The following is a 56,870-nucleotide window of genomic DNA, read 5'->3' as shown; positions in this document are numbered from 1 at the left end:
TGCGGTGCCGTAGGCGTTTCCGCCCGCGGTCAAAACCCGCACGAACTCCTCGTGGAATGCGGTCGCCTGGGCGCTGACGGCGCGATACATCTCGCCGTGCCCGTTGAACAGCGCCGCGACGGCGGCCGACACCTCGTCGGCGCCTGCGGCGAGCACCTCCGTTGTCGAGGTCGCCGCCGCGTTGTTGGCGGCGCTGACCGCCGACCCGATCCCCGCCAGATTCGAGGCCGCCGCCGAAACTGCCTCCACCGACACCGTCACAAACGACACTGCTGTCCTCCCACCGTCGAGACCCGGCTCACCGACGGGTCGCTACGAAATGCCCGAAATATCAGGCGCAAACGTACGGGAATTATGACGCGATTCACACTTCTTTATCAAAACGTTATAAAAAATCTTTTAACAGCGGCGTCAATGTGAAGCGGTTATACAGAAAGGCAGATATTGCAATTTTACAGAGTTTTTGTAAATCGGCTTTACAAAGCGATCATTAACGGACCGCGCGGGAACATGCTGGCAGCGCGCGTAGGACGCCTGAGCGGTATTGACACCGGTGCAGATACCGAACCGCGCCGTCGTAATTCCGCCAGGCGCAGCCTGTTGAATTCAAATTACCCGAATTGCCGGGCTGTTGTCGCGATGCGGGCGCTTATTAACGGCGGCGTACGGTCCGCTGGACACCGCGCATCTTGCCGGAATTGGGCAGCGGGCCTTTGGGCATCATGGCGGCCCCGGCTCGCGAACCGAGGGCGGCCAGTCGCGATTCCAGCGTGTCCATCTGCTTGACGGTGATATTGGCCGGCAGGCGATTCAAATGGCGCTCCAGCTTGGCCAGCGCGACCTCGCCCTCGCCGTTGCCGACGATGATGTCGTAGATCGGCACTTCACCGACCACTCGCGCCGTGCGCTTCTTTTCCTGTGCGAGCAGCGGTTTGACGCGGGTCGCCGAACCCTCGCCGACCAGGATGACGCCGGGCCGGCCGATCACCCGGTGCACCGCATCGAAGTGTCCGGTCGCGGCCACCCCGGGGGTCACCCGCCACTTGCCCCGCAAATTGTCCAGCACCCACGCGGCGGCTCCGGTCTGGCCCTCGGCCTGCTGGAAGACGCTGCGCTGGGCCCGGCGGCCGAAAATGATGAACGCCACCAGTGCGCCCAGCAGCAGACCGATCGGGATCATCATGATCATGGTCAGCCCGCCGGCCCACACCCCGACCGCCACGCTGACCGCCACGATCAGCACGAACGCGCCGATCATGTAGGGCAGCAGGCGCTTGTCCTGCTTGCGCTGCATGTTGAACGCCTGCCACAGCTGAGCGCGGCGTTGTTTGGAAGCAGCCTTGCGGGCGGCCGCCGCCTCGGCCTTGGCGGCCTTGTTTTCCGCAGCAGTTCGGGATTTCGCCATAGTCACTAAGGATACGTATGCGCGGGTTATCCGGGCGCCGAGGTTCGCGCCGTGCGGGCCTGCTCGTAGAGCCGACCGGCCCGGTAGGAAGAGCGAACCAGCGGCCCGGCCAGCACCCCGGCGAAGCCCAACCCTTCGGCGAACCCGGCGAACTCGACGAACTCATCCGGGGTCACCCACCGTTCGACCGGATGATGACGCGCTGTCGGCCGCAGGTACTGGGTGATGGTGACGATGTCGCAGCCGGCGGCGTGCAGGTCGGCCAGCGCGGTGCGCACTTCCTCGGGCGTCTCGCCCAGACCGAGGATGAGGTTGCTCTTGGTGACCAGGCCGAATTCACGCGCTGCGGTGAGCACATCGAGGCTGCGCCGGTAGGTGAACGCCGGGCGGATCCGCTTGAAGATGCGAGGCACCGTTTCGACGTTGTGCGCCAATACTTCCGGACGGGACTCGAAGACCTCGTCGAGGCGGTCGGGCTCGCCGTTGAAGTCCGGAACCAACAGCTCGACGCCGGTGGACGGGTTGAGTTCCTTGATGGCCCGCACCGTCTCGGCGTACAGCCAGGCGCCGCCATCGGGCAGGTCATCGCGGGCGACGCCGGTCACCGTGGCGTAGCGCAGGCCCATCGTCTGCACGCTCTCGGCCACCCGGCGCGGCTCGTCGCGGTCGAGCTCGGCGGGCTTGCCGGTGTCGATCTGGCAGAAATCGCAGCGCCGGGTGCACTGGTCGCCGCCGATCAGGAAGGTGGCCTCCCGGTCCTCCCAGCATTCGAAGATGTTGGGGCAGCCGGCCTCTTCGCAGACGGTGTGCAAACCCTCGCGCCGGACCAGACTCTTGAGTTCGGTGTACTCCGGTCCCATCCGGGCCCGCGTCTTGATCCAGGGCGGCTTGCGCTCGATCGGAGTCTGGGCGTTGCGCACCTCGAGGCGCAACAGTTTCCGACCCTGAGGAGCGACAGTCACGTATTCGATGCTACGCGGCCGGCCAAGTGATCCCGTACCGGCAGCAACCCGTCCAGGGCGTCGCACACGGCATCGGCGACGGCGGCACGCACGTCGTCCACCGCGACACGGCGGCCGAGTTCGGCGGACAGCGACGTGACTCCGGCGTCGGTGATGCCGCACGGCACGATCGCGGTGAATGACGCCAGGTCGCAGTCGCAGTTGAGGGCGAACCCGTGCAACGTCGTCGAGCGAGCCACCCGCACTCCGATCGCGGCGACCTTGCGGGCCGGCCGGCCCGGGACCCAGACCCCGGAGCGTCCGTCCACCCGCGCGGTTTCCAGGCCCAGATCGCCGCACACTTTGATCAGCGCCTCCTCGAGCCGCCGCACGTAGTTGACGACGTCGAGGGGCTCGGCCAGCCCGATGACGGGATAGCCCACCAGCTGCCCGGGGCCGTGCCAGGTGATCTTGCCGCCGCGATCGGTGTCGACGACGGGAGTTCCGTCCAGCGGCCGTTCATGCGGTTCGGTGCGGCGGCCGGCGGTGTAGACGGCGGGATGCTCGAGCAGCAGCAGGGTGTCGGATCCGCCCGCGACCCGGGCGTCGGCCAGCTCGCGCTGCAGCTGCCAGGCGTCCTGGTAGTCGATGGTGCCGAGCTGCCGTATGTCGATCGTTGCGGGGCTGGACCGGATTGAACCCGTCACGTCAGCGACGTTACGCGAAGCACCGGTCCGACGGTTCCGCCAGCCGCTAATCTGCCTGCCATGAATCTGCTGCAGATCGTGGACCACGTCGGCTCGGCCATCGATGTCGCAGGTGTTTCGGTGATCGTGGTCGGCTGCCTCATCGCCTGTTCGCTGTTCCTCGTACATGTGGCGCGGGACGCAGCCCAGGCCTATCGCGATCTGCGCAACAACCTGGGACGCGCGATTCTGATCGGACTGGAATTTCTGGTGGCCGGCGACATCGTCAAGACGATCGTCGTCACGCCCAACACGCAGCACGTCGCCGCACTGGCCGGGGTGGTGGCCATCCGGACCTTCCTCAGCCTCTCGCTGACCGTGGAAATGACCGGGAAATGGCCGTGGCGGGAAGCTGATTCGAAGGCGGCGGCCGCTTGAGCTGACCGCCGGCGTCCTCACAACTCGCCACTGCCCTGACGGAGGACGGTCTCGGGGTCTTCGTTCTTGAGGCTTTCCTTGGCGGCGTCCATCTTGTGCATGATGTTGCGCGCCTTGGTCAGGATGGCTTCGGCCTCAGCACCCGGAATCACCACGGCGGTAGACCCTTTTGCAAAGATGACATCGCCGGGTACGACGGTGACGCCGCCGACGGCGATCGGGACGTCGGCCAGGTAGGGCTGGACCTCGTTGCCGCCCGCGCGCACCGTTTCGCCGCGGCTGTAGGTGGCGAACCGGTAGGTGTTCAGCTCTTCGTAGTCGCGCAGCTTGCCATCGGCGAGAATGCCTGCCATGCCCAGGTTTTCCACCCGGCTCAGCTTGGTGCCGCCGCCCAGCGACGTGTGGGGGTAGCCGTTGGAGGCCATCACCAGCACCGCGCCCCTGGGGTCATGTTTTTCGACGGCGCGGTAGATAGCCGGCCCGAGGCTGTGCTTTTCGGGATCCATCAGGTCCTTGCGCACCGGCAGATAGGAGATCGTCACCGCCGGGCCGACGAGTGTCCGGCTGGGATCGGGGCTGTCGAGATCGATGATGTGGGAGCGGTGCGCATGCGTCATCGTCATCGCGTCGACCACATCGGCGACTCCGAGACCCGCGACCAACTCGGCCAGTTCCATCACACCGACCTTTCTTGTCAACTCACAAAGTTTTCAACATTGTCGATCAATCTGGCATGTTGTCGCGCATATAGCTGATGGCAAGGTTCATCGCGGCCGCCTTGACTTCGTTGCGCTGCATCATGATTGCGTTGTGCCGTGCGATGTTGATCGGGTACGGATTGTCCCGCAGCAGTTTCGCGCCGAAGAGCAAATTGAGCGCGGTCAGTTCGGCGTTGCGCCGCACATATGGCGACAGTTCGCCGCCGGCCTCGATATAGCTGGCTCCCGGCCCGGCATCCCCGACCCAGTACAGATCGGTATTGGGCGGCACCGTCACCCCGAAGTGCAGCAGGTTTGCGAAGGTGTTGGCGACGCAGTCGTGGCTGCCGTCCTCATTGCCGGTGACCACACACCCGGCCACCGTTCCGTAGAGCGGAAACTGGCCGGTGCGCTCGCACATCACCGTCTTGGTGGTGCCGTCCAATCGCTCGATCACCCGCTGCATCACCGAGGACCGCACCCCCATCCAGATCGGCATGGCAGGCACGATGATGTTGCAGCGCTTGACTTTTTCCAGGATGACCGGCCATTCGTCGCCGTCACCTTCGTCGTTGCCGATGCCGGGTTTGACGTCGTAATCGACGACGCGGACGATCTCGGTTTCGATGTCGGGTTCGTGGGCTCGCAGTCGTTCGATGAGCAGATTGCACAGTGCCTCGGTGTTGGAAACCTCCGGCCCCTTCTTCAGGGTGCAGTTGAGGAAGAGTGCATACAGCGGCCCCTCCTTTTTCACGTCATGAAAAACCGAGGCAGTCACTGGTCTCCATTGGTCTCACTTGGTTCGTGGCACCCGCTCATAAGCGCCGGAAGCAAGATACCGCAGAAGTCGCTGGTGCGAAATGGGTTCCGTAAGGGTATTCAATCCTGCTCACGACGGGCCGTGGCGTACCCGAGTGCCTCGCCAATTGTGTTGTGGTGGAACTGAAAACCCGCTTGTTCCAGGGCCGTCGGAATGGCGCGCTGACCCGTGAGCAGACCCTCGTCGGCGAATTCCCCGAGCGCCGCGCGCACCGCGAAACCCGGCACGGCCATCGGCGTCGGGCGGTTGACCGCGCGGCCGAAGGCGGTGGTGAACTCCGCGTTGGTCACCGGTGCCGGTCCGGTCAGGTTCACCGGTCCGGACAACGTCGGGTGGGAGATGGCGAACAGTAGCGCGCGGACCTCGTCTTCGAGACTGATCCAGGACATGTACTGACGGCCGCTGCCCAGTCGCGCGCCGAGTCCCACCGAGAACACCGGCCGCATCATCCGCAGCGCGCCGCCCGAGGGGGCCAGCACCAACCCGGTGCGGGCCAGCACCACCCGAACGCCTTCGTACTGTGCCGGCAATGTGGCGGCCTCCCAGTCCACACACAACTGGGCCAGAAAGCCCCGTCCGGCGGCGTCGGTTTCGTCGACCACGCGCTCTCTGGTGTCGCCGTAGTAGCCCACCGCGCTGGCGTTGATGAGTGTGCCGACACCGGCGTCGGCGACGGCGGCCGCGAGCACTTCCGTCGGCGCCAGCCGGCTGTCGCGCAGGCTCTGTTTGAACGCACCCGACCACCGGCGCTGGCCGACGTTCACGCCACACAGGTTGACCACCACGTCGACGTCGGCCAGCGCCTCCGGGTCGAATTCACCGCTCTCCGGATTCCAGTGCAGCTCTTCGGAATTCGCCGGGGCGCGACGCACGATGCGCAGCACCTCGTGGTCGGCCGCGCGCAGCGCGGCAGTCAGCGCCGAACCGATCAAGCCAGACGAACCCGCAATCGCGATCACCGCTTTGGCCACGGTTCGGGAGTCCTCCTTACAGCCCCAGGTCGGCCTCGAAGGCTCCCTCTTCGAGTCGGTGCTTGATCGTGCTCACGAATCGTCCGGCGTCCGCGCCGTCGATGAGTCGGTGGTCATAGGTCAGCGGCAAATAGCTGATCGACCGGACACCGATGGACTCGTTGCCGAATTCGTCGACGATGACTCGGGGACGTTTGACGATGGCACCCGTTCCCAGCATGGCGGCCTGCGGCGGCACCAGGATCGGGGTGTCGAACAGCGCGCCCTGGCTGCCGATGTTGGTGATGGTGAAGGTTCCGCCCGACAACTCGTCGGGTTTCAGGTTGCCCGACCGTGCCCGGGCGGCGATGTCGGCGATCGCGCGCGCCAGTCCGGCCAGGGACAAGTCGCCGGCGTTGTGGATGACGGGGGAGAGCAGGCCCTGCTCGGTGTCGACGGCGAACCCGAGGTGCTCGGCGTCGTAGTAGGTGATCTCCTTGGTTTCCTCGTCATAGCTGGCGTTGACGTTCGGGTGGATCTTGAGGGCGTCGATGGCCGCCCGCGCGATGAACGGCAGGAAGGTCAGGTTCACCCCCTCACGCTCGGCGAACGCGGCCTTGGCGCGGTTGCGCAGCGCCACGATCTTGGTCATGTCGACCTCATGGGTCTGGGTGAGCTGCGCCGTCAGCTGCAGCGATTCGCGCGTTTTCTTGGCGGTGATCTGGCGGATCCGGTTCGCCTTCTGCTTGGTTCCGCGCAGATGTGCCAGTGACGGGGCCGGAGCAGCCGCGGCCGCGGGCTTGGCCGCGGGAGCCGAGGGCTGGTCGGCCGGCTTTGCCTCCTCCTTCGGTTGCTGCTTCTTCTCAGCTTCCTTTTCAGCAAAAGCCAGGACGTCCTGCTTGCGGATTCGGCCGCCGACGCCGGTGCCGCTCACCTCGGACAGGTCGACGCTGTGTTCGGCGGCCAGCTTGCGGACCAGCGGCGTCACGTACGGGCCGCCGTCCGACGCCGCGTCGGGTTCCGGTTGTGGCTCAGCCTTCTTCGGCTCGGGCTTGGGTTCTTCCTTGGGCTCGGGCGTGGGCTCGGGCTCGGGTTCCTTCTTGGCCTCAGGCTCGGGCTCGGGCTCGGGCTCGGGCTCGGGTTCCGGCTCGGGCTCTTTCTTGGGCTCGGGCTCGGCCTCCGCCTTCTCCTCGCTGGGTTGAGCCTTCGGCTTGGAAGTGGAGGACCCGCCGGAATCGGAACTGCCGACCTTGGCCAGTTCCCCGCCCACCTGAACCACGTCATCTTCTTCGGCCGTGATGCTGACCAGCACACCCGCCACGGGTGAGGGGATCTCGGTGTCCACCTTGTCGGTGGACACCTCCACCAGCGGCTCGTCAACCTGGACGGAGTCGCCGACCTTCTTGAGCCACCGCGTCACGGTGCCTTCGGTCACCGACTCGCCCAACTCCGGCATCAGCACCGGGGTCGCGTCGCCGCCGTCTCCGCCGCTGGACTTCTCCTGCTTGGGTTCGGGCTCGGGTTCCTCCTGCGCCGGCTCCTCGGCTTCGGAGGGCTCCTCCTGGGCTTCCTGCTGGGCGGGGTCCGAGGAGTCCTGGGCTTCGTCTTGGCCCTTATCGTCATCCGAGCTGTCGTCCGAGTCGTCGCCGGGATCGCCGATGACGGCCAGATCGCCGCCGACCTCTACGGTGTCGTCTTCCTGGGCGATGATCTTGGTGAGCACGCCCGCGGCCGGCGACGGGATCTCGGTGTCCACCTTGTCGGTTGAGACCTCGACGAGTGGCTCGTCGACTTCGACCGTGTCGCCTTCCTGCTTGAGCCAGCGGGTCACCGTTCCCTCGGTGACGCTCTCACCAAGTGCCGGCATCTGGACGGAGAAGGCCATCTGAGTTGACTCCTCGAACGGTCGTCGGATCGGCGCAGGTCGACCTCTGGCTTACCACACCGTAAGGAACCGGGTGGGCAACCCATGTCGAGGTCAAAACCTATCCTTTCACTCTGCCACCGGCCACCCACATTCAGGGCGCGGCGACTTCGGTTGCGTGTCGTGACGGTTGCGCTTGCTACGGTGTGGCCACTGGTTCCCGACGACAAGTCGCAGGTGGCGGAGGTTTGATGCCGGCAACACAACATGCACCCCAGCAGTTCGTCGACAGCGCGGACGGTGTCCGGATCGCCGTCTACGAGGAGGGCAACCGCGAAGGACCGACCGTCGTGCTGATGCACGGCTGGCCGGACTCCCATGTGCTGTGGGACGGCGTGGTGCCGTTGCTGGCACAGCGGTTCCGGGTGCTGCGGTTCGACAACCGCGGCGTCGGGCTGTCCTCGGCGCCCAAGCCGGTGTCCGCGTACAGCACCGCCCGGATGGCCGACGACTTCGCAGCCGTCATCGGCGAGCTGAGCCCCGGACAGCCGGTTCACGTGCTGGCCCACGACTGGGGCTCGGTGGCGGTCTGGGAGTACCTGAGCCGGCCCGGCGCCGCAGACCGGGTCGCGTCGTTCACCTCGGTGTCCGGCCCGGCCCAGGACCAGCTGGTCGGGTTCATCTTCGGTGCGCTGCGCCAGCCGTGGCGGGTCCGGAAACTGGCCCAGGCGATCAGCCAGGTGCTTCGGTTGACCTACATGGCTTTCTTTTCGATCCCGTTGCTGGCGCCGCTGTTGCTGCGGTTGGCGCTGTCGAGTTCGGCGGTGCGGCGCAGCATCGTCGACAACATCCCCGTCGAGCAGATTCACCATTCCGAGAAGTTGCCCAGCGACGCGGCCACGTCGGTGAAGACCTACCCCGCCAACTACTGGCGCTCGTTTTCCGGGAAGTTCCGCCGGCAGGGCGTGCGCGTCATCGACACGCCGGTGCAGCTCGTCGTCAACACCAGGGACAAGTACGTCCGGCCGCACGGGTACGACGAGACCGGCCGCTGGGTACCACGGCTGTGGCGGCGCGACATCCGGGCCGGTCATTTCTCACCGATGTCGCACCCACAGGTGATGGCCGCCGCCGTGCACGACTTCGCCGATGTGATCGAGGGCAAACAGCCGAGCCGGGCGATGCTGCGGGCGCAGGTAGGCCGTCCCCGGGGCTACTTCGGCGACACGCTGGTATCGGTGACCGGGGCGGGCAGCGGCATCGGCCGCGAAACCGCGATCGCGTTCTCGCGCGAGGGCGCTGAGCTGGTGATCAGTGACACCGACGAGGCCACCGTCAAGGAGACCGCCGCCCAGATAACCGCCTTTGGCGGCACCGCCCACGCCTACGTGCTCGACGTCTCCGACGCCGACGCCGTCGAGTCGTTCGCCGAGCGGGTCTGCGCCGAGCACGGCCTGCCCGACATCGTCGTCAACAACGCCGGCATCGGCCAGGCGGGCGGATTTCTCGACACCCCGCCCGAGCAGTTCGACCGGGTGCTCGACGTCAACCTCGGCGGGGTCGTCAACGGTTGCCGGGCGTTCGGCAAGCGCCTGGTCGAGCGCGGCACCGGCGGACACATCGTCAACGTGTCGTCGATGGCGGCCTACGCCCCGCTGCAGTCGCTGAGCGCTTACTGCACGTCCAAGGCGGCGACGTTCATGTTCTCCGACTGCCTGCGGGCCGAACTCGACGCCGCCGACGTCGGCCTGACCACGATCTGCCCCGGCGTCATCGACACCAACATCATTGCCACCACCCAGTTCGTGGCCGGCGGCAAGGACGACGAAGTCGTCGACGGCCGGCGCGGACAGCTGGACAAGATGTTCGACCTGCGCAGCTACGGGCCGGACAAGGTCGCCAACGCGATCGTGTCCGCGGTCAAGAAGAACAAGCCGATCCGGCCGGTCACCTTCGAGGCCTACGCGCTCTACGGGGTGTCGCGGGTGCTGCCCCAGGCACTGCGCAGCACGGCACGGATGAAGGTGATCTAAACGTCGACCGGCGCGCCCCGGGTGCGCCGTACCAGCAGCGCCCCGGCGACGCCGACGATGCCGATCACCGTCAGCGGGACCGTCCACATCCGCCGGCTCGACACCGCGGACTCACACTGAGCCACGAAGTCGGTGTGCGGAATGATCTGGTTGAGGATCGGGATGTTGGCGCCATTGCGGTCATTGGCGGCCCGGGCTCCGGAGAGATCCGTGGCCAGCCCGTTGCCGCAAGACACCGTTCCGCCGTTGCTGTTGGACACCTGGACGGGCACCAGCAACCCAATCACGCCGGCTACCAAGAGCACGGCACTCACCGCGATGATTAACCGTCGTACAGTCACTTTTCGGCCTTTCCCGAGGAGGACCTTGCTGGTGCTGTAGTAGCCGCGACGGTTTCGAGCTAAACGCTGCAATGTTTGCCAGGACCCGTAGCGGTACTTTCCGGCGCCCGGGGTACTCCGCGTTGATGATTCCAACGCGGAAGGACTTGTCATGAGTTTGACGAAGGAATTGACCACCGTCCGAGACGTGTCGGCATCCCGCCAGGCGGTGTGGGACGTCATGGCCAACGGCTGGACGTACACGCAGTGGGTGGTCGGAAACAGCCGGACCCGGGCCGTCGACTCGAACTGGCCGGAACCCGGGTCGGCCATCAAGCACTCGGTCGGGGTGTGGCCCCTGGTCATTAACGACAAGACGGAGGTTGAAAGCTGCACACCAGGTGCGGAACTGGTGTTGAAAGCCCGGGTCGGGTTGTTCGGGGCCGCACGAATAACGCTGCGGCTCAGTGATATTCCGGACGGGTGCCGGATCGAGATGATCGAGGTGCCGGTCACCGGGCCGGCCCGCCTGCTGCCCGACCAGATGGCGCTGGCGGCGGTCTATCCCCGCAATCGTGAGTGCCTATGGCGCCTCGGGGCCCTGGCGGAACGACTCAATCCCAGCCAGGTCAGCTAGCCACGGGACGCGGTCGAAGCGGTGGTGATCGGCGCCGGGCCCCATGGGCTGGTGGGCGGCTACCCGTTGCTGACGATGTCTTCGAGCACCGCGAACATGGTGCGGGTGGGTACGCCGGTGGCGCCTTTGGGCGTGCATCCCCACGGGCTGCCGGTGTTGTAGGCCGGGCCGGCGACGTCGATGTGTGCCCACTGCACCGACTCGTCGACGAACTCGCGCAGGAACACCCCGGCCACCAACATGCCGGCGAACCGCTGACCGCTGATATTGGACAGGTCGGCCACCGTTGACTTCAGGTCGTCCTTGAGCTCGTCGGGTAGCGGCATCGGCCAGCCGTTCTCGCCCACCCGCTGCGAGATCGCGGCGACGCGATCGCGGAACTCCTCGCTACCCATCACCCCCGGGATGCGCGCACCCAGCGCCACCGTCTGCGCGCCGGTGAGGGTGGACGTCTCGATCAGGTAATCCGGATTGTCCTCACACGCCCGCACGATGGCGTCGGCCAGGATGAGCCGGCCCTCGGCGTCGGTGTTCTGCACCTCGACGGTGATGCCGCCGTACTGGGTCAGCACGTCGCCGGGCCGCTGCGCCGTCCCGGACGGCATGTTCTCGGCCATCGGCACCGTGGCGATCACATCGATCGGCAACTGCAGCTGGGCGGCCAGCGTCACCGTCGCGATCACGGCGGCCGCCCCACCCATGTCCGAGGTCATGTGGTGCATCGACGCGGCCGGCTTGATCGAGATTCCGCCCGTGTCGAAGGTGACGCCCTTGCCGACCAGGGCGACCTTCTTCGCCCGCTTCGGGTTCTTGGCCAGCCGCGACCCCCGGTGGATCAACCGCACCAGCCGCGGCGGCCGCGAGGACCCCTGGCCCACCCCGATCACCCCGCCGAAGCCCGCCTTCTTCAGCGCCTTGTCGTCGAGCACCTCCACTTCGAGGCCGACCGATTCTCCCAAAGCCTTTGCGCGCGTCGCGAATTCGGCCGGGAAAAGATGACTCGGCGGGGTGTTGACGAAATCGCGCGCGGTGGCCACCGCAGTCGCTACCGCCGTCCCGTGCGCGCTCTGCTTCTTGGCATCACGGGCGGTCGACAGCACGGTGAGCTTGCGGAGCCCGGCGTCCTTGGGAGCGGTCTTGGCGCTGCGGAAGGCGCTGAACCGGTAGCTGCCCAGGATGAGGCCTTCGACCGCGGCCTCGCAGGTGCCCTCGCCAGGCAGGTCGGCCAGTGTGGTGATCACGGCCTCGGCGGTGCCGAGCGACCGCGCTGCGACCCCGGCCGCCTTGCGGATCGAGTCACTCGCCCATTCGTCGCGCTGCTTGCCCAGGCCGATGGTCAGCACGCTGGCCACCGGCAGCGACGACACCACCAGCCGGTGCACCTGCTCGGTCGCGCCGGTGGCGCCCAATGCCTGCAGGCCGGCCTCGATTTCGGTCACGGCCTCGGCGGGCAGCGGCACGGTACCGGCGGCGACGGTGGCGCCCGGTGCGTCCTTGTCGCCGCTCGACACGACCGGTACCAGCAGGACCGAGGAACCCACACCGCGTTTGGGCAGCGAGGTCGCGACATTGACGGTGGGAGCCTGGTAGCCCGAAGAAGTGGTGGTCACGACGAATAACCCTAGTCGGACGACGATCTGGCTAACGACCGCAGCGCAGCCCGGACAGGCCGGCGTCCTCAGCGGCGCCGCCGGCGCGCAACTCGAACGCCGGCACCGGCTCGTCAAAACCCTTCAACACCAACGGGCCGTGCGGTTTTGCGGGCCAGGTCGGCAGCTGCTCGTGCAGCGTCTCATCCATCAGGATCTGACCCGGCGCCGCGGCTGAAACCAGGCGTGCGGCCAGATTGACCGCGTTGCCGAAGTAGTCGCCGTTGATCGCCAGGACGGTGCCGTAGGCAAGGCCGGCGCGGACCTGCAGTCCCTCCTCCCGCGCTTGCGGATGCTCGACGAGATCGACGGCTGCCTGGGCCAATTGCCCGGGGGCCGCGCTGACCCACATCACCTCGTCACCGATGAACTTCACCACCCGGCCGCCGTCGGCATGGACCACGTCCGAAACCGCTCCGGCGAACTCGTTGAGCAACTCCGACAACTGGGCGGGGTTCAGCGCCTGGGTGAGCGCGGTGAAACCCGACAGGTCGGCAAAACCGATGCCGCACACCACACTCGACGATGTGTCGCGGATGACGCCCTCGAAGTGGGTGCGCGCGCTGCTCAGGTGGTGACGGTGCACGATGTCGATCAGCGCCCCGATCCGCGGGACGAACTCGGCGACCGAGCGATAGGCCTGCGCCGTGGCGAACTCGTCGTGGGTGTGGGTCATCTGGATATCGGGCGTGCCGGCCCGGATCAGCGTCGACTCGGCCTCGGCCAGCCGGGCCATCGCGGCGCCAAGGACCCGCAACAAACCCAACGCGCCCTCCTCGCCGACCACCGCCTTCAGCGCCACCCAGGTCGCCAGGGCGTCGACATCGGCCTGGCTGAAGGCCGGAACGTCGGGACCGGCGAAGGTCAGGCCTAGCAGCCCCCAGGCATGGGCGACCTGCTCGGCGGTCAGCCCGAGTTGCTCGGCCGCGGCCGCCACCGTGTAGATCGGGGCGCCCGACCATTGCAGAACGTCCCCGGCCAGTCCGAACAGCCGGCCTCGCCGCTCGGCCTCCGCCATCTGGTCGAGGGTGAAGCCGAGGTCGTCCAGGTACTTGATCAGGTCGGCGCGCTCGCGCGGGTTGGCGATTCCGGCGGCCTCCATCGCATCCCAATCGAACACCTGCCCAAGTGTGCCAGCCGCGACGAGCATTAGGGTGGGACGCCGTGACCGATGCTCCGGAGTTGCTCAAGGGTCCACTGGAAGACCGCCACCGCGAACTGGGTGCGAGTTTCGCCGAGTTCGGCGGCTGGCTGATGCCGGTGTCGTACGCCGGAACCGTCGGAGAACACAACGCCACCCGCAACGCCGTCGGCCTGTTCGACGTGAGCCACCTGGGCAAGGCCCTGGTGCGCGGTCCGGGTGCGGCGGAGTTCGTGAACTCCGCGCTCACCAACGACCTGCGCCGTATCGGCCCGGGCAAGGCGCAGTACACGTTGTGCTGCACCGAATCCGGCGGCGTCATCGACGATCTCATCGCCTACTACGTCGGCGACGACGAGATCTTCCTGGTGCCCAACGCCGCCAACACCGCCGCGGTGGTAGCGGCGCTGCAGGCAGCCGCCCCGGCTGGTCTGACCATCACCGACCTGCACCGCGACTATGCCGTGCTGGCCGTCCAGGGACCGCGCTCCACCGAGGTGCTCGCCGCACTCGGGTTGCCGACCGAGATGGACTACATGGGCTACGCGGACGCGACGTATTCGGGTGTGCCAGTGCGGGTCTGCCGCACCGGTTACACCGGCGAGCACGGCTACGAACTGCTGCCGTCCTGGGATTCGGCGGGCGTCGTGTTCGACGCGCTGGTGGCGGCGGTCTCCGAGGCCGGCGGGCAGCCCGCGGGTCTGGGCGCGCGCGACACCCTGCGCACCGAAATGGGTTACCCGCTGCACGGACACGAGCTGTCGCTGGACATCTCACCGCTGCAGGCCCGCTGCGGTTGGGCCATCGGCTGGAAGAAGGACGCGTTCTTCGGCCGCGATGCGCTGCTGGCCGAGAAGGAAGCCGGCCCGCGACGGCTGCTGCGCGGACTGCGGACCACCGGCCGCGGGGTGCTGCGGGCGGGGCTGACGGTGCTAGACGGCGACAAGCCGGTGGGTACCACCACGTCGGGCACCTTTTCGCCGACCCTGCAACTGGGCATTGCGCTGGCACTAATCGACTCCGACGCCGGGGTGCAGGACGGCCAGCAAATCACTGTCGATGTCCGTGGCCGCGCGGTGCAGTGCGAAGTGGTACGTCCGCCGTTTGTCGAACTGAAAACGCGTTAGCCGCCCATGCGCGTGGCAAAAACCCGTTCGCGCAAGGTTATAGAATCAGCCCCATGACCAGCGGCCCTCTCGAGTTCACGGTTTCGCGCGCGGCGCACCCCGCCACCGAGGCCGAGCGGGTAGCGATCCTGGCGGACCCCGGTTTCGGCAAGTACCACACCGACCACATGGTCTCGATCGATTACGTCGAGGGTGAGGGCTGGCACAACGCGCGCGTCCTCGAATACGGCCCGATCGAGCTGGACCCGTCGGCTATCGTGTTGCACTACGCGCAGGAAGTGTTCGAGGGGCTCAAGGCATACCGGTGGGCCGACGGTTCCGTGGTCGCGTTCCGGGCCGACGCCAACGCGGCCCGGATGCGGTCGTCGGCGCGGCGGCTGGCGATGCCGGAGCTCCCGGACGACCTGTTTCTCGAGTCGTTGCGCCAGCTCATCGCCGTCGACAACCAGTGGGTGCCCAGGGCCGGCGGCGAAGAGGCACTTTACTTGCGGCCCTTCATGATTGCCACCGAGCCCGGCCTGGGCGTGCGGCCCGCCAAGGAGTACCGCTACCTGTTGATCGCATCGCCGGCCGGAGCGTATTTCAAGGGCGGCATCAGTCCCGTCACGGTCTGGGTGTCCACCGAGTACGTGCGGGCCAGCCCGGGCGGCACCGGAGCCGCCAAATTCGGCGGAAACTACGCCGCCTCGCTGCTCGCCCAGGCTGAAGCCACCGAGCACGGTTGCGACCAGGTGGTGTGGCTGGACGGCGTGGAACGCCGCTTCGTCGAAGAGATGGGCGGGATGAACCTGTTCTTCGTGCTCGGCAGCGGCGGCTCGGCGCGCCTGGTCACCCCCGAGCTGTCCGGTTCGCTGCTTCCCGGGATCACCCGGGACTCGTTGTTGCAGTTGGCGATCGACGCCGGTTTCGCGGTCGAGGAACGCAAGATCGATATCGAGGAGTGGGAGAAGAAGGCCGCCTCCGGTGAGATCACCGAGGTGTTCGCCTGTGGCACCGCCGCCGTCATCACCCCCGTCTCACGGGTGAAGTACGGCGACGGTGAGTTCACCATCGCCGACGGTGAATCCGGCGAGGTGACCATGGCGCTGCGCGACACGTTGACCGGGATACAGCGGGGCACATTCGCCGACACGCACGGCTGGATGTCGCGGCTCGGGTAGTCGCTAGTAGCCAGTACCGCGCCAGCGTGAAGCTGGCTTCACGCTGGCGCACGAGCGTGAAGCTGGCTTCACGCTCGGCGCGAGCGGCCCCGCCGTCAGAGGCGCACCAACCCGGCCAATGTCACCGCGCACACCGTCGTCGTCAGCTCGATGGCGGCACCCAGCACATCGCCGGTGATGCCGCCGAACCGGCGCACACAATGCCGTACCAGCACCGCACCGCAGCACACCGCCACCGCCACGGCGACCGGTCCCTGCCAGGGCCGCGGGCCGGCCGGCACCGAGACGGCGAGCAGCACGGCCAGCCACGCCACCACCGCCGACGCCGGCTGGGAACCCGCGACCTGGACGCCGAGCGTGCTGCCGTCGGCCGCCGGGACCGAGCGCCGGCCGGCCAGCACCGCGCTGACCCGGCCGGCGAAAACCGCCAGCGCAATCGCCGGCGGGCTCAGCGCCGTGAACGCGGTGCCCTGCAGGGCGATCACCAGGACGACGGCCGCGACCCCGAACGGGCCCGACGAACCGTCGCGCATCACCGCCAGCGCCCGCTGCGGCGGTCCGTAGCAACCCAGCCCGTCGGCCGTGTCCGCGACACCGTCAATGTGCAGGCCGCGGGTGGCCAGCAGCAGGGCCGCCACGGCGAGCAGTCCCGGCAGCAGGCTGGAGTGACCGAACGCCGCCGCGGCGCCCCACGTCACGGCGGCCGCCAGCACGCCGAGCGCGGCGCCGACCACCGGTAGCGCGGTCAGGGCGCCGCGACCCATCGGGCCGGTCTGCGAGTGGGGGACCGGCAGCACCGTGCCGAAGGCGAAAGCTGTTGCCAGTGACCGGATCACGAGGTGGCGGGGTCCGGCGGGGTGATCGCGCCCGACACTCCGGCCTCGGTGAACGTCGACATCGAGGACAAGGTGGCCACCGCGGCCCGCAGCACCGGCAATGCCACCACGGCGCCGGTGCCCTCGCCCAACCGCATGCGCAGGTCCACTATCGGCTCCAATTCCAGCGCCGCCAGCGCCAGTGAGTGGCCGGGCTCGGTGGACCGGTGGCCGGCCTGCCACCACTGCCGCGCGCCCGGCGCCAGCCGTTCGGCGACCAGCGCGGCGGCCGTCACCGCCATGCCGTCCAGCAGCACCGGCGTACGCCGGACGGCGGCCTGCGCGCAGAAGCCGGCCATCGCCGCGAAGTCCGCGCCGCCGCAGCAGCGCAGCAGCGCCACCGGGTCACCGGCGAGCGGCTGCGCCCGGTACAGCGCATCGCGGACCACAGCGGTTTTGCGCGACCACGCGGCGTCGTCGATCCCGGTCCCGAAGCCGATCACCGCGACCGGTTCGGTGTTCGTCAGCGCGGCCACCAGGACCGCGGCCGGGGTGGTGTTGCCGATGCCCATGTCCCCGGCGATGAGCAGGTCGGCGCCGGCGTCGACCTCCTCGTCGGCGATCTGCTGACCGGCGGCGATAGCCCTCGCCGTCTCCTCGTCGGACAGCGCGTCCTCGACCGCGATGTCGCCGCTGCCGCGACGGATCTTGTCGCTCACCGAATCTGCCTGGTCGTCGCAGTCCACGGCCAGGTCGGCCACCCGCACCGTCACACCGGCGACGTCAGCCAGCGCATTGATCGCAGCTCCGCCGGCGGTGATGTTGGCGACCATCTGGGCGGTCACCTCCGGTGGGTACGCCGAGACCCCGGACCTGGCCACACCGTGATCACCCGCGAAGACCACCACCCGTGCCCGGTCGAACTGGCGCGGCGGGCACTGCCCTTGGCAGGCCGCGACCCACACCGACAGCTCCTCCAGCCGGCCCAGCGCGCCGCGAGGCTTGGTCAGGGTGTCCTGCCGGGCACGGGCCGCGGCCCCGGCGTCCGCGTCGGGCGCCGGCACCGGCGCGAACCCGGTCACGCCGGTGCCTTGATCGTCAGGGGTTGCCCGGCGACCACCAGTACCACCTGCTCGCACAGTGCCGCCACCCGCTGGTTGAGACTGCCGAGCTCGTCGGCGAACCGGCGTCCGGCTGCGGTGGCCGGCACCACGGTCAGCCCCACCTCCGGGCTGACCAGCATCAGCGTCGACTCGAACGCGCGCACCGCGCCCAGCAGCTGCGACACCGGTTCGTCTACCGAGCCGCCGTCCCAGCCGTGATTTCGATCCAGCGCCCCGGTCAGCCAGGTGCCCAGGTCGTCGACCAGGGTCGGTACGGCGGGCGGCTGCTGCAGAACGCGGGTCACATCACCGGTTTCCTCCGTCGTCCAGTGCCCGGGACGACGGTCGCGGTGCTTGGCGATCCGCGCCATCCAGTCCGGGTCGGCCCGGTCCAGCGGGCCGGCGGCCAGGTAACGGACCGGCTGATCTGGTGCCAGCGCGGTTGCGATTGCGTCCTCCGCCCACCGGGACTTGCCCGACCTGATGCCGCCGAGTACCAGCGTGCGCACGTCAGATCAACGGGTCATTCGACATGGGCGCCACGCTCGACCTGAGGCCGGGGAGCGCGCATCCGGCGCATCTGGGAGGCGCGTCCAGCGGCGTAAATGCCCAGCTTCCAATGGCTTTCGGTGTTCTTCGGGAACTTCGCGTCCACCAGCCGGCCCACCTTGCGACCCAGGATGATCCCGTCGATGGTCATCAGCGCCATCAGCGCCAGCATGATCGGGGACATGTAGAACTGCAGCTGAGGCAACGCGAACATGAAGGCGAGCAACGCCAGGGCCGAGGGCATGAACAGGCCGAGCACATTGCGTCGGGCGTCCACCACGTCGCGGACGTAACGGCGGACCGGCCCCTGATCGCGCGGCAGCAGGTATCCCTCCTCGCCGGCCATCATCCGTTCCCGGCGCTCCGACATCCGGGCGCGGCTGGCCGTGCGATCGGCGCGGCGTTCCTCGCGGCTGAGCTTCGCTTTGGCCATCGACTTGCGCCGGGCCCGCGCCTCCGATGCTGTCATCGGCGCCGGCGCAACCGGCCCCTTCCTGCCGCGAGCCTCGCTGCGCTTGGGCGTGGGACGGCCCTTGGGGCCGGTCCGCGCCCCACGGGCCGCCGTCTCGGCCGCCACGGAACTCGGCTCCGGCGTGGCCGGAGCGTCGTCACCCTCGTCATGACCCTTGTTGCGGCCCAGCAGCTTCACAGTCGTCAGGTTACTTCGCTTGTGTGAGCCTGCTTAATTGCGGCTGTATTGCGTACGGCGAACTGCGTGTACACCTACGCTGGCCAGTGATGAACGGGGCGCAGGCGGGGGGTGGTGCTGCCGGTGGCTTCGGGCCCGGCAGGCTGCAGCTGCCTGCGATGCGGGTGCTGGTGGCTCCGGACTGCTACGGAGACAGCCTGTCCGCGGTGGAGGCGGCCGCCGCGATCGCGACCGGCTGGACCCGGTCCCGGCCCGGTGACTCCTTCATCGTCGCGCCACAATCCGACGGCGGACCCGGGTTCGTCGAGGTGCTGGCCAGCCGGATCGGGGGACTGCGGCGGTTGCGCGTGTCCGGGCCGCTGGACACCGAGGTCAATGCCCGGTGGGTGTACGACGAGCGGTCCCGGACGGCGTACCTGGAATGCGCACAGGCCTGCGGTCTGGCGCTGCTGGAGGGCCCGCCGACGCCCGAGACCGCAATGGCCGCGCACAGCAGGGGCGTCGGTCAACTCATCGCCGCCGCTCTGAAGGCGGGCGCCGTGCGCATCGTGGTCGGGTTGGGCGGCAGCGCCTGCACCGACGGGGGTCAAGGGATGATCCATGAACTGGGTGGCCTGGACACGGCCCGCCAGTGGATGTCGGGGATCGAGCTGATCGCCGCCTCGGACGTGGAATATCCGCTGCTGGGGCCGTGGGGCGCGGCCCGGGTGTTCGCGCCGCAGAAGGGCGCCGATGCGGCGACGGTCGCCAAGCTGGAAGAACGGCTCGAGGCTTGGGCGCAGGTGCTGGACACCGTCGCCGGACGGGACGTGAGTGCCGAGCCCGGCGCGGGTGCCGCCGGTGGAATCGGGGCCGGCCTGCTGGCGCTGGGCGGCCGGTGTGAATCCGGCGCGGCCATCTTCGCCGAACTGACCAACTTCGGCGATGACCTGGAAGACGCGGACATGATCGTCACCGGTGAGGGCCACTTCGACGAGCAGTCATTACACGGGAAAGTGGTCGGCGAGATCGCGGCCGCCGCCCGCCACCTCGGTATCCCGGTGATCGTGCTTGCCGGGCAGGTGTCGGTGGACAAGTCCACCACGCGCGTGTCCGGCATCATGTCCGCCCTGGCCATGAGCGAATATGCAGGTTCGGTGCGGCTGGCACTGGCAGACGCGGCCAATCAGCTGATGGGACTGGCCTCGGAGACTGCGGCGCGACTCGGGAATAGCGGCCCGCCGGGGTACCGTTGACGTAGTGGGTTCCTTGAGCAGGCCCCAGAATCACAGCTGGACAGGCCCACCCGGACAATGAGCATGTAGGAGAAGCAATGACGGTGCAGAACGAGCCGACCACCTCGACGCACGGCGTGATCCTGACCGAGGCCGCCGCTGCGAAGGCGAAGTCCCTGCTGGACCAGGAGGGACGCGACGACCTGGCACTGCGGATCGCCGTGCAACCGGGCGGATGTGCCGGCCTGCGTTACAACCTGTTCTTCGACGACCGCACCCTGGACGGCGACCTGACCGTGGAATTCGGCGGTGTGACGCTGACGGTGGACCGGATGAGCGCCCCCTATGTCGAAGGTGCGTCGATCGACTTCGTCGACACGATCGAGAAGCAGGGCTTCACTATCGACAACCCCAACGCCACCGGTTCGTGCGCGTGCGGGGACTCGTTCAACTAATACTGGCCCGCGGTGCGCAGCACGTAGGAACACACAAGGATCTGCCCACGCTGGAACAACAGCTGGGCGATGCCCTGGACCTGCCCGCGTGACGGCCCGCCGGCGGCCGGCGTCACCTGCATGCTGAACAGCACCTGAGCCTGGTACTGCGAGAGATAGACGATCTTGTCGATCGCCGTCACCTCGACCTCGGAGAACTGTTTGCGGAACGCGTCGCTGCTGAGTTTGGCGAGTGCCTGGTCGGAGCGCTTGTCCTTGACGGCGTCATAGAGGCCGCACAGCGTGTTTCGCATGATGTTGTCGAGGTCTTTATGCGCCAGCGCGTTGAGGTAGCTCTGGACCGCCGTCTTGGCCGAGGTCTCCGAGACCGCGCTGCCGGTGTTGGCGCCGTTGGTGCGCACCCCGTACACGATGGCGGTGGTCAGCGCGGCCACCAGGGCTACCGCCAGCAGCACGCCGATCAGCAGGCGCTTGTGCCCTCGCTTCGGGCGGGGCTGGGGACCGGGGTAACCGGCCGGCGGTCCTGCGGCGCCCCCGGGTCCGAAGGCCGGTTCGGTGTGCGGGAAGTCCACGGTTGCGTTGGGCCCGGCTTCGGGATACGGCCGCGATGGATGAGGCCCATCGGCACCCACGGCAGGGTTCGGTGGGTGCGGACCGGCCATCGTTGTTCTCCTACGCTGGGGGACGAGGCGACGAGCGGGTTGCCGTACGAATGTCCAGCCGCGGCAACCGGGTGAGTCTCTAGGCAGGCTAGCGCAAGGGGAGCGGGCCGCCTCGAACGTCGGCAGCGTTCGGCGCCGGCTGACGTTCGTGAGAGGCTAGACGACTGACAAACGAAGGGTGGATTTTTCGTGACCATCGCGGTGACCGGTTCTATTGCCACAGACCATCTGATGCGCTTTCCCGGCAAGTTTTCCGAGCAACTGCTGCCCGAGCACCTGCACAAGGTGTCGTTGAGCTTCCTGGTCGACGACCTGGTGGTGCATCGCGGCGGAGTGGCCGGCAACATGGCCTTCGCCATCGGAGTGCTGGGCGGTGACGTTGCGCTGATCGGTGCCGCCGGCGCCGACTTCGCCGACTACCGGGACTGGCTGAAGTCCCACGGCGTCAACTGCGACCATGTCCTGCTCTCCGACACCGCACACACGGCGCGCTTCACCTGCACGACTGACGTCGACATGGCCCAGATCGCGTCGTTCTACCCCGGCGCCATGTCCGAGGCCCGCGACATCAAGCTGGCGGACGTGGTGACGGCTGTCGGTACCCCGGAGCTGGTGATCGTCGGTGCCAACGACCCCGAGGCGATGTTCCTGCACACCGAGGAGTGCCGCAAACTCGGCCTGGCCTTCGCCGCCGACCCTTCCCAGCAGCTGGCCCGACTGTCGGGTGAGGAGATCAAGCAGCTCATCGACGGCGCCGCCATCCTGTTCACCAACGACTACGAATGGGACCTGCTGCTATCCAAGACCGGCTGGACCGAGGCCGACGTGATGGCCCAGGTGGACCTGCGGGTCACCACGCTCGGCGCCGACGGAGTCGACATCTTCGAGCGCGACGGCGCCAAGGTGCACGTCGGCGTGGTGCCGGAGACCAGCCAGACCGACCCCACCGGCGTCGGCGACGCGTTCCGCGCCGGCTTCCTGACCGGACGCAGCGCCGGCCTGAGCCTGGAGCGGTCGGCGCAGCTGGGTTCATTGGTCGCCGTGCTGGTGCTGGAGTCCGTCGGGACCCAGAACTGGGAGTGGGACCGGGCGAGCGCGGTTGCGCGGCTGGCCGGCGCCTACGGTGACGAGGCGGCCTCCGAGATCGCCGCGGTGCTCGCCTAGGTCTCGCGAGCAGACGCAAAATCGCCCTGGAGCATATGCTCCGGGGCGATTTTGCGTCTGGTCGTCGTTACAGCTCGACTCGTCAGAGCTCGACCGGGTAGACCGGCTCGCTGATCTGCGGCACCACGCTGTGCTCGACGAAGATCGCGTGCCACAGCATGAAAATCAGCATCGTCCACAGCCGGCGGCTGTGATCGCTGGTGCCCACCCGGTGCTCGTCGAGCATCCGGCGGACTGCGGCCAGGTCGACGAGGTGGCCGGCCTGCGATTTGTCGACCATCTCGTAGCCCCACTCCAGCAGCTCGCCGGCGCGCAGCCAGTGCCGGATCGGCACCGGGAACCCTAGTTTGGGGCGGTTGAGCACGTGCGCCGGCACGATCGGCTCCAGCGCGCGCCGCAGCGCGTACTTGGTCGTGGTGCGGGTGATCTTGGCCTGGTAGGGCAGCCGCGAGGCCACAGCGAACACTTCGGGGTCCAGGAACGGCACCCGCAGCTCCAGTGAGTTGGCCATCGTCATCTTGTCGGCCTTGACCAGGATGTCCCCGCGCAGCCAGGTGAACAGGTCGATGTGCTGCATCCGCGCCACGGGGTCCCAGCCCGCCGACTCGGCGTACACCGGCGCCGTGACGTCGGTGTGGGTCCAGTCCTCCCGGAATCGGGGCAGCACGTCGCGCAGCTGAGCGTCGGAGAAGCTGCGGGCGTTGCCGTAGTAGCGCTCTTCCAGCGTCAGCGAGCCACGGTGCAGCAGGCTCTTGCCGCGCATCCCCTCCGGTAGCGGCTTGGACACCTTGCCCATCGACCGTCGCAGCGACCGCGGCAGGTAGTCGAACGGCTTGAGCGACAGCGGCTCGCGGTAGATCGTGTAGCCGCCGAACAACTCGTCGGCGCCTTCGCCGGACAGCACCACCTTGACGTGCTTGCGCGCCTCGCGGGCCACGAAGAACAGCGGCACCAGCGCCGGGTCGGCGACCGGCTCGTCGAGGTACCAGACGATCTCGGGCAGCGCGCCCACGAACTCCTCGGCGCTCACCACCTTCGCGATGTGCCGGGCCCCGATCGCCTCCGCCGATGCCACCGCGACGTCGAGTTCGGAGAAGCCCTCGCGCTCGAAGCCGGTGGTGAAGGTGATCAGGCGCGGGTTGTGCCGGATCGCCAGGGCCGCGATGGCCGTGGAGTCGATGCCGCCGGACAGAAACGACCCGACGGTGACGTCGGCGCGCATGTGCTTGGCCACCGAGTCCTCGAGCACCGCGGTGATCTCGTCGTAGCGGGCCTGTTCGGTGCCCGACGTGATCGGCACCGCGGCAAACCGAGGAACGAAATATCGCGTGACCGCCGGCGCCGACCCCGGCCGGATCCGGGCGTAGCAGCCCGACTCGAGCCGGCGCACGCCGCGGTGCAACGTCTCGGGTTCTGGCACGTACTGCAGGACGGTGTAGTGCTGCACCGCGCGTTCATCGATCCCGGAGCCCCCAGCGTCGAAGCCGATCAAGTCAGCCAGGTCGAGTAGGCATTTCTTCTCGCTCGCCACTGCGGTGCCGCCGGCGCCGGTCGCCATGAACAGCGGCTTGATGCCGAACGGGTCGCGGGCGCAGAACAGCTCCCGGGTGACGGTGTCCCACAGCGCGAAGGCGAACATGCCGCGCAAGCGCTTGAGCAGGTCGGTGCCCCAATGATGGAAGCCCGCGACGATGGCTTCACCGTCGCCGTCGGTGGCGAATACGACGCCGTGCTGGGTGCGCAGTTCCTCGCGCAGCTCCAGGTAGTTGTAGATCTCGCCGTTGAACACCAGCACGTAGCGGCCCGGCGCCTCCGGCGGTCCCCAGCTCAGCGGCTGGTGGGAATGCGCGATGTCGATGATGGAGAGGCGGTTGAAACCGAAGACCACCGACCCGTCCGCGTCAGGGTCGGCCCAGGTGCCCGGTTCGTCGGGTCCGCGATGCCGCATCAGGTGCGATGCGCGCGCGATCGCGCCGTCGGCCTCGGCGGCATGCGCTGCCGCGGCATCGGCTCCGGCAGGCCCGTCCAAGCCCGGGGGAGCGGCGACGAAGGCCAACAATCCACACACGGCGCCCCAGTATGCCGCAGTCCGGAAGACCATGTCGGGTCGCCGTGCGCGCCGCGCCCGGCGGGTCGCAGTGACCAGGCAGTCGCCCGGGGAAGCGGTGTGGTCTACGCTGCGTAGTATTCGACATCCGAGTTAGCCGACTCGGCCGAAAGCCGGCCGGCCCAGCTTGCGATACAGGAGGCGTCAACGTGGCACGTCGCGGGCACGATAGTTCGCAGAGCTTGTCGCAGAGCAGGTCTCGGCACCGTTCCGGAGAGGCGCGGGGCCTGTCCCGTCGTCTCCGCCCGATCGCGATGGCAGTGACGCTGGGCGTGCTGGCGGTCACCCTGAGCGGCTGCTCGTGGGAGGACGCGCTCGCGCTCGGCTGGCCGAAGGGCATCACCCACGAAGGCCACCTCAACCGCGAGCTGTGGATCGGCGCCGTCATCGCCTCGCTGGTCGTCGGCGTCATCGTGTGGGCCCTGATCTTCTGGGCCTGCACTTTCCACCGGAAGAAGAAGGGCGACGACGAGTTCCCCCGCCAGTTCGGCTACAACATGCCGCTGGAGCTGGTGCTGACCGTCACACCCTTCCTGATCATCTCGGTGCTGTTCTACTTCACGGTCGTGGTGCAGGAGAAGATGACGCACCTGGCCAGCGATCCCGAAGTCGTCATCGACATCACCTCGTTCCAGTGGAACTGGAAGTTCGGCTACCAGCGTGTGGCCTTCAAGGACAACACGTTCAACTACGAGGGCGCCGACGCCGCCAAGAAGAAGGCGATGACCTCCAAGCCGGAGGGCAAGGACCGCCACGGGGAAGAACTGGTCGGACCGATCCGTGGTCTCAACACCGAAGACCGCACCTACCTGAACTTCGACAAGGTCGAGATCCTGGGCACCAGCACCGAGATCCCGGTCCTGGTGTTGCCCGCCCACAAGCGCATCGAGTTCCAGATGGCCTCGGCCGACGTGATCCACGACTGGTGGGTGCCGGAGTTCCTGTTCAAGCGCGACGTGATACCCAACCCCGAGGCCAACCACTCGGAGAACCGTTTCCAGGTTGAGGAGATCACCCAGACCGGCGCGTTCGTCGGTCACTGCGCCGAGTTGTGCGGCACGTACCACGCGATGATGAACTTCGAGGTCCGGGTGGTGGAGCCGAACGACTTCGTGGCGTTCCTGCAGCAGCGCATCGCCGGCAAGACGAATGCCGAAGCGCTGCAGGCCATCAACCAGCCGCCACTGGCGACCACCACCCATCCGTTCGAAACCCGCCGCGGCGAATTGGCCCCGAGCCCAAGAGGTTAGGACAACTCATGCATATCGAAGCCAGGTTGTTCGAGTTCATCGCCGCCTTTTTCGTCTTGGTGACGGTGCTGTACGCGATTCTGACCGCAATCTTCGCGAACGGCGGCGTCGAGTGGGCCGGCACCACCGCGCTGGCGCTGACCGGTGGGCTGGCGCTGATCGTCGCCACCTTCTTCCGGTTCGTGGCGCGCCGCCTCGACACCCGCCCCGAGGACTACGAGGGCGCTGAAATCAGTGACGGCGCAGGGGAATTGGGTTTCTTCAGCCCGCACAGCTGGTGGCCGATCATGATCGCCCTGTCCGGATCGGTGTGTGCCGTCGGTATCGCTCTGTGGCTGCCGTGGCTGATCGTCGCGGGTGTCGTCTTCATCCTTTCCTCGGCGGCCGGGCTTGTCTTCGAGTACTACGTCGGACCCGAAAAGCACTGATTGCATCCGCCAAGGTCACAATCTGGTCACCAGTTGACCGGTGGGCAGTTTGCCGTGGGACCTGTGCACCGGCCGGTTGGGTAGGGTTTGCCGAGGCACGATGAGTTCTCACAGAGTGCACGGATGCAGCCGCGGATCCCCGCGCGCTGGCTGGGCAGTTGGACAGGGTAGGCAGACATGAGCGGGCCGAATCCGCCGGGACGGGATCCAGACGAACCCGACCCTGTCAGCGAGCCAGACGACCTGGAATCCGGCAGCGATGAGTTGAACGGCGGCGATGGCCTGGAGCCGCTCGACGGCGGCGACGTGGAGCCGCCAGCTGAGACGGACGCCTACTCTCGGGCCTACTCGGCGCCCGAGTCCGAACTGTTCAGCAGCCCCTATATGCCCGGCGATCTGGCCCTGTACGACTACGACAGTTACGACGAGGCCGACCGCGACGACGACCGGTCCCCGCGTTGGCCGTGGGTTGTCGGGGTGGCCGCGATCCTCGCGGCGATCTCACTGGTGGTGGCGGTGTCGCTGCTGGTGACACGGACCGGGACCAGTCAGCTGGCCAACCCGGCGACCACCACCACGTCGTCGGCGCCGCCGGTGCAGGACCAGATCACCACCACCAAGCCGCCACCCTCGTCGGAGCCGCCACCGCCGTCCTCCGAGCCACCACCGCCACCCCCGGCAACCACGACGCCCGCTGGGCCACGGCAGGTCACCTACTCGGTGACCGGCACCAAAGCCCCCGGCGACATCATCTCGGTGACCTACGTCGACGCCTCGGGCCGGCGGCGGACGCAGCACAACGTCTACATCCCGTGGTCGATGACCGTCACACCGATCTCGCAGTCGGATGTGGGTTCGGTGGAGGCGTCCAGCCTCTTCCGTGTCAGCCGACTCAACTGCTCGATCATCACCAGTGACGGAACGGTGTTGTCCTCCAACACCAACGACTCACCGCAGACGAGCTGCTGATGGTCGGCAAGTATTCGGCATACCGGCGTGGCCCGGACCCCGTGGTCAATCCGAACATCATCGACCGCGTCATGATCGGCGCCTGCGCCGCGATCTGGCTGGTGCTTGTCGGTGTCAGCGTCGCGGCGGCGGTCGCGCTGGCCGATCTGGGCCGGGGCTTTCACAAGATGGCGCGCACCCCACACACCACCTGGGTGCTCTATGCCGTCATCGTCGTCTCCGCGCTGATCATCGCCGGAGCTATCCCGGTGTTGTTGCGGGCCCGCCGGATGACGCAGGCCGAACCGGTGGTGCGCTCGCGAGCCCTGCAGGGTGGCGCCGTCAGGCCCGCCAAGCAGGTCAGTCGCTCGGGGTCGCGCATCCCGATCGAGCAGTCACGCCGCGAGTCGGTCAAAGCCTATGGCGCGCTTGATGAATGGTCCGGTGCGGTGGTGGACCGGATCTGGCTGCGCGGGGCACTGGCACTGACCAGCACTATCGGGACGTCGCTGATCGCCGTCGCGGTGGCGACCTATCTGATGGCCGCCGGACACGAGGGCGCGTCGTGGGTCAGTTACGGGTTCGCGGGCGTGATCGCCGCGGGTCTGCCGGCGATCGAGATCCTCTATGTGCGTCAGCTCCGTCGCGGCCAGGTAGCTCACTGAGTTTCGCGGTGCTCTTGGTGGTGCGCGCGTTCTGGTGTGCGTCCACGGCTTCGAGTGTGCAGCGATGGCGGGATTCTTAACGCGAAGCCGCCTTCGGCGCACACCCGACGCCCGGGGCGCACCGCGGAGAAAGCAAAGCCGCCGCCCCCGGAAAGACGGGAGGCGGCGGCTGTGCGCTTCGCTGGGCTCTTCCTAGCCGTGCCCGTTGGAGTGCCCGTTGGAGCCGATGGAGGAGCCGTTAGAGTCCTCCTGGTGCTCCCGCAGGGCGGTCAGGGCACGTACCTCAGAGGCGTGGCTCGCCTCGCGCAGCGCCGAGTCCTCCGACGCCGGGTCGGCGCGCAGGAAGCTGCCGCTGCCCGGTGAGCCGGCCGAGCCCAGCTTGTTCATCTTCTTGGGCAGTGCCGCGCCCTGGTACTCCAGCGGCAGTGGGTGGCCGTGGTCGTCGACCGGTCCCAGCGGCTGGTGCAGCTCGATGTAGGCACCGTGCGGCAGCCGCTTGATGATGCCGGTCTCGATGCCGTGCTCGAGCACCGAACGGTCACTGCGCTGCAGCCCCACGGCCCACCGGTAGGCAATGAAGTAGACCAGCGGCGGCAGGATCACCATGCCGATACGCCCGATCCACGTCGTCGCGTTCAGCGAGATGTGGAACTTGAACGCGATGATGTCGTTCATCGCGCACAGCGTCAGCACCATGTAGAACGTGATCGCCATCGAGCCGATTGCGGTGCGCACCGGAGCGTCCCGCGGCCGCACCAGCAGGTTGTGGTGCGCGTAGTCCTTGGTGAACCGCTTTTCCAGGAACGGGTAGACGACCAGCAGGCCGAACACCAGCCCCATGATGATCGCGACCCACACGACGGCCGGAATGGTGTGGTGCCAGAAGTAGAACTCCCATGGCGGCCAGATACGGGCCAGGCCTTCCGTCCACATCATGTAGAAGTCTGGCTGCGAGCCCGCCGACACCTGAGATGGCTTGTACGGACCCAGGTTCCAGATCGGGTTGATCTGCAGCAGTCCGCCCATCAGGCCCAGCACACCGACGATGCAGGCGAAGAACGCACCGGACTTGACCGCGAACGTCGGCATGACGCGCACGCCGACCACGTTGTGCTCGGTGCGGCCCGGGCCGGGGAACTGGGTGTGCTTCTGGAACCACACCAGCGCCATGTGTGCGCCGATCAGGGCCAGGATGATGCCCGGAATCAGCAGGATGTGCAGGGCGTAGAGGCGGGGGATGAGGATCGTGCCGGGGAAGTCGCCGCCGAACAGCGCCCAGTGCAGCCAGGTACCGATGATCGGCATGCCGAGCGTGATCGATGACAGCGCCGCGCGCAGTCCGATACCGGAGAGCAGGTCGTCGGGCAGCGAGTAGCCGAAGTAGCCCTCGAACATCGACAGGATCAGCAGCAGCGACCCGATCACCCAGTTGGCCTCACGCGGCCGGCGGAACGCGCCGGTGAAGAAGATGCGGGCCAGGTGCACCATGATCGACGCCGAGAACATCAACGCCGCCCAGTGGTGGATCTGACGGACGAACAGGCCACCGCGGACTTCGAACGAGATGTTCAGCGCCGTCTCGTAGGCCCGCGACATCTCCACGCCGCGCAGCGGCTGATAGACGCCGTTGTAGGTGACCTCCGCCATCGACGGGTCGAAGAACAACGTCAGGTACACGCCGGTGATCAGCAGCACGATGAAGCTGTACAGCGCGATCTCACCCAACAGGAAGGACCAGTGCGTCGGGAACACCTTGTTGAGCTGACGACGCACCGCCGCTGACGGGTGGTACCGGGAGTCGATGTCATTGCCCTGGCGCGCCAGGACATCGCCGATCTTCGGGGGACTCAATTTTGGACTCATGTTGTTGTGCGCTCCCAGAATGCCGGTCCCACGGGTTCGATGAAGTCACCGTTGGCGACGAAATACCCGTCGGAGTCGATTGTGATGGGCAGCTGCGCCAACGCACGGGCCGCCGGGCCGAAGATCGGCTTGGCGAAGTGCAATGCGTCGAACTGCGACTGGTGACACGGGCACAGGATTCGGTAGGACTGCTGCTCGTAAAGCGATGCGGGGCAACCCAAGTGCGAGCACACCTTGGTGTATGCGAAGAACTCGCCGAAGTTGAAGCTCTCCTGTCCCTGACGCTTGACCACGCGGTCCACGTCGCTGGGCTTGATCCGGATGAGCATCACGGGGTTGCGCACACCCAGCGAGATCGCCGACAACTTCTCGTGCGACTCGACGGTGGTCCCGTCGCCGTCGGACTCGCGCCAGGGGAAGACGGTCTCCATGCCCCCGGCGTCCATGTCCTCGGGGCGCATCTTGGTGTACGGAGGTCCGTCGTGGGCCCCGGTCGCGCGCGCCAGGTAGATCGTCTCGCCCTTGAAGCGCGGGGTCCAGCCCGACGTCCACAGCACCGCCTTCATACCCTCGGCGGTGGGAACGACCGGCTTCCACGGGTTCTTGATCAGGCCGCCGGCAAACGCGACCAGGGTGCCCAGGCCGAACGCGCCGAGGCCGATCCCCAGCGACGCGCCGATCAGCTTGCGGCGACCTACCGTCGATCCCTCGTAGGCGTCGGCCAGGTTGGCCACCACCGTCTTGCGGTCGATCTCCCGGGAGGCGCCGTCGTGGCGGTCCTGAATCGTGATCTCTTCGGGGATAAAGCGTTTCTGCAGCAGCACCGCGCCGATGGCGATCGACAGGATCGACATTCCGAAGGTGAAGCCGTACAGCGGGGTGGCCAGCGAGTACAGGAAGTTACCCGGGCTGCCGTTCGGCTTGTACTCCCACGGCCAGAACAGGAAGACCAGCAACAGGGCCAGCCCGAAAAAGCCACCCAGCAAAAGCCAATTGGCGACGCCGCGCGCGGCACGCTTCTCGGCCTTGGTGCCCTCGACGGGCCAGCGCGGCTCCTTGTAGACGATCTGGACGCCGTCCATCTCGCTGCCGAGCGCGAGCAGTTCCTCACGGGACATGCCGGCCAGCGCCGCGTCGTCGGGCTCGGTCCGGCCCGCGTGCGTGGTGGTGTCGGTGTCGGAACCGGTCTTCGCGGTTTGCGTCACTTCAGACTCGTCGCTCATGCGCGCGCCCCAATCCACAGTGCCAGCCCGATCGCCGAGACCATGCCGATGATCCACATCGCCATGCCCTCAGGTGCGGGTCCGAATCCACCCAGTCCGTAGCCGCCCGGCGAGCGTTCCTCGGCGGCGGTCCGCACGTAGGCGATGATGTCTTTCTTCGACTCGAAGGACAGCTGGCGGTCGGCGAACTTCGGCATGTTCTGCGGGCCGGTCAGCATCGCGGTCAGGATCTGCTGCTCGTTGGCCTCGCCCAGGTCGGGGGCGTACTTGCCCGACGACAGTGCCCCGCCCTTACCGGTGAAGTTGTGGCAGGAAGCGCAGTTGAGCCGGAACAGGTCGCCGCCGCGGCCCAGGTCTGAGCCGCGCAGCGACTGCATCGCCAGGCTGCCGTCGGGGTTGCGTACGACGGTGGGGCCGCCACCGTTGGACTGCACGAAGGCACCGATCGCGTCGATCTGAGCCTCGTCGAAGATCGGCTCCTTGCGCGGTGCCTGAGCCTCGCCGCGCATGGCGGGCATCCGGCCGGTCGACACCTGGAAGTAGACGGCCGCCTCGCCGACGCCGATCAGGCTGGGCCCGTGGTCGGGCACGCCCTGCAGGTTGGCGCCGTGGCAGGACACGCATGACGTGTCGAAGAGCTGCTTGCCGGTCCGCAGCAACGCCGAGCCCGACTCGTCGGCGACCGCGACCTGCGGCGTGGGTGTCAGGATGGCCGCCAGGCCACCGGCGATGGTGAGCGCGATCATCAGCAAGAGGCCGCCGGACAACCGACGGTGCAGACGCCGCCGGGACCGGTCGCTCTTACCGGCACCGAATCGGGTGAACCCCATTTTCTTCAACCGAGCACTCCTGTTCATTGGTGTATTCGGAGCCGCGGGCTCATCGGATGAAATAGATCACGGCGAACAACGCAATCCACACGATGTCGACGAAGTGCCAGTAGTACGAGACGACGATGCTGGCGGTGGCCTGGGCCGGAGTGAACTTGCTCATCGTGGTGCGGACCAGCAGGAAGATGAACGCGATCAGACCGCCGGTCACGTGCAGGCCGTGGAACCCGGTGGCCAGATAGAACACGCTGCCGTAGGCGCTGCCGGGAATGGTGGTCCCGTGCGTCACCAGGTGCACGTACTCATATGCCTGGCCGCAGATGAAGAACAGCCCCATCAGGAAGGTGATCACGTACCAGCGGCGCAGGCCGAAAACGTCGCCGCGCTCGGCCGCGAACACGCCCATCTGGCAGGTGAACGACGACGCGATCAGCACCAGCGTCACCGGCACCGCCTGATACAGATTCAGCTCGGTCGGCGGCGGAGGCCAGTTCCCGCCGGCCTGCGCTCGCGCCGTGAAGTAGAACGCGAACAGGCCAGCAAAGAACATTAGCTCGCTGGAAAGCCACACTATGGTGCCAACACTGACCATGTTGGGGCGGTTCAGCGAATGGACTCGCGACGTAATCGCAGTACCCGAGGTCCCTACAGCACTCGTCACATCCGCAAGTATGACGCTTTGTAGTTGTCGAAGACTACCCGGGTCACAAATTTCTGAGATTTCGTGTCGCGCGGGGTCTTCGGCGCTTCCGGGCGCGTGGTTGGGAGCAGGGGAGATTCTCGTGGGACCATCGGCGACGTGGCTGCGTCGTCTGAGGGTTGTTCGCCCGCCGCGCCGTCCTGGCCGCGGGTGCTGGGGCGGCTGACGGACCGGCGGAACTTGCTGCGGGGTCAGGCCGCCTGGGCGATGGACCAGATCATGACCGGCGCGGCGCAGCCGGCCCAGATCGCGGCGTTCGCGGTGGCGATGAAGATGAAGGTGCCGACGTCCGACGAAGTCAGCGAACTGGCCGGAGTGATGCTCGACCATGCCCGTGCGATGCCGGCCGGCGCCATCCCCGACGACGCGGTCGACATCGTCGGAACCGGTGGCGACGGGGTGAACACGGTGAATCTGTCCACCATGGCTTCCATCGTGGTGGCGGCCGCGGGCGTGCCGGTGGTCAAACACGGCAACCGGGCGGCGTCCTCGTTGTCCGGCGGTGCGGACACCCTCGAGGCGCTCGGGGTGCGCATCGACCTGGGGCCCGAGGAGGTCGCGCGCAGCCTCGCTGAGGTGGGGATCGGGTTTTGCTTCGCACCTCAGTTTCATCCGTCCTACCGCCACGCGTCCGTGGTGCGCCGCGAGATCGGGGTGCCGACGGTGTTCAATCTCCTTGGGCCGCTGACGAATCCGGCTAGGCCGCGAGCTGGACTGATCGGTTGCGCGTTCGCTGACCTGGCTGAGGTGATGGCCGGGGTGTTTGCTGCACGCCGGTCCAGTGTGTTGGTGGTGCATGGCGACGACGGACTCGACGAGCTCACCACCACCACGACGAGCACCATCTGGCGGGTGCAGGCGGGCACCGTGGACAAGCTGAAGTTCGATCCCGCCGGATTCGGGTTCGCGCGCGCTGAGCTCGACGAGCTGCGCGGCGGTGACGCCGCGGCCAACGCCGCTGAGGTGCATGCGGTGCTGGCCGGCACTCAGGGGCCGGTGCGCGACGCAGTGGTGCTCAACGCCGCAGGGGCACTCGTCGCACACGCCGGGCTATCCAGCCGCGCTGAATGGTTGCCGGCGTGGGAGGACGGGCTGCGGCGGGCCGCCGCCGCGATCGACAGCGGGGCGGCCGAACACCTGCTCGCGCGATGGGTGCGGTTCAGCCAGCAGGTCTGACTGCTTTTCGGCCTGGCGGCCGGCCAGCCGCGCGGACCTTGCGGTGGCCGCCCACTCCGCCCACGCGCCCGCCGCGCCCAGCGGCGACGCCCAGCCCGTATCGCCGGCGCTCACCCGCACGATGCGCACCCCGGGTGCGGCCAGCCAGCGCGCGATGAGGGCCGTTTCCTCGACCAATGCACCACCCAGCGGAGCCTGCGCCGGCAGGACCGTCTGGGCGCCGGCCTGGATCGCCTCCACCACCGGCATCGGGGGCACGCCGCGCCGGGCGCCGCCCGCGGCCGCGAGCTGGCCGTGCCGGATGACCGCGAACTGGTAGCCGCCCTCTCCGTCGGGTGCCGCGGCGATCAGCTCGGGCAGCGCGCTCAAGGCCCGCAGGCGCTGCCCACGCCACAACGCCTCGACTGCGGTGGCGACGTGGTCGCGCAGCCGGGCCGCGCTCTCGTAGAGGTGCCGTGCGGCCAGGGCCGCGACCTCGTCGACGGCGGCGGCCAGCGGTGAGTTGTCCGACCCGTCGATCAACGCCTGGGCGTGCCGCGTCGCGTCGCCGTACTGCGCGGCCGTCACGTCGCGCGGCGCGGGGCAGGGTGCCAGCTCCACCTCGGGGCAGACCGGACCATGCAGCGCCGACCGGGCCAGCCGTCTGGTGCACGTCCGTACACCGGTGAAGCGGGCCAGCAGTGCCGCGGTGTCCGCTGCGTCGGTACGCGACCGGAACGGGCCGATGGCGCGCTCGTGCCGTGGATTTCGGATCACCGAGAACCGGGGGAACGCCTCGTCGGTCAGCACTACCCACCACCAGCGGTGCGGGAACTTCGAGCGGCGGTTGTAGGGCGGGGCGTGCGCGGCCAGCAGTCGTAACTCGCGCACGCCCGCTTCCAGCGCGTGCGCGCACTCGACGTGGTCCACGCCGGTCGCGAGGCCCACCATTTCCTTCATCCGGCCACGTGGGTCGCTGCCGTTGAAATACTGGCTCACCCGGCGGCGCAGGTCCACCGCGGTGCCCACGTAGAGCACTTCACCGGCCGGGCCGCGGAACAGGTAAACCCCCGGCCGGCGCGGCAGACCGTCGGCCAGGACGCGCTTGCGGCGCTGCGCGGGTGTGACGTCGGGCAGGTACGAGCGCAGGTCGGCGTAGGTGTGGATGCCCTGGTTGCCGACCCGCTCGATGAGCGCGTGCAGGACGTCGACGGTGGCGCGGGCGTCGTCGAGAGCGCGGTGTGTGGGCTGGGTCGCCACAGCGAAGATGCGCGCCAGTTCGGCCAGCCGCACGCTGGGTGCTTCTTCGCGACTCAGCACCCGTCGGGCCAGCCGGACCGTGCACAACACCCGGGGTCGCGGCCACTGCAGCCGGCACCGCTCGGCGGCGGCGCGCAGGAAGCCGATGTCGAAGCCGGCGTTGTGGGCCACCAGCACCGAGTCGCCGGCGAACTCGAGGAACATCGGCAGGACGGCCTCGATGGTCGGGGCATCGCAGACCATTGCCGTGGTGATCCCGGTCAGGCGGACGATCTGCGGGGGGATGCTGCGTTGCGGGTCCACGAGTGTCGCGAATTCACCGAGGACCGCGCCACCGCACACCTTGACCGCGCCGATCTCGGTGATCGCGTCCGGGGTGACGCCTTCCCGGCCCTTGGCGCGGCCGCCGGTGGTTTCGAGGTCGACGACGACGAACGTGGTCTCGCGTAGTTGCGATTCGTCGGGGGCGCGCAAGTCGTCCAGCCCGGCGAAGCTGAGTTGATTCCCGCCGGTCGCACCCATGGCGGTGACGTTAGGCATCCGCACTGACACCCTTCGGTTCCCACGCCGGGTGTTGTTGTCGGTGCCCGGCGTTACCGTGCGGTGCAGTTCGACTCAAGAGTTGAAGCGCTAGGGAGAGGACCCAGCCAGATGGCACACAGCAGCGGAACCGAAAGGACCGGTGGCGCGGCGGCCAGGCCGGGGGAGCCGGTGGTGATTGATTGCGACGATTGCGCGGTCCGCGGCCCCGGGTGCCGCGAGTGCGTGGTGAGCGTTCTGCTCGGGGTGCCCGAAACCCTTTCGTACGACGAACAAGTCGCGTTGGAGACGTTGGCCGAGGCCGGGCTGGCGCCGCGGTTGCGCCTCGTGCCGATCCGGCGCGAGCGCGCTGTGTCGCCTAAGGGAGTGGCCTGACGGGTGGTGTATGGTCGGCCACAGCCAGAAACCCTGTCTCACATAGAAATGCCATAAATCTTCCTAATTTCTTAACTCCCCCCTTTGGACAAACGTCGATATCGTTTCGTAACCTGTTTGAGACCTAAACCCGCTCGGCGCATTTACGTCGATGGCAGTTTAAGGAAGCAAATCTTGAGGCTCGACTGTAGGCATTCGATCGCGCGCGTGTTCAAGCGGTTCGCCATCGGTTCGTTCGCGAGCTTCGTTGTGTTCTCGGGTATTACAGCGGCCGGCGCGTTCGCCGATCCTGCCGATGACGCACTGGCGAAACTCAACGAGCTCTCCCGGCAGGCCGAGCAGACCACCGAGGCGATGCACAGCGCTCAGCTGGACTTGAACGAGAAGCTGGCGGCCCAGCAGGCGGCCGAGCGGAAGCTGACCGACGACCAGGCCAAGCTGGAAGCCGCGAGAGCTCGCCTGGCCAACTTCCAGGGTGCGGTCAACAAAGTCGCCGCCGCGACGTACATGGGCGGTCGCACCGACGGCTTGGACGCCATCCTGACCGCCGCGTCGCCGCAGTCGCTGATCGACGGGCTGACGATCCAGCGGGTGATGGCGGGACAGATGTCGTCCCAGATGGCCAGCTTCAAGGCCGCCGGCGAGGAGGCCGTCAAGGCCGAGCAGGCTTCCGCCAAGTCTGCCGCCGACGCCAAGGCCGCCGCCGAGCAGGCCGCGGCTGTGCGGGCGAACCTGCAGCACAAGCAGAGTCAGCTGCAGGTACAGATCGCCGTCGTCAAGTCGCAGTATCAAGCACTGACCCCGGACCAGCGCACCGCGCTGGCCAACCCCGGGCCGGCGCCCGACCGGGTACCGGACCGTGGCCCCGGTGCTCCCGATGCGCTGCCGCCCGGCGCGCCGGTGCCGCCGGAAGGCGTCCCCGGTGAGATGCCGGCGCCCGGCGGTGCGTCCAACGTGCCCTTCACGGGTGGCGGTGGCAGCGGCGACCGTGCGGTCGTCGTGCAGGCTGCGTTGACCCAGATCGGCAGTCCCTACGTGTGGGGCGGTGCCGCTCCCGGCGGATTCGACTGCTCCGGGCTGGTGATGTGGGCGTTCCAGCAGGCCGGCATCTCGCTGCCGCACTCCAGCCAGGCGCTGGCCCACGGCGGTCAGCCGGTGTCGCTGGGTGACCTGCAGCCCGGCGATGTGTTGACGTTCTACTCCGACGCATCGCACGCCGGCATCTATGTCGGTGACGGCATGATGGTCCACTCGTCCACCTACGGCCAGCCGGTTCGGGTGGTCCCGATGGACTCGTCCGGCCCCATCTACGACGCCCGGCGCTACTGACGGCTCCGCCCACGCGGCGTCGGCTCCAAGTACTGCTGGCGTGTGTCTTCACCGCTGAGCTGATCGCGGCATTGCTGTTGCCGCTGCGCGAGGCTCCCGCAGCGTCCGCGCCGACGATTGCCCGCGCCGACCCGGCACCGAGGACGTCTCTGATCGGTGATCGCACGGTGCGATTGGTCAACCTGGGCGGTCCGGGCGCCGATCAGCTGCTGACACGGGCAGCCGCTGATCTCGGTAATGCCATCGATGCGGTGGTGGGGTTCTGGGGGCCGGACTGGACGCGTGACATCGTGGTGGTGGCCACCGGGTCGGATCAGCAGTTTGAGCAGTCCGCGGGTGGTGGGCCGGCCTCGCAATGGGCGGATATCGCGGCCGTGACGGTAGCCGAGCGGGTCGATCCAGTGGCCCGGACGATGGTCGACGCCCGGATCGTGTTGGCTCCCGGTGCGGCGCACATGACGGCGGGCGCACTACGAATAGTGCTGAGCCATGAGCTTTTTCACTACGCGGCCCGAGTCGACACCGCGCTGGACGCGCCGCGCTGGCTCACCGAAGGAGTGGCCGACTTCGTCGCCCGGCCGCCGACGGCGCTGCCCACCGATGCGGCATCGTCCGTTGCGGCGCTACCGACGGACGACGATCTCGACAACCCTGGGCCGCAACGCTCCCTGGCCTATGACCGGGCGTGGTGGTTCACCCGGTTCGTCGCCGACACCTACGGACCGGGGAAGCTGCGCGAACTCTACGTGGACGCATGTGGGGTCGGGCACTCTGATCTGGCCACCGCCGTCGATCAGGCGCTGGGAATCGACGTCGCCGGTCTGCTGCCGCGCTGGCAGCGGTGGATGACCGGGCACGCTTGACCCCGTCTCACCGCGAGCGTGCGTGTCTGTACAACGACACGCCGTGGCGACTGGCATTCGGCGCACCCTCGTCGCCGGCGCGGCCGGGGCTCCTCAACGCGCCGCTCCCGCGGCGCGCGTCGTCGCCCGCTGGGTTTGATTGAGCGGGCTCCTCAACGCGCCGCTCCCGCGGCGCGCGTCGTCGCCCGCTAACCTCACCCTGTGAGCCGGGTCCTGCTGGTAACCAACGACTTTCCCCCGCGGCGCGGAGGGATCCAGTCTTATCTGGGAGAGTTCGTCAACCGACTCGTCGACTCCAAGTCCCACAGCGTCACCGTCTACGCACCAAAGTGGAAGGGCGCCGAGGCTTTTGACGAAGCGGCCGAGTCGGCGGGCTATCGGGTGGTGCGCCACCCGACCACGCTGATGCTGCCCGTGCCCACCGTCGACACCCGGATGCGCCGGCTGATCGAAGAGAACCACATCGACACCGTGTGGTTCGGCGCGGCCGCCCCGCTGGCATTACTCGCACCGCGCGCCCGGCAGGCCGGCGCCAAGCGGGTGCTGGCCAGCACCCACGGCCACGAAGTCGGCTGGTCGATGCTGCCGGTCGCTCGATCGGTGCTGCGAAGCATCGGCGACCACACCGACGTCGTGACCTTCGTCAGCCGCTACACCCGGTCTAGATTCGCGCCGGCGTTCGGGCCAAAAGCCGCACTGGAATACCTCCCGCCCGGCGTGGACAGCGACCGCTTCCACCCAGACCCCGCCGCGCGCGCCGAACTGCGTCGACGCTATCGGCTGGGCGAGCGGCCCACCGTCGTGTGCCTATCGCGGTTGGTGCCCCGCAAAGGCCAGGACATGCTGATCCAAGCCTTGCCCGCGATCCGGCGGCGGGTCGAGGGCGCCGCGCTCGCCATCGTCGGCGGTGGCCCTTACCTCGAGACTTTGCGCAAGCTGACGCGCGACTGCGAGGTCGAGGACCACGTCACCTTCACCGGCGGCGTCCCCGGCGATGAGCTGCCCGCCCACCACGCCATGGCCGACGTGTTCGCGATGCCCTGCCGCACCCGCGGCGCGGGTATGGACGTCGAAGGTCTCGGCATCGTCTTCCTGGAGGCATCGGCCACCGGCATACCGGTGGTGGCCGGCGACTCCGGCGGAGCCCCGGAAGCTGTGCAGCACAACAAGACTGGCTTAGTGGTCGACGGCAACTCGGTGGCAGAGATCGGCGAGGCGGTCACCGAGCTGTTGATCGATCGCGACCGTGCTGCCGCCATGGGCGCCGCCGGCCGCGAATGGGTGCGAACGCAGTGGCGCTGGGACCTCCTGGCCGCGCGGCTCGCGGGCTTGCTGGACGGCGGGGCCTGAGCCACCCGCTATCAGTCCTTCGAGTAGATCGCCTCGATGTCGGAGGCGAACTTCTCGGCGACCACGTTGCGCTTGACCTTCATCGTCGGCGTCAGCTCACCGGTGTCCTCGGTGAAGTCGACCGGCAGGATGCGGAACTTCCGGATCGACTCGGCGTGGGACACCTGCTGGTTGGCTTTCTTGACCGCCGCGTCCACCTCGGCGAGCAGGTCCGGGTCCGTGGCCAGATCACCAACCGTCGCAGCGGAGGCCTTGTGATGGTGCTGCTTCCAGCCCTCGATGGCTTCGGGGTCGATGGTGATCAGTGCGCCGATGAACGGCTTGGCGTCCCCGACGACCATCGCCTGACTGATCAGCGGGTGGGCCCGCAGTTGATCCTCCAGCACCGCGGGTGCCACGTTCTTGCCACCCGCGGTGACGATGAGCTCTTTCTTTCGGCCGGTGATGCTGACGAACCCGTCTTCGTCGACGGCACCGAGATCGCCGGTGCGGAACCAACCGTCGGTGAAGGCCTCCGCGGTGGCCTGCTCGTTGCGCCAGTAGCCGGTGAACACCACCCCGCCGCGTACCAGCAGTTCCTTGTCCTCGGCGATACGCAGGCTGTTGCCCGGCACCAGCTTGCCCACGGTGCCGATCTTGAGGCCGTTGATCTGGTTCACGGTGATGGCCGCACTGGTCTCGGTGAGTCCGTACCCCTCGTAGATGGTCACTCCGACACCGCGGTAGAAGTGCCCCAGCCGCGCGCCCAGCGGCGCCCCGCCCGATACCGCGGCGTGGCACTCACCGCCCAGCGCGGCGCGCAGCTTCCCGTAGACCAGCCGGTCGAACAGCGCATGCTTGGCCCGCAGGACCAGCCCTGGCTTGCCGTCGTCCTGGGCGCGGCTCCAATCGACCGCCGTCTGCGCGGCCGCCTTGAAAATAGGGCCTTTGCCGTCATTGGCGGCATTCTGCTCGGCGGTGTTGTACACCTTTTCGAATACTCGCGGAACCGACACGACCACAGTCGGTTTGAACTCGGCCAGCAGTGGCAGCAAGTTTTTGATGTCACTGGTGAATCCCACGGTGACTTTGCTGGTGAAGGCCGCCAGGGTCAATGCCCGGGCGAGGACGTGGGCCAGCGGCAAGAAGACCAGCAGCCGCTGACCCTCGCACAAGAGCGTGGGCAGGCACTCGCTGGTGCCGCGGATCTCGTGCAGCAGATTCGAATGGGTGAGTTGGCAGCCTTTCGGCCGTCCCGTGGTGCCAGAGGTGTAGATGAGGGTCGCGGGCGCGTCGGCGTCAAGCCCCTGCTGCCGCGCCGTCAGTTCGGCCGCATCGACCGAGGCGCCGGCCTCCACCAACTGCTCCAGCGCTTTCGGGCCGGAGCCGTTGATATGCAGCACCCGGCGCAGGGCGGGCAGCTCGCCGGTGAGCTCGGTGACGATCGCGGCGTGCGCATCGGTCTCGGCGAACGCCAGCACCGCTTCGGAGTCCTGCAGGACCCAGCGCACCTGCTCGGCCGACGATGTCTCGTAGATCGGCACGGTCACCGCACCTACCGACAAAATCGCCAGATCCAAGATCGCCCACTCGTAGCAGGTGGCCGAGAAGATCGACACCCGGTCGCCGGTCTGGACCCCCAGCGAGATCAAACCCAGCGCGGTCGAACGAATTTGGTCAGCGGCTTCGGCGCAGGTGACGTCCGTCCAGACCCCGTCGACCCGCCGTCGGTAGATCACATAGTCGGGGTCGTTCCGCTCATGCTCGTACACCACGGCCGCGACGTTGTCGTGGTCGTAGACGGAGAAGCGGGCGGGGACACTGTACGAACGCACTCTCTTTACCTCGCTTGACCTAGGGGTGGTCGCTGTATGCCGGCGGCTTGCTGTCACCCAGCCTATCGGGGACATTCGCGCAGTATGGCCACGGCCGGTGGACGTCGGGCGCGATTGCGGGAGAGGCCGAGGGCTGCACTGATCCCGCTCGCGCGGGTATGTGAAGCTGAGGCGATGAACAGCATCCAGATCGCCGACGAAACCTACGTCGCCGCCGCTGGCGCACTGGTCGGGGCCGCCATCGCAGATCGCTCGAAGTGGAGCCGGTGGTGGCCGGACCTGCACCTGCAGGTCACCGAGGACCGTGCCGAGAAGGGCATCCGGTGGGCGGTGAGCGGCCCGGTGACCGGCACCATGGAGGTCTGGCTGGAACCGTCGATGGACGGGGTGATCTTGCACTACTTCCTCCACGCGGAACCGACCGGCGTCCCGGCGTCCGAGCTGGCCAGGCTGAACCTGGCCAAAATGACGCACCGTCGTCGCGTGGCGGGCAAGAATATGGCGTTCGAGGTTAAAACGACCCTGGAACGCCAGCGTCCCGTGGGAAGTTCTCCGGTAGTTTAACCGGGTCAAGACTGGCATCAAGACAGGCGAGAGAGAGTACCGTTTCTGCCGGGAGATTTGGGGCACTCCCGCAATTGACCGGGGTTGACCGGGAAAGGGAAGCAGCCAAGTGGCGGACAAGACGAACCAGACGATCTACATCGACGCAGACCCGGCCGAGGTGATGAAGGCGATCGCCGACATCGAGTCCTACCCGGACTGGATCAACGAATACAAGAAAGTCGAAGTCCTGGAGGCCACCGACGACGGCTACCCCAAAAAGGCGCGGATGCTGATGGACGCGGGGATCTTCAAGGACACCCTGATCATGAACTACGAGTGGCCCGCCGACCGTGAGTCGCTGAGTTGGACGCTGGAATCCAGCTCCCTGCTCAAGTCCCTGGAAGGCTCGTACCTCCTGGCGCCCAAGGGTTCCGGCACCGACGTGACGTACGAGCTCGCGGTCGACCTGGCCGTTCCCATGATTGGCATGCTCAAGCGCAAGGCCGAACGCCGGCTGATCGACGGCGCCTTGAAGGATCTGAAGAAACGAGTCGAGGGCTGAGTGATTCCGTTCCGCCTACCCCGGCGCGGATCAGCCTCTTTGTCGGCAAGGGCGGGGTAGGGAAGTCCACTCTGGCGTCTGCGACCGCGGTCGGCGATGCCAGCGCCGGGCAGCGCGTGCTGGTGGTCTCCACCGACCAGGCCCACTCGCTGGGCGACGTCCTGGGCATCCCGGTCCCGCCGACCGGCCACGGCGAACCCGTCCGCGTGCATGCCGACGACTCGGAGGCCGGCGGCGGCTTTCTCGACGCCCTGGCCCTGGACACCCTGGCCCTGCTCGAGGACCGCTGGCGCGACGTAGTAGCCGCCCTCGATGCCCGGTTCCCCGAGTCGGAGCTCAGTCGCATTGCGCCCGAAGAACTTTCGGCGTTGCCCGGGATTCAGGAAGTCCTCGGACTGCACGCCGTCGGCGAGCTTGCGATGTCGGGCCGGTGGGATCGCATCATCGTCGACTGCGCCTCGACGGCCGACGCCTTACGGATGCTGACCCTGCCGGCCACATTCGGCCTGTACGTGGAACGCGCCTGGCCGCGACACCGGCGGCTGAGTATCGGCGTGGAGGACCCGCGCTCGGCCGCGGTGGTACAACTGCTGGAACGCACCAGCGCCGGCGTTGACCGGCTGAGCTCGCTGCTGACCGACGGCGACCTGCTCAGCGCGCACCTGGTGCTCACACCGGAGCGGGTGGTCGCCGCAGAGGCCGCCCGCACGCTGGGGTCGTTGGCGCTGATGGGAGTGCGGGTCGAGGAGTTGCTGGTCAACCAGGTTCTGGTGCGCGACGAGACCTACGAGTACAGCAGCTTGCCCGACCATCCCGCGTTCTACTGGTACGCCGAACGCATTGCCGAGCAACGCGCGGTGCTCGAAGAACTCGACGCCACAATCGGCGACGTCGCATTGGTTCTGGTGCCGCACCAGGCGGGGGAGCCGATCGGCCCCAAGGCCCTGGGCGGGCTGCTTGACAGCGCCCGACGGCGGCGCGGTGCCGCCCCGCCCGGGCCGCTGCACCCGGTCGTCGATCTGGAATCCGGGACGGGTCTGGAGTCCGTGTACCGGATGCGGCTGTCGTTGCCGCAACTCGACGCCGGATCCCTGGCCCTGGGCAGATCCGACGACGACCTGATCGTCAGCGCCGGCGGTGTGCGGCGCCGGGTTCGGCTAGCCTCTGTGCTGCGCCGTTGTACCGTGCTTGACGCGCATCTGCGGGGCAGTGAATTGACTGTTCGTTTCCAACCCGATCCGGAGGTATGGCCGAAGTGAGTACGGGTCATACCGAGATCGGTCCCGAGTTGCGCAGGCTCGCCCAGGCGATCCTGGACGGCATCGACCCGGCCGTGCGGGCGGCGGCCACCATGGCCACGGGCGGCACGCCCGGTAAGTGCCAGCAGGTGTGGTGCCCGGTGTGCGCACTGGCCGCGGCGGTCAATGGTGAGCAGCATCCGTTGGTGACGGTCATCGCCGATCACAGTGTCGCCCTGCTGGGAGTGATTCAGGCCATCGTCGACGACATCGATCGCACGGCGACGCCGCCGGAGGACGTGGCCGGCGACGCCGAACCGCCCGCCTCGCGGACCAACGGCAAGGCCGCCGCCAAGACGGGTTATCAGTCCATCCCCGTGACGGTCCAGGAGTGACCCGGCGCCGGGGCAGCGCTCGCGAGGTGGTCGGACTCAGCGCGGGTGGGTACAGTTGGCGCAGTCACCAACGGGTGTGGGCGAGAGGGAGGGCCAATGTGGTACTACCTGTTTAAGTACGTCCTCCTCGGTCCGTTGCTGTCTTTGATCGGCCGTCCCAAAGTCGAAGGGCTAGAGCACATTCCCAGTTCTGGCCCGGCGATTCTGGCCAGCAACCACTTGGCGGTGATGGACAGCTTCTTCCTGCCGCTGGTGGTGCGTCGCCGGATCACGTTCCTCGCCAAGGCCGAGTACTTCACCGGTACCGGCATCAAGGGCAGGTTCAACCGCTGGTTCTATACCGCTGTCGGTCAGGTGCCGATCGACCGTACCGATGCCGAAGCCGCTCAGGCCGCTCTGACGACCGCGGAGCGGTTGCTGGGCCAGGGCAAATTGCTGGGCATGTACCCCGAGGGCACTCGCTCACCGGACGGGCGGCTCTACAAGGGCAAGACCGGCCTGGCGCGACTCGCCCTGCAGACGGGCGTCCCGGTGATCCCGGTGGCGATGATCGGCACCGATGTGGTGAACCCGCCCGGTACGACGCGGCTGCGGTTCGGCCGCGTCACCGTCCGTTTCGGCAAGCCGATGGACTTCTCCCGGTTCGACGGCCTGGCCGGAAACCACTTCATCGAGCGCGCCGTCATCGACGAGGTGATGTACGAGCTGATGGGCCTGTCCGGTCAGGAATACGTCGACATCTACGCCGCCACGGTCAAGGACGGCAGTGCCGAAGACGGTGACACAAAAGATTCCGACGCGGAATCGTCAGTCCCGGCGCGGATCCCGGAGACCGCGGTCGGTTGAAGCGCTGCCGCGTCAGGCGGCCGCGACCGGCGTGCGCTCGCGGGGCGTCGAGCGGGTCGGCGCGATCGCGGCGGTGACCGTGAGGCCGGCCACGACGATGACGGCCAGCGCCCACCAGACGTAGGACATCCCGACTAGCTGGCGCCACCAGTTCGCCGTCGTCTCGTGATGCTTGGGCAGCAGGTCAATCGGCGACCAGTGCATCAACGCCAGACCCGTGGCGGTGACCACGCCCAGTGCAACGTTGCGGCGACGCCAGGCCAGAATCCCGGTCACCAGCACCGCGGGCAGCATCCACACCCAGTGATGCGACCACGACACCGGGGATACCACCAGCCCGAACAGCGCCACGCAGATTATGGCCAGCGTCGGTTCGCCGGCCCTGAGCACTCGGCGCATCGCCCAGACGGTCGCGGCCAGCACCAGCAGGCAGGCGAGCACCCACAGCGGAAAACGCTCGTGCTGATCGAGCCCCAACCGGGCCAGGGAGCCCGCGATGTTCTGGTCGGTGTTCAGGGCCGCCTCGCCGATGCGGTCGGTGTGGGGCAGCGTTTCGGTCCAGTACTCGCAGGAGTCTCGCCAGGCGAGCACGAAGCCCAGTAAGGTCGCGCCCGCGAACGACGCCAGCGACGTCAGCGCGGCCCGGTTGTCCCGGCGCAGCAGGAGATACAGCAGGAACACCGCCGGGGTCAGCTTGAGCGCAATCCCCAGGCCCAGCAGCAGACCCCGCGGCCAGGGCGTGCGGCGCGGGAAGCAGTCGGCGATCACCAGCGTCATCAGGATGGCGTTGATCTGGCCGAAGGCGAAGTTCGACGCGATCGGTTCCAGCCAGATCGACGCCGGAGCGACGATCACGACGGCCAACCACGCGCGGCGCAGCCAGGCCGGACCGGGCAGCAGCGTCGACTCGGCCCACACGTCGAGGCGGCTCAGCACGATCGTCGTCGACACCAACAGCACCACCAGCGTCAGCGCGGTGATCACGACACTGGCGACGGGCATCCCCATCCAGGCGAACGGGCTGAACGCGATGGCGGCCAGCGGGGGATAGGTGAACGGCAGATCCACGATGGGTGTGTGGAACATCACGTTGCCGGTGTAGAGCGGGCGCCCGTCCAGCCAGGCGCGGCCGCCCATCTGATAGACGTCGATGTCGATGCGGTACGGAATGTGGCCGAACAGCTGCCAGCACGTGTACGTCAGCGCCAGGGCGGCAAGCAGCCAGAGCAGGCACCATAGCGAAACCCGCCCGAGTTGACTGCCCACCCCGGGCGACCGCCATTTACTCATGTCAGGGAACAGCCTAATCGTTATTTCGGCGTGTCTTGCCCGCGCAGCGCGGCTTGCGGGTGTCGCGTGCCACTGCGGCGTAGCTTTTTTGTGGTGCACCACTGGCTGCAGCACGACATCATCGACCGCGGCCGGTTGCCGTTGCTGTGTTGCCTGGTCGCCTTCATCCTGACGTTCTTCGTCACACGGTCCTGTGTGCGCTTCATCCGGCACCGGACCGATCGGGACCGGCCGGCGCGGTGGTGGCAGCCGCGCAATATTCACGTCGGGACCGTGCACATCCATCACGTCGCGTTCGGGGTGGTGCTGGTGATGCTGTCCGGGCTCACCCTGGTGACCCTGGCGGTCAACGGCCAGGAACCCCAACTCACTCTGGCGGCAGTGCTCTTCGGAATTGGCGCGGCCTTGGTGCTGGACGAGTATGCGCTGATCCTGCACTTGTCCGACGTGTACTGGGAGGAAGACGGCCGCAGCTCGGTGGATGCGGTGTTCGCCGCGGTCGCGGTGGCCGGGCTGTTGATGCTGGGTCTGCACCCGCTGATGTTCGTGCTGCCGATCCGCTATGACGGTGACTGGCTGACGCTGCAGAGCACGCTGGCTTCCGCGCTGGTGGTCACCCTGCCGTTGGCGGTGATCGTGCTGCTCAAGGGCAAGGTGTGGACCGGTTTGCTGGGCATGTTCATCGTGGTGCTGCTGATCATCGGCGCGGTCCGGTTGTCCCGCCCGCATGCGCCGTGGGCGCGGTGGCGTTACACCGCCCGACCGGCGAAGATGCGGCGCGCGCTGGCGCGCGAACGCCGATGGCGGCGCCCGGTGGTGCAGGCCAAGCTGTGGCTGCAGGGCGCGATCGCCGGAACTCCGCGGCTACCCGATGAGCGCACCGTCGATGCGCAACTGGACCTCGAGGTGCACCCCGCGCCGCCGCCGGACACCGGGCCCATCCTGATCGGTGGGTAGCTGTCGCAACCGCGAGCAGACACAAACTCGCACTGCGGCGCGCCGCAGCGTGCGAGTTCGCGTCTGCTCGCGCAACTGAGGCGAACTAAGCTGCGGCGGTGCGGTACTTCTACGACACCGAATTCATCGAGGACGGCCGCACCATCGAGCTGATCTCGATAGGCGTGGTCGCCGAAGACGGCCGGGAGTACTACGCCGTCTCCTCCGAATTCGACCCCGGACGAGCCGGCAACTGGGTGCGATCTCACGTGCTGCCGAAGCTGCCGTCGCCGTCGTCGCAGCTGTGGCGCTCGCGGCGGCGGATCCGCGCCGACCTGGAGCAGTTCCTGGGCGTCAACGGCTCAGAACCCATCGAACTGTGGGCCTGGCTCGGTGCTTACGACCACGTCGTCCTGTGCCAGCTGTGGGGCACAATGCCCAATCTGCCCAGGGCGATCCCCCGATTCACCCGCGAGTTGCGACAGCTGTGGGAGGACCGCGGATCTCCGCGCCTGCCGCCTAGGTCTCCCGATGCGCACGACGCGCTGGTCGACGCCCGGGATCAGCTGCGCCGCTTCCAGATAATCGCCTCGGCAGACGAAGCGGCCCAGCGCCGTTCGCCCTGATCAGCCGCGAACGGCCACAGTTACCATGGACCGATGAACTGGACCGTCGACATTCCGATCGACCAGCTGCCGCCGTTGCCGCCGCTGCCTGCCGATCTGCGGGCGCAGCTGGACGCCGCGCTGGCCAAGCCGGCCGCCCAGCAGCCGAGCTGGGACGCCGACCAGGCGGCGGCGATGCGCAAGGTGCTGGAAAGCGTGCCACCGGTGACGGTGCCGTCCGAGATCGTCCGGCTGCAGGAACAGCTTGCGCAGGTGGCCAGGGGCGAGGCGTTTCTGCTGCAGGGCGGCGACTGCGCGGAGACGTTCACCGACAACACCGAGCCGCACATCCGCGGCAATATCCGCACCCTGTTGCAGATGGCCGTGGTGCTCACCTACGGCGCCAGCATGCCGGTGGTGAAGGTGGCCCGCATCGCCGGGCAGTACGCCAAGCCGCGTTCGGCCGACATCGACGCGCTGGGCCTGAAGTCGTACCGCGGCGACATGATCAACGGCTTCGCTGCCGACGCCGCGGTGCGGGCACACGACCCGTCGCGGCTGGTGCGGGCCTATGCCAATGCCAGCGCCGCGATGAACCTGGTGCGGGCGCTGACCTCGTCCGGCTTCTCCTCGCTGCATCTGGCGCACGACTGGAACCGCGAGTTCGTGCGCACTTCGCCGGCCGGCGCCCGGTACGAGGCGCTGGCCTCCGAGATCGACCGCGCGCTGCGGTTCATGAGCGCCTGCGGGGTGGCCGACCGCAACCTGCAGACCGCCGAGATCTACGCCAGCCACGAAGCCCTCGTGCTGGACTACGAGCGCTCGATGCTACGGCTGTCCGACGTCGAGGACGGTGAGCCGCAGCTGTACGACCTCTCGGCGCACACCGTCTGGATCGGTGAGCGGACCCGCCAACTCGACGGCGCCCACATGGCGTTCGCCGAGGTGATCGCGAACCCGATCGGCGTCAAGATCGGTCCGACCATGACCCCCGAGCTCGCCGTCGAATACGTCGAGCGCCTGGACCCGCACAACAAGCCGGGCCGGCTGACCCTGGTCAGCAGGCTGGGCAATAACAAGGTGCGCGACGTGCTGCCGCCGATCATCGAGAAGGTTCAAGCCGCGGGCCACCAGGTGATCTGGCAGTGCGACCCCATGCACGGCAACACCCACGAGTCGTCGACGGGCTACAAGACCCGGCACTTCGACCGGATCGTGGACGAGGTGCAGGGCTTCTTCGAGGTGCACCGCGCGCTGGGCACCCACCCGGGCGGGATTCACGTCGAGATCACCGGCGAGAACGTCACCGAATGCCTGGGTGGGGCACAGGACATCTCGGACACCGACCTGGCGGGGCGTTACGAGACGGCGTGCGATCCGCGGTTGAACACCCAGCAGTCGCTGGAGCTGGCTTTCCTGGTCGCGGAGATGCTGCGCGATTAGAGCAGCGTGCTGAGGTGGACGCCGATCGTCCAGGCCGCGGTCGCGACCATCCCGGTCAGGGTCAGCACCACGGCCACCCAGATCAGCACCATGCGTCGGCGGTGTTGGCGTGCCCAGACGAATTCGTCCATCGGGATCCCGGCGAATTCGCCGGAGTCGGCGACGTATTGCTCTTCATCGTCCAACTGGTCGAAGACGTCCGGTTGCGCTGCAGGCGCGGGTGCGGACTCGCCGGGTTCACGGGTGAACTGTCGGGTCGGGTTGGGAGCCGGGGACGGGGCGGGACGCTCGGTCATGCGGCTGTGCTCCAGTGCCCGGTGCTGAGCTGAGTTGCGCGGCGCCGGAACCCGGAAGTCCGGCAATCCCAGCTCCTCGACGATCGACGCCAGATCAGCGGCCATCTCGATCGCGTCGGCGTACCTCTGCGATGGGTCACGGGCTGTGGCGCATGCCACGAACTCGTCGAACTGTGTTGGCACACCGTCGATTACGGCACTCGGTGGCGGAACATCGTTATCCAGTCGCTGATAGGCGACCGACAACGCGGTGTCGCCGCTGAACGGTGTCTGTCCGGTCAGCATTTCGTAGGTGAGGATCCCGGCGGAGTAGACATCGCTGCGGGGACCGGCGTTGCCGTCGCGCACCTGCTCGGGCGACAGATACGCCGCGGTGCCCAGAATGACGCTGCTGGACGTGATTCCGGCCGCAGCGACGGCACGGACCAGCCCGAAGTCGGCGATTTTGACCTCGCCGTCGTCGGAGATCAGCACGTTCTCCGGCTTCACGTCGCGATGGACGAGCCCGGCCCGGTGCGCGGCGGCCAGCCCACCCAGGACCGGGCGCAGCACCGCGGCGACCGCGTGGGGCGGCATCGGGCCCCGCTCGGTCAGCAGCTCGCGCAGGGTGCCGCCCTCCACCAGTTCCATCACCAGAAACGGGTGCCTGCCGTCCTGTCCCTGGTCGTAAACCGCGACCAGGCCCGGATTTTTCAGCCGGGCGACGGTGCGCGCCTCGAGTTGAAAACGGTGCAGGAACTGCTGATCACCGGAGTAGCGGGAATCCATCACCTTCAGGGCGACGGGACGGTCCAGCCGCGTATCCACGCCCCGGTAGACGGTTGAGGTGCCACCGCTGCCGATCTTGGCCTGCACCAGATACCGGCCATCCAGCAAGGTGTTCTCCAACTGGTCCCCTCCAACCACTGGGCCATCGTAGGTGGGCGGCGCAATTCGATCCCGGAACGCGCACACTTGGCCGCCCGGCAAGTTCTAGACTGACGTCGTGGGCAGCATCCCGGCCGGCGACGATGTTCTGGATCCTGACGAACCAACCTATGACCTGTCCCGGGTCGCCGAACTGCTCGGCATCTCGGTGAGCAAGGTTCTGCAGCAGTTGCGGGAAGGCCACCTGGTAGCGGTGCGACGCGACGGTGGCGTAGTGGTGCCGCAGGTGTTCTTCACCAGCACCGGCCAGGTGGTCAAGAGCCTGCCCGGCCTGCTGACGATCCTGCACGACGGCGGCTATCACGAGACCGAGATCGTGCGCTGGCTGTTCACCCCGGACCCGTCGCTGACCGTCACCCGCGACGGCTCGCGCGATGCGCTGAACAACGCCCGCCCGGTTGACGCGCTGCATGCCCACCAAGCCCGCGAGGTGGTACGGCGCGCCCAGGCTATGGCGTACTGACCCCCGGTGTACTGATCGCCGCCCCGTCCTCGTCCTGGTCCTCGGCCGGCTCCGGCTCGCGGTACAGCGAATACCAGGCCAGCACCGCGAAGGCGGTCGCGAGTCCGACATGCAGCCAGGAATACATGCCGTGGGACCCGTCGGGCTTGAAGATCACCATGATCCACGTCGAAAATCCCGCGATCACCGCCATCGCCCGGCGGGACTGGGCCAGCGGGGCGAGCACCGCCAGTGGCCACGAGTAGTACCACGGCAGGGCGGCGGGCACGAACAGCACGACGACCAGCATCACCCCGAAGATGCCGAGCAGCGCGTCCCGGTCGTCGCGGCGGAATCGCCACCACAGCACCGGCAGCGACACGAGGATGACCAGGATTCCGACCAGCCGGGCGACCCGCAGCACGGTGTAGAACTGCACCGCGAAGAAGCCGCTGCTGATGGCGTGGATGATGTTCGCCGCGGCCGTCGGGATGGTCAGCCAGTTGATGATCTTCACCGAGCCGGCCAGCGCGGTCAGCCAGCCGAGCCCGACCCCGGCCACCAGCGACAGCACCGCGAAACCGACGACGCAGATCACCGACGACGCCAGCGCGGCGGTCAGGAACGCGCGGACGGGCCGCCAGCCGCGATCCTCGCGCAGATGACGCATCCAGACCCAGCACAGGAACGGCAGTGCCAGGCCCGCGGTCGCTTTGACCGCGATCGCGATGGTGAGCAGCGTGACCCCCGCGACGTGGTGACGTTGCAGAGTCAGCGCGATGCCGGCGGCCATCAGCCCGACCATCAACATCTCGTTGTGCACTCCGCCCATCAGATGGATGAGCACCAGCGGGTTGAGCACGCAGATCCACAGCGCCTTGGCGCCGTCGGTGCCCAGGTGGTGCGCCAGCCGGGGAGCGGCCCAGATCAGCAGCGCCAGGCCGGGCAGCATGCACAAGCGCAACAACATCGTGCCGGCGACCACGTTGTTGCCGACGATCATCGTGACCAGCTTGGCGATCAGGATGAACGCCGGACCGTAGGGAGCGGTGGTGATCGTCCAGATGGGAGAGACGTCGTCGAGTAGCGAGTTGGGGTTACCGACCGGGCCGACCGCGTAAGGGTCCAGGCCGTCTCGCAACAACGCGCCCTGCGCGAGATACGAATAAGTGTCGCGACTGAACACCGGCACCGACAACAGCAGAGGCGCGAGCCAGAACGCGGTGGTGGCCCGCATGGTGAATTCGGAGGCCGCGCCGGCCAGGCACTGCCGGCCCAGCCGCAGCCAGGCGATCAGCATCAGACCGACGCCGATCCACAGCAGGATCGAGGACAACACCAGCCCGTGCCCAAAACGCAACCAGGACAGGTGAATCGACTCCAGCAGGGGGTCGTGCTGCCGGGTGCTGCCGGCACCCAGGCCGCCCGCGGTGATGAGCAACGCCCCGAGGAATCCCAGTCGCGCGGGTGCGCCCTCGGCAGCAGTGGCGAAGGTGCGCAACCGGGAAAGACGCTGCCGGTAGCTCTGTTTCGGCGCAGCGGGTGTCGCGTCTGTCATGGTTCAGGCAGTCCGGTCGGTGGCCAGGCGGGCCAGTTCGGACAATCCGGCTTTGGCCGTGGCGCTGATCGGCGCCCCGGACAGTGTCGTCAACGCACGCTGGGTGAGGTCGGTGATGCGGTTCTCCGCGGCGGCCAGGGCGCCCAGATCTTCGATCACCGTGCGCAGTTCACGCACCTGGGCATCGGTCAACTCGGTGCCGACCGAGGTGCGCAACAGGTCGGCCGCCGCCGGGTCTGACTCGTCGGCCAGCTGGGTGGCCTCGGCCAGCAGCACGGTGCGCTTGCCCGAACGCAGATCGTCGCCGGACGGTTTGCCCGTCACCTCGGGATCACCGAACACACCCAGCACGTCGTCACGCAGCTGGAACGCCACCCCGAGGTCGGTCCCGAATTGGTTGAAGGCCGCCATCACCTCGGGCCGGTCGGCGGCCGCGGCCGCCCCCAGTTGCAGTGGCCGGGAGACGGTGTAGGAGGCGGTTTTATAGGTGGCGACGGTCATGGCCGCCGCCACCGCTTCGGCGGCAGAGGCCGGCGTCGACGCCTCGGCGACGATGTCGAGGAACTGCCCGCCCAGCACCTCGGTCCGGATGTCCGACCAGACACCCTCGACGCGGCGGCGGGCCGCGGGGCACAAACTGGCCCGCGAGATGATGTCGTTCGCCCAGGCATGGGCGATGTCACCCAGCAGGATGGCCGCTGACAAACCGAACTGCTCCGGCGCGCCACGCCAGCCGCGGTCGCGGTGCAGGGCCGCGAAATGCATGTGGGCGGTGGGCCGTCCGCGCCGCGTAGCGGACGCGTCGATGACGTCGTCATGGATCAGCGCGAACGCGTGCAGCAACTCCAGCGCGGCGAACAGCAGCAGCGCATCCGCATCGGGTGCCTCGGCGCTCACCGCGTCCCAACCCCAGTAGGCGAACACCGGCCGCATCCGTTTGCCGCCGCTGAGCACGAAGTCTTCGAGCCAGGCGGTGAGCGTGTCGTAGTCGGCGCCGAGGAAGGCGGATTCGCTGCGACGGTCATGCACGTACCGTCGCAGCTGCTCGGTGATGGCGCCGGCCACCTCGACGGTCGCCGATGCTTCCAGGCTCACCGGAGGTGCCCCTTTCTGCTCGGCGTGCTTCTGGCCCGACAGTGTATGCCGCCCGGATGCCGCCGGCCCGTCGGCAGCCCCCGGCGCGCTGAGGTGACCGCATCGGCCGCCCCTATGCTGTCGTGGTGGCCCGGCACGGGGAGTCGGGGCAGTCGCAACAGGAAGATAAGAGGAAGAGAGGAGCCGAGTGACGCTCAACACCATCGCGCTGGAGCTGGTGCCGCCGAACGTGGACGGGGGTCGGGAGAAGGCGGCAGAAGACGCGCAGAAAGTGGTGCGGTACTCGGCAGAATCGGGGCTCGACGGCCGCATCCGGCACGTCATGATCCCCGGCATGATCGCCGAGGACGACGATCGTCCGGTGCCGATGAAGCCCAAGATGGACGTCCTGGACTTCTGGTCGATCATCCGGCCCGAGCTTCCCGGGATGCGCGGCCTGTGTACCCAGGTCACCGCGTTCATGGACGAAGCATCCCTCGGTGAGCGACTGGCCGAGCTGACCGATGCCGGCATGGAGGGAGTGGTGTTCGTCGGAGTGCCGCGCACCATGAACGACGGCGAGGGCTCCGGCGTCGCGCCCACCGACGCGCTGTCGATCTACCGCGACGCGGTGACCAACCGCGGGGTGATCGTGATCCCCACCCGGGAAGGTGAACAGGGCCGCTTCAACTTCAAGTGCAACCAGGGCGCCACCTACGGCATGACCCAGCTGCTGTATTCCGACGCGATGGTGGACTTCCTCGCCGAGTTCGCCAGGGAGACCGACCACCGGCCGGAGATCCTGCTGTCGTTCGGTTTCGTGCCGAAGATGGAGACCCGCGTCGGTCTGATCAATTGGCTAATTCAGGATCCGGGCAACGCGGCGGTGGCCGGGGAGCAGGAATTCGTCAGGCAGTTGGCCGGCAGCGAACCCGAGCAGAAGCGCCGGCTGCTGGTGGACCTGTACAAGCGGGTGGTCGACGGAGTGGCCGATCTCGGCTTCCCGCTGAGCATCCACTTCGAGGCGACCTACGGCGTGTCGGCCCCGGCGTTCGAGACGTTCGCCGAGATGCTCGCCTACTGGGCCCCGGATCGCGGTTAGCCGATTGTCGCGACCCGCAGCGACCGGCACGCCGCTCCTGCGATCGCGATTAGCCGGAACTTGTCTTGTCGCCCGAGGCGGTGAACCGGGGTGAGCGGTCCCGGCTGACCCAGGCCAGCAACGCCACCACTCCGGCCGCCGCGAACGACGCGATGCCCAGCCAGATTCCCGCCCCGGTGAACGACCGGGTGTTGGGATCGGTGTAGCGGGCCTGCGCGGTCATGGTGCTGACCACCCCGGGTTTGAGCTTCCACTGCACGACTTCGGGTTCGATCCGGTCGCCGTTGGTAGAGGTGACCGTCCCCGGGAAAGCGACGGTCAGCTCGACGTCGGCATCAGGGTCGGTCAGCGAGGTCAGGTCGGCCCGGCCTTCCAGGATCACCAGGTTGCCGTTGCGGCGCAGCGACAGGTTCACGCCCGCGGCGTCGGGGTTCATGTGGGCCAGTTGCGGCAACTCGGCGAACGTCAGGTCGGAGAAGACGGCCTGGGAACCGACATAGCCGTCGCTGTCGTAGTTGGAGACGGCGACCTTCTGGCTGAACGGCAGGTTCGTGTCCAGCTGCGGCCCGGTGTCCTTGTTGTTCTTCGGTTTTGCCGCGGCGATGATCTCGCCGGACACCTGATCGTCGGGCGAGATCGTCAACGACGCCCGCACCCGCAGGCAGCCGGTGGCCAGCGGCACCAGCATCAGCAGCATCAGAATGGCCAGCACACGGCGCCGCCGGGCAGTAAATCCGCGGGCTGGAAGCGGGGGAGAGCTGGCTCGCACCAGGTCATCGTGCCAGACCCGGTGCCACCCATGGGCGAGCCGCCCAATTACAGGGGCAGAGCGCGGCCCAGAATCGCGAAGGCCCGCGGATCCCCGGCGAAGTAGTAGCTGCGGATGACATCGGTGAAACCGAGCCGCCGGTACAGCCGCCAGGCGCGGTTGGCCTCGCCGTTGTTCTCCGGAGTGGACAGCAGGACGTTGTTCTCGTCGCGGCCCGCGAGCAGGCGCCGGGTCAGGGCCTCACCCAGACCACGCCCCTGAGCGCGCGGGTGGATGTGCAGCTCGGTCAGTTCGAAATAGCTGTTCATCAGCCGGTCGATGGCCTGCGGCGGGAAGCCGCTGCGTTGCAGGCCCAGGACCACCTGCTGTTGCCACCACTGGCCGGGTGCCCCCGGGTAGCCATAGGCGATGCCGACGAGCGGCGCGCTGCGCAGCTCGGCCTCCGAGCCGGGGGTGGCCGCGTCGTCGGCGACCTCGACGGCGGCGACGGCCTTCCAGCCCCGCCGCCGGGTGTGCTCGAGCCACATGCCGGCCCGCTGATTCTCGGTGCCTCTGGGATAACGCATCGCATCGACATAGACACTCAGAGCGTCGCCGAGGCGGCGCTCCATCTCTTTGGCCGGCAAATCGATGAGGAATGTCGCCAAGGTGCGGGTGTCCTTTTCATCGTCTGCGGAAGAGTTCCGGGTCGTTCCAGTATCGGACGAAGCGTTCGGGCAGCCACGACTGGGCGCGGGACGGCCCGGTGTGACGGGTCGGGTTGCGGCCGATCACGTCGCACTGCCGCAGCCGGGATAGAATCGCCTGCGAACCAGTGGTACGGCGCAGATTGACCTCGTATCATTGTGGTTAATTGCCCTAACAAGGGGCCGGGCTACCGGTGGTTACGTGACAGTGTGTCGGCAAGGAGGGACGAATGCCACTCTCCGATCATGAGCAGCGAATGCTCGATCAGATCGAGAGCGCTCTCTATGCCGAGGATCCCAAGTTCGCGTCAAGTGTGCGCGGCGGCGGCTTCCGGGCGCCGACCGCACGCCGCCGCCTGCAGGGCACGGCGTTGTTCGTCGTGGGACTGGGCATGCTGGTTTCCGGGGTGGCGTTCAAGGCCACGATGATCGGCAGCTTCCCGATCCTGAGCGTGCTCGGCTTCGTCGTGATGTTCGGCGGCGTGGTGTATGCGGTCACCGGCCGGCGGTTGTCCGGCCGGCCGGACACAGCGGGACCGACGGCGGGTTCGTCGCGGCAGCGTCGTTCCAAGGGCTCGGGCGGCTCCTTCACCAGTCGCATGGAGGACCGCTTCCGGCGTCGCTTCGACGAGTAGGCCCACGCAGTAGGTTCGTCACGGGGTAGCCCTTCGGGCTGCCCCGTTTTCGTTTGTGAACTCGGCAGCTGACACGGTTGCAGACCCGGCGGCGCCGACACGCCATCCACGCCGGGTGACGCCGTCTCGTGCCCCACTTGTAGCGCATCTGTGTCCATTGCGCCCCACTGCGCCCCACCTGCCCCCCGAAGCGCCAAATATGGGCTGTGACATCGGGTTTCATGTGACCCGAGCGGTGTGCCGGGTAGCTCTGCAACGACCGCTGGCCCGGCCGGGGTGGGAAAACGCCACTCCGGGACGCGCGGAGGGGGTGTTTATGGGGCGAAGTGGGGGGTTGTGG

Annotated in this window: 56 protein-coding genes and 1 pseudogene (1 of these 57 running past the window's edge); 28 read left to right on the top strand and 29 right to left on the bottom strand. The window is 67.8% G+C overall.

The window, feature by feature from the left end:
* The 4 genes from AO501_RS18060 to lipB form a co-directional block, all read right to left on the bottom strand.
* The coding region annotated (locus tag AO501_RS18060) for a PE family protein (protein WP_156452649.1) crosses the window boundary (this coding region is incomplete at its 3' end): on the bottom strand, nt 1-270 show 270 of its 1,906 nt. Its footprint begins 1,636 nt before the window's first position.
* Between the two features lie 382 nt (nt 271-652).
* Complete coding sequence (locus AO501_RS18055; RefSeq protein ID WP_055579018.1) at nt 653-1,405, bottom strand: DUF4191 domain-containing protein; 753 nt, start codon at nt 1,403-1,405, stop codon at nt 653-655.
* 26 nt (nt 1,406-1,431) lie between these two features.
* The gene (gene lipA, locus AO501_RS18050; protein ID WP_055579017.1) at nt 1,432-2,367 is read right to left on the bottom strand and encodes a lipoyl synthase; all 936 of its coding nucleotides are present in this window, start codon (nt 2,365-2,367) and stop codon (nt 1,432-1,434) included.
* Nucleotides 2,364-3,053 (bottom strand): lipoyl(octanoyl) transferase LipB, encoded by a 690-nt coding sequence (gene lipB / locus AO501_RS18045; RefSeq protein ID WP_055579016.1) that lies wholly within the window; start codon nt 3,051-3,053, stop codon nt 2,364-2,366. The genes lipA and lipB overlap by 4 nt, the downstream gene beginning before the upstream one ends.
* 60 nt (nt 3,054-3,113) lie before the next feature.
* On the opposite strand from lipB, the gene AO501_RS18040 reads away from it, so the two are divergent.
* The gene (locus tag AO501_RS18040) at nt 3,114-3,470 is read left to right on the top strand and encodes a DUF1622 domain-containing protein (protein WP_055579015.1); all 357 of its coding nucleotides are present in this window, start codon (nt 3,114-3,116) and stop codon (nt 3,468-3,470) included.
* Nucleotides 3,471-3,487: 17 nt separating this feature from the next.
* Here AO501_RS18040 and AO501_RS18035 read toward each other — a convergent pair whose 3' ends face one another.
* The 4 genes from AO501_RS18035 to sucB form a co-directional block, all read right to left on the bottom strand.
* Nucleotides 3,488-4,168, bottom strand: coding sequence for an RraA family protein (locus tag AO501_RS18035; protein WP_231752529.1), 681 nt, complete (start codon nt 4,166-4,168; stop codon nt 3,488-3,490).
* Nucleotides 4,169-4,193: 25 nt separating this feature from the next.
* Nucleotides 4,194-4,946, bottom strand: coding sequence for a flavodoxin family protein (locus AO501_RS18030; protein ID WP_055579013.1), 753 nt, complete (start codon nt 4,944-4,946; stop codon nt 4,194-4,196).
* A 101-nt stretch (nt 4,947-5,047) separates the two neighbouring features.
* Nucleotides 5,048-5,959 carry a TIGR01777 family oxidoreductase gene (locus tag AO501_RS18025; RefSeq protein ID WP_055579012.1) on the bottom strand — a complete coding sequence of 304 codons (912 nt, stop codon included), beginning with the start codon at nt 5,957-5,959 and terminating at the stop codon, nt 5,048-5,050.
* A gap of 16 nt (nt 5,960-5,975) precedes the next feature.
* A complete protein-coding gene (sucB, locus tag AO501_RS18020; protein WP_055579011.1) occupies nt 5,976-7,823 on the bottom strand; it encodes a 2-oxoglutarate dehydrogenase, E2 component, dihydrolipoamide succinyltransferase in 1,848 nt (615 codons plus the stop codon).
* Nucleotides 7,824-8,053: 230 nt separating this feature from the next.
* On the opposite strand from sucB, the gene AO501_RS18015 reads away from it, so the two are divergent.
* Nucleotides 8,054-9,835, top strand: coding sequence for an SDR family oxidoreductase (locus tag AO501_RS18015; RefSeq protein WP_055579010.1), 1,782 nt, complete (start codon nt 8,054-8,056; stop codon nt 9,833-9,835).
* Here AO501_RS18015 and AO501_RS18010 read toward each other — a convergent pair.
* Nucleotides 9,832-10,176, bottom strand: a complete 345-nt coding sequence (locus AO501_RS18010; protein ID WP_055579009.1) for a hypothetical protein — start codon at nt 10,174-10,176, stop codon at nt 9,832-9,834. The two genes, AO501_RS18015 and AO501_RS18010, sit on opposite strands and share 4 nt — an antisense overlap.
* A 151-nt stretch (nt 10,177-10,327) precedes the next feature.
* Here AO501_RS18010 and AO501_RS18005 point away from each other — a divergent pair, with 151 nt between their 5' ends.
* Nucleotides 10,328-10,792 (top strand): SRPBCC family protein, encoded by a 465-nt coding sequence (locus AO501_RS18005; RefSeq protein ID WP_055579008.1) that lies wholly within the window; start codon nt 10,328-10,330, stop codon nt 10,790-10,792.
* 59 nt (nt 10,793-10,851) lie between these two features.
* Here the strand turns inward: AO501_RS18005 and AO501_RS18000 are convergent, their stop codons facing one another.
* Together AO501_RS18000 and AO501_RS17995 are read right to left on the bottom strand one after the other, a co-directional pair.
* Nucleotides 10,852-12,402 (bottom strand): leucyl aminopeptidase, encoded by a 1,551-nt coding sequence (locus tag AO501_RS18000; RefSeq protein WP_055579007.1) that lies wholly within the window; start codon nt 12,400-12,402, stop codon nt 10,852-10,854.
* Between the two features lie 31 nt (nt 12,403-12,433).
* On the bottom strand, nt 12,434-13,591 hold the full coding sequence (locus AO501_RS17995) for an adenylate/guanylate cyclase domain-containing protein (protein WP_055579006.1): 1,158 nt from the start codon (nt 13,589-13,591) through the stop codon (nt 12,434-12,436).
* Between the two features lie 14 nt (nt 13,592-13,605).
* On the opposite strand from AO501_RS17995, the gene gcvT reads away from it, so the two are divergent.
* Nucleotides 13,606-14,709, top strand: coding sequence for a glycine cleavage system aminomethyltransferase GcvT (gene gcvT / locus AO501_RS17990; protein WP_055579005.1), 1,104 nt, complete (start codon nt 13,606-13,608; stop codon nt 14,707-14,709).
* Between the two features lie 53 nt (nt 14,710-14,762).
* Nucleotides 14,763-15,869, top strand: coding sequence for a branched-chain amino acid aminotransferase (locus AO501_RS17985; RefSeq protein WP_055579004.1), 1,107 nt, complete (start codon nt 14,763-14,765; stop codon nt 15,867-15,869).
* A 95-nt stretch (nt 15,870-15,964) separates the two neighbouring features.
* Here AO501_RS17985 and AO501_RS17980 read toward each other — a convergent pair whose 3' ends face one another.
* Genes AO501_RS17980 through AO501_RS17965 form a run of 4 tightly spaced genes read right to left on the bottom strand, consistent with a single transcriptional unit; the run spans nt 15,965 to nt 18,913 of the window.
* Entirely contained in the window at nt 15,965-16,705 is a 741-nt protein-coding gene (locus AO501_RS17980) for an adenosylcobinamide-GDP ribazoletransferase (protein ID WP_055579003.1), read from the bottom strand.
* A complete protein-coding gene (gene cobT / locus AO501_RS17975; protein WP_055579002.1) occupies nt 16,702-17,766 on the bottom strand; it encodes a nicotinate-nucleotide--dimethylbenzimidazole phosphoribosyltransferase in 1,065 nt (354 codons plus the stop codon). Before cobT ends, AO501_RS17980 begins: the two co-directional genes overlap by 4 nt.
* On the bottom strand, nt 17,763-18,296 hold the full coding sequence (locus AO501_RS17970; RefSeq protein WP_055579001.1) for a bifunctional adenosylcobinamide kinase/adenosylcobinamide-phosphate guanylyltransferase: 534 nt from the start codon (nt 18,294-18,296) through the stop codon (nt 17,763-17,765). Before AO501_RS17970 ends, cobT begins: the two co-directional genes overlap by 4 nt.
* 14 nt (nt 18,297-18,310) lie before the next feature.
* Nucleotides 18,311-18,913 carry a DUF3043 domain-containing protein gene (locus tag AO501_RS17965; RefSeq protein WP_231752530.1) on the bottom strand — a complete coding sequence of 201 codons (603 nt, stop codon included), beginning with the start codon at nt 18,911-18,913 and terminating at the stop codon, nt 18,311-18,313.
* Nucleotides 18,914-19,143: 230 nt separating this feature from the next.
* Between AO501_RS17965 and AO501_RS17960 the strand changes: the two genes are divergently transcribed.
* Together AO501_RS17960 and AO501_RS17955 are read left to right on the top strand one after the other, a co-directional pair.
* Complete coding sequence (locus tag AO501_RS17960) at nt 19,144-20,220, top strand: glycerate kinase (RefSeq protein WP_197419881.1); 1,077 nt, start codon at nt 19,144-19,146, stop codon at nt 20,218-20,220.
* Nucleotides 20,221-20,297: 77 nt separating this feature from the next.
* On the top strand, nt 20,298-20,654 hold the full coding sequence (locus AO501_RS17955; RefSeq protein ID WP_055578999.1) for an iron-sulfur cluster assembly accessory protein: 357 nt from the start codon (nt 20,298-20,300) through the stop codon (nt 20,652-20,654).
* Here AO501_RS17955 and AO501_RS17950 read toward each other — a convergent pair.
* Nucleotides 20,651-21,316, bottom strand: coding sequence for a hypothetical protein (locus AO501_RS17950; protein ID WP_055578998.1), 666 nt, complete (start codon nt 21,314-21,316; stop codon nt 20,651-20,653). The two genes, AO501_RS17955 and AO501_RS17950, sit on opposite strands and share 4 nt — an antisense overlap.
* A gap of 189 nt (nt 21,317-21,505) precedes the next feature.
* Between AO501_RS17950 and AO501_RS17945 the strand changes: the two genes are divergently transcribed.
* Complete coding sequence (locus tag AO501_RS17945) at nt 21,506-22,480, top strand: carbohydrate kinase family protein (RefSeq protein ID WP_055578997.1); 975 nt, start codon at nt 21,506-21,508, stop codon at nt 22,478-22,480.
* An 82-nt stretch (nt 22,481-22,562) separates the two neighbouring features.
* On the opposite strand, the gene asnB is transcribed toward AO501_RS17945, so the two are convergent.
* A complete protein-coding gene (gene asnB / locus AO501_RS17940) occupies nt 22,563-24,548 on the bottom strand; it encodes an asparagine synthase (glutamine-hydrolyzing) (protein ID WP_055579026.1) in 1,986 nt (661 codons plus the stop codon).
* Between the two features lie 293 nt (nt 24,549-24,841).
* Here asnB and AO501_RS17935 point away from each other — a divergent pair, with 293 nt between their 5' ends.
* The 4 genes from AO501_RS17935 (at nt 24,842) to AO501_RS17920 (ending at nt 27,878) form a co-directional block, all read left to right on the top strand.
* On the top strand, nt 24,842-25,837 hold the full coding sequence (locus tag AO501_RS17935; RefSeq protein WP_197419879.1) for a cytochrome c oxidase subunit II: 996 nt from the start codon (nt 24,842-24,844) through the stop codon (nt 25,835-25,837).
* An 8-nt stretch (nt 25,838-25,845) separates the two neighbouring features.
* Entirely contained in the window at nt 25,846-26,265 is a 420-nt protein-coding gene (locus AO501_RS17930; protein WP_055578995.1) for a cytochrome c oxidase subunit 4, read from the top strand.
* Nucleotides 26,266-26,442: 177 nt separating this feature from the next.
* Complete coding sequence (locus AO501_RS17925) at nt 26,443-27,234, top strand: MmpS family transport accessory protein (protein ID WP_055578994.1); 792 nt, start codon at nt 26,443-26,445, stop codon at nt 27,232-27,234.
* Entirely contained in the window at nt 27,234-27,878 is a 645-nt protein-coding gene (locus AO501_RS17920; RefSeq protein WP_055578993.1) for a DUF2561 family protein, read from the top strand. The genes AO501_RS17925 and AO501_RS17920 overlap by 1 nt, the downstream gene beginning before the upstream one ends.
* A 192-nt stretch (nt 27,879-28,070) precedes the next feature.
* Here the strand turns inward: AO501_RS17920 and AO501_RS17915 are convergent, their stop codons facing one another.
* The 4 genes from AO501_RS17915 to AO501_RS17900 are packed head-to-tail and all read right to left on the bottom strand — an operon-like array spanning nt 28,071 to nt 32,455.
* Nucleotides 28,071-29,741, bottom strand: a complete 1,671-nt coding sequence (locus AO501_RS17915) for a cytochrome b (protein ID WP_055578992.1) — start codon at nt 29,739-29,741, stop codon at nt 28,071-28,073.
* Nucleotides 29,738-30,964 carry a ubiquinol-cytochrome c reductase iron-sulfur subunit gene (locus AO501_RS17910; RefSeq protein WP_055579025.1) on the bottom strand — a complete coding sequence of 409 codons (1,227 nt, stop codon included), beginning with the start codon at nt 30,962-30,964 and terminating at the stop codon, nt 29,738-29,740. Before AO501_RS17910 ends, AO501_RS17915 begins: the two co-directional genes overlap by 4 nt.
* Complete coding sequence (locus tag AO501_RS17905) at nt 30,961-31,803, bottom strand: cytochrome c (RefSeq protein ID WP_156452646.1); 843 nt, start codon at nt 31,801-31,803, stop codon at nt 30,961-30,963. The genes AO501_RS17910 and AO501_RS17905 overlap by 4 nt, the downstream gene beginning before the upstream one ends.
* A 40-nt stretch (nt 31,804-31,843) precedes the next feature.
* Nucleotides 31,844-32,455, bottom strand: a complete 612-nt coding sequence (locus tag AO501_RS17900) for a cytochrome c oxidase subunit 3 (protein ID WP_055578990.1) — start codon at nt 32,453-32,455, stop codon at nt 31,844-31,846.
* Nucleotides 32,456-32,584: 129 nt separating this feature from the next.
* Between AO501_RS17900 and trpD the strand changes: the two genes are divergently transcribed.
* The gene (trpD, locus tag AO501_RS39445) at nt 32,585-33,670 is read left to right on the top strand and encodes an anthranilate phosphoribosyltransferase (protein ID WP_306237665.1); all 1,086 of its coding nucleotides are present in this window, start codon (nt 32,585-32,587) and stop codon (nt 33,668-33,670) included.
* Here trpD and AO501_RS17885 read toward each other — a convergent pair.
* A pseudogene (locus AO501_RS17885) lies at nt 33,608-35,431 on the bottom strand (DEDD exonuclease domain-containing protein); the annotation flags it as partial. The gene trpD and the pseudogene AO501_RS17885 overlap by 63 nt on opposite strands.
* A 129-nt stretch (nt 35,432-35,560) precedes the next feature.
* Here AO501_RS17885 and AO501_RS17880 point away from each other — a divergent pair.
* The 4 genes from AO501_RS17880 to pimB all read left to right on the top strand — a co-directional run bounded on the left by AO501_RS17880 (nt 35,561) and on the right by pimB (nt 39,366).
* Nucleotides 35,561-35,824: a hypothetical protein gene (locus AO501_RS17880; protein WP_055578987.1), complete on the top strand. Its 264-nt coding sequence runs from the start codon at nt 35,561-35,563 to the stop codon at nt 35,822-35,824.
* 174 nt (nt 35,825-35,998) lie between these two features.
* The gene (gene ripC, locus AO501_RS17875; RefSeq protein WP_055578986.1) at nt 35,999-37,153 is read left to right on the top strand and encodes a peptidoglycan hydrolase RipC; all 1,155 of its coding nucleotides are present in this window, start codon (nt 35,999-36,001) and stop codon (nt 37,151-37,153) included.
* 32 nt (nt 37,154-37,185) lie between these two features.
* Nucleotides 37,186-38,016, top strand: coding sequence for a hypothetical protein (locus AO501_RS17870; RefSeq protein ID WP_055578985.1), 831 nt, complete (start codon nt 37,186-37,188; stop codon nt 38,014-38,016).
* Between the two features lie 201 nt (nt 38,017-38,217).
* Nucleotides 38,218-39,366, top strand: coding sequence for a GDP-mannose-dependent alpha-(1-6)-phosphatidylinositol monomannoside mannosyltransferase (gene pimB / locus AO501_RS17865; RefSeq protein WP_055578984.1), 1,149 nt, complete (start codon nt 38,218-38,220; stop codon nt 39,364-39,366).
* Nucleotides 39,367-39,377: 11 nt separating this feature from the next.
* On the opposite strand, the gene AO501_RS17860 is transcribed toward pimB, so the two are convergent.
* A complete protein-coding gene (locus AO501_RS17860; protein ID WP_055578983.1) occupies nt 39,378-41,180 on the bottom strand; it encodes an AMP-dependent synthetase/ligase in 1,803 nt (600 codons plus the stop codon).
* 174 nt (nt 41,181-41,354) lie between these two features.
* Here AO501_RS17860 and AO501_RS17855 point away from each other — a divergent pair, with 174 nt between their 5' ends.
* The 5 genes from AO501_RS17855 to AO501_RS17835 all read left to right on the top strand — a co-directional run bounded on the left by AO501_RS17855 (nt 41,355) and on the right by AO501_RS17835 (nt 44,767).
* A complete protein-coding gene (locus AO501_RS17855) occupies nt 41,355-41,744 on the top strand; it encodes a hypothetical protein (protein WP_055578982.1) in 390 nt (129 codons plus the stop codon).
* Nucleotides 41,745-41,853: 109 nt separating this feature from the next.
* Nucleotides 41,854-42,288, top strand: coding sequence for an SRPBCC family protein (locus AO501_RS17850; protein WP_055578981.1), 435 nt, complete (start codon nt 41,854-41,856; stop codon nt 42,286-42,288).
* A complete protein-coding gene (locus AO501_RS17845; protein WP_082658702.1) occupies nt 42,285-43,547 on the top strand; it encodes an ArsA family ATPase in 1,263 nt (420 codons plus the stop codon). The genes AO501_RS17850 and AO501_RS17845 overlap by 4 nt, the downstream gene beginning before the upstream one ends.
* Entirely contained in the window at nt 43,535-43,921 is a 387-nt protein-coding gene (locus AO501_RS17840) for a hypothetical protein (RefSeq protein WP_082658699.1), read from the top strand. The genes AO501_RS17845 and AO501_RS17840 overlap by 13 nt, the downstream gene beginning before the upstream one ends.
* Nucleotides 43,922-44,017: 96 nt before the next feature.
* A complete protein-coding gene (locus AO501_RS17835; protein WP_055578979.1) occupies nt 44,018-44,767 on the top strand; it encodes a lysophospholipid acyltransferase family protein in 750 nt (249 codons plus the stop codon).
* Nucleotides 44,768-44,779: 12 nt separating this feature from the next.
* On the opposite strand, the gene AO501_RS17830 is transcribed toward AO501_RS17835, so the two are convergent.
* A complete protein-coding gene (locus tag AO501_RS17830) occupies nt 44,780-46,057 on the bottom strand; it encodes a glycosyltransferase 87 family protein (RefSeq protein WP_055578978.1) in 1,278 nt (425 codons plus the stop codon).
* Between the two features lie 90 nt (nt 46,058-46,147).
* On the opposite strand from AO501_RS17830, the gene AO501_RS17825 reads away from it, so the two are divergent.
* The 3 genes from AO501_RS17825 (at nt 46,148) to AO501_RS17815 (ending at nt 49,041) form a co-directional block, all read left to right on the top strand.
* On the top strand, nt 46,148-47,014 hold the full coding sequence (locus tag AO501_RS17825) for a hypothetical protein (RefSeq protein WP_371935005.1): 867 nt from the start codon (nt 46,148-46,150) through the stop codon (nt 47,012-47,014).
* 98 nt (nt 47,015-47,112) lie between these two features.
* Nucleotides 47,113-47,619, top strand: coding sequence for a polyadenylate-specific 3'-exoribonuclease AS (locus AO501_RS17820; RefSeq protein ID WP_055578977.1), 507 nt, complete (start codon nt 47,113-47,115; stop codon nt 47,617-47,619).
* 33 nt (nt 47,620-47,652) lie between these two features.
* Complete coding sequence (locus tag AO501_RS17815; RefSeq protein WP_055578976.1) at nt 47,653-49,041, top strand: class II 3-deoxy-7-phosphoheptulonate synthase; 1,389 nt, start codon at nt 47,653-47,655, stop codon at nt 49,039-49,041.
* Here AO501_RS17815 and AO501_RS17810 read toward each other — a convergent pair.
* On the bottom strand, nt 49,038-50,243 hold the full coding sequence (locus tag AO501_RS17810) for a protein kinase domain-containing protein (protein ID WP_231752527.1): 1,206 nt from the start codon (nt 50,241-50,243) through the stop codon (nt 49,038-49,040). The two genes, AO501_RS17815 and AO501_RS17810, sit on opposite strands and share 4 nt — an antisense overlap.
* A 79-nt stretch (nt 50,244-50,322) precedes the next feature.
* Between AO501_RS17810 and AO501_RS17805 the strand changes: the two genes are divergently transcribed.
* Nucleotides 50,323-50,727, top strand: coding sequence for an Rv2175c family DNA-binding protein (locus tag AO501_RS17805; protein ID WP_055578975.1), 405 nt, complete (start codon nt 50,323-50,325; stop codon nt 50,725-50,727).
* On the opposite strand, the gene AO501_RS17800 is transcribed toward AO501_RS17805, so the two are convergent.
* Together AO501_RS17800 and idsA2 are read right to left on the bottom strand one after the other, a co-directional pair.
* The gene (locus tag AO501_RS17800) at nt 50,714-52,264 is read right to left on the bottom strand and encodes an alpha-(1->6)-mannopyranosyltransferase A (RefSeq protein ID WP_055578974.1); all 1,551 of its coding nucleotides are present in this window, start codon (nt 52,262-52,264) and stop codon (nt 50,714-50,716) included. The genes AO501_RS17805 and AO501_RS17800 overlap by 14 nt on opposite strands.
* Before the next feature lie 3 nt (nt 52,265-52,267).
* Complete coding sequence (idsA2, locus tag AO501_RS17795; protein WP_055579020.1) at nt 52,268-53,329, bottom strand: bifunctional (2E,6E)-farnesyl/geranyl diphosphate synthase; 1,062 nt, start codon at nt 53,327-53,329, stop codon at nt 52,268-52,270.
* A 217-nt stretch (nt 53,330-53,546) separates the two neighbouring features.
* Between idsA2 and AO501_RS17790 the strand changes: the two genes are divergently transcribed.
* Nucleotides 53,547-54,440 (top strand): mycobacterial-type methylenetetrahydrofolate reductase, encoded by an 894-nt coding sequence (locus AO501_RS17790; protein WP_055578973.1) that lies wholly within the window; start codon nt 53,547-53,549, stop codon nt 54,438-54,440.
* 49 nt (nt 54,441-54,489) lie between these two features.
* On the opposite strand, the gene AO501_RS17785 is transcribed toward AO501_RS17790, so the two are convergent.
* Nucleotides 54,490-55,137, bottom strand: a complete 648-nt coding sequence (locus AO501_RS17785) for an LppM family (lipo)protein (protein WP_055579019.1) — start codon at nt 55,135-55,137, stop codon at nt 54,490-54,492.
* Between the two features lie 119 nt (nt 55,138-55,256).
* Nucleotides 55,257-55,856 carry a GNAT family N-acetyltransferase gene (locus AO501_RS17780; protein WP_055578972.1) on the bottom strand — a complete coding sequence of 200 codons (600 nt, stop codon included), beginning with the start codon at nt 55,854-55,856 and terminating at the stop codon, nt 55,257-55,259.
* A gap of 269 nt (nt 55,857-56,125) precedes the next feature.
* On the opposite strand from AO501_RS17780, the gene AO501_RS17775 reads away from it, so the two are divergent.
* A complete protein-coding gene (locus tag AO501_RS17775) occupies nt 56,126-56,530 on the top strand; it encodes a DUF3040 domain-containing protein (protein ID WP_055578971.1) in 405 nt (134 codons plus the stop codon).
* Nucleotides 56,531-56,870: the final 340 nt, after the last annotated feature.

It is taken from the genome of Mycobacterium gordonae, assembly GCF_001417955.2.
In the GTDB taxonomy this organism is placed as follows: Bacteria; Actinomycetota; Actinomycetes; order Mycobacteriales; family Mycobacteriaceae; genus Mycobacterium; species Mycobacterium gordonae_B.
Note: the sequence above shows the minus strand (reverse complement) of the source record. Positions and strands in the feature narration are given on the sequence as shown.

Bases quoted from the DNA above. Each gene is read 5' to 3' on its own strand.
- AO501_RS17955 (WP_055578999.1), top strand. From the start codon at position 20,298: ATGACGGTGCAGAACGAGCCGACCACCTCGACGCACGGCGTGATCCTG.
- AO501_RS17985 (WP_055579004.1), top strand. From the start codon at position 14,763: ATGACCAGCGGCCCTCTCGAGTTCACGGTTTCGCGCGCGGCGCACCCC.
- AO501_RS17830 (WP_055578978.1), bottom strand. From the start codon at position 46,057: ATGAGTAAATGGCGGTCGCCCGGGGTGGGCAGTCAACTCGGGCGGGTT.
- AO501_RS18015 (WP_055579010.1), top strand. From the start codon at position 8,054: ATGCCGGCAACACAACATGCACCCCAGCAGTTCGTCGACAGCGCGGAC.
- AO501_RS17920 (WP_055578993.1), top strand. From the start codon at position 27,234: ATGGTCGGCAAGTATTCGGCATACCGGCGTGGCCCGGACCCCGTGGTC.
- AO501_RS17775 (WP_055578971.1), top strand. From the start codon at position 56,126: ATGCCACTCTCCGATCATGAGCAGCGAATGCTCGATCAGATCGAGAGC.
- AO501_RS18040 (WP_055579015.1), top strand. From the start codon at position 3,114: ATGAATCTGCTGCAGATCGTGGACCACGTCGGCTCGGCCATCGATGTC.
- AO501_RS17880 (WP_055578987.1), top strand. From the start codon at position 35,561: ATGGCACACAGCAGCGGAACCGAAAGGACCGGTGGCGCGGCGGCCAGG.
- AO501_RS17800 (WP_055578974.1), bottom strand. From the start codon at position 52,264: ATGACAGACGCGACACCCGCTGCGCCGAAACAGAGCTACCGGCAGCGT.
- AO501_RS17930 (WP_055578995.1), top strand. From the start codon at position 25,846: ATGCATATCGAAGCCAGGTTGTTCGAGTTCATCGCCGCCTTTTTCGTC.
- AO501_RS17785 (WP_055579019.1), bottom strand. From the start codon at position 55,137: ATGCTGCTGATGCTGGTGCCGCTGGCCACCGGCTGCCTGCGGGTGCGG.
- AO501_RS17960 (WP_197419881.1), top strand. From the start codon at position 19,144: ATGCGGGTGCTGGTGGCTCCGGACTGCTACGGAGACAGCCTGTCCGCG.
- AO501_RS17815 (WP_055578976.1), top strand. From the start codon at position 47,653: ATGAACTGGACCGTCGACATTCCGATCGACCAGCTGCCGCCGTTGCCG.
- AO501_RS17950 (WP_055578998.1), bottom strand. From the start codon at position 21,316: ATGGCCGGTCCGCACCCACCGAACCCTGCCGTGGGTGCCGATGGGCCT.
- AO501_RS17835 (WP_055578979.1), top strand. From the start codon at position 44,018: ATGTGGTACTACCTGTTTAAGTACGTCCTCCTCGGTCCGTTGCTGTCT.
- AO501_RS17925 (WP_055578994.1), top strand. From the start codon at position 26,443: ATGAGCGGGCCGAATCCGCCGGGACGGGATCCAGACGAACCCGACCCT.
- sucB (WP_055579011.1), bottom strand. From the start codon at position 7,823: ATGGCCTTCTCCGTCCAGATGCCGGCACTTGGTGAGAGCGTCACCGAG.
- AO501_RS18005 (WP_055579008.1), top strand. From the start codon at position 10,328: ATGAGTTTGACGAAGGAATTGACCACCGTCCGAGACGTGTCGGCATCC.
- AO501_RS17995 (WP_055579006.1), bottom strand. From the start codon at position 13,591: ATGCTCGTCGCGGCTGGCACACTTGGGCAGGTGTTCGATTGGGATGCG.
- AO501_RS17840 (WP_082658699.1), top strand. From the start codon at position 43,535: ATGGCCGAAGTGAGTACGGGTCATACCGAGATCGGTCCCGAGTTGCGC.
- AO501_RS17935 (WP_197419879.1), top strand. From the start codon at position 24,842: ATGGCAGTGACGCTGGGCGTGCTGGCGGTCACCCTGAGCGGCTGCTCG.
- AO501_RS17910 (WP_055579025.1), bottom strand. From the start codon at position 30,964: ATGAGCGACGAGTCTGAAGTGACGCAAACCGCGAAGACCGGTTCCGAC.
- AO501_RS17915 (WP_055578992.1), bottom strand. From the start codon at position 29,741: ATGAGTCCAAAATTGAGTCCCCCGAAGATCGGCGATGTCCTGGCGCGC.
- AO501_RS17855 (WP_055578982.1), top strand. From the start codon at position 41,355: ATGAACAGCATCCAGATCGCCGACGAAACCTACGTCGCCGCCGCTGGC.
- AO501_RS18055 (WP_055579018.1), bottom strand. From the start codon at position 1,405: ATGGCGAAATCCCGAACTGCTGCGGAAAACAAGGCCGCCAAGGCCGAG.